Origin of the sequence: Desulfoluna sp. (assembly GCF_030145185.1) — a bacterium.
In the GTDB taxonomy this organism is placed as follows: Bacteria; Desulfobacterota; Desulfobacteria; order Desulfobacterales; family Desulfolunaceae; genus Desulfoluna.
In genome coordinates, this window is record NZ_JAQYWB010000026.1 from 1 (window position 1) to 57,671 (window position 57,671).

General features: G+C 56.1%; 41 protein-coding genes and 1 pseudogene (1 of these 42 running past the window's edge). 31 read left to right on the top strand and 11 right to left on the bottom strand.

Features of this window, described 5'->3' with window-relative positions; translation table 11 throughout:
• The 4 genes from Q1Q75_RS10185 to Q1Q75_RS10200 form a co-directional block, all read left to right on the top strand.
• The coding region (locus Q1Q75_RS10185) for a hypothetical protein (RefSeq protein ID WP_300670020.1) at positions 1 to 195 on the top strand (195 nt) is incomplete at its 5' end.
• Positions 196 to 261: 66 nt separating this feature from the next.
• Entirely contained in the window at positions 262 to 732 is a 471-nt protein-coding gene (locus Q1Q75_RS10190) for an SRPBCC family protein (RefSeq protein ID WP_300670022.1), read from the top strand.
• A 308-nt stretch (positions 733 to 1,040) separates the two neighbouring features.
• Positions 1,041 to 1,577, top strand: a complete 537-nt coding sequence (locus Q1Q75_RS10195) for a porin family protein (protein WP_300670023.1) — start codon at positions 1,041 to 1,043, stop codon at positions 1,575 to 1,577.
• Positions 1,578 to 1,828: 251 nt separating this feature from the next.
• On the top strand, positions 1,829 to 2,134 hold the full coding sequence (locus tag Q1Q75_RS10200) for a 4a-hydroxytetrahydrobiopterin dehydratase (protein ID WP_300670024.1): 306 nt from the start codon (positions 1,829 to 1,831) through the stop codon (positions 2,132 to 2,134).
• 23 nt (positions 2,135 to 2,157) lie between these two features.
• Here the strand turns inward: Q1Q75_RS10200 and Q1Q75_RS10205 are convergent, their stop codons facing one another.
• On the bottom strand, positions 2,158 to 5,091 hold the full coding sequence (locus Q1Q75_RS10205; RefSeq protein WP_300670026.1) for a PAS domain S-box protein: 2,934 nt from the start codon (positions 5,089 to 5,091) through the stop codon (positions 2,158 to 2,160).
• Positions 5,092 to 5,894: 803 nt separating this feature from the next.
• On the opposite strand from Q1Q75_RS10205, the gene Q1Q75_RS10210 reads away from it, so the two are divergent.
• From Q1Q75_RS10210 to Q1Q75_RS10220, 3 genes are all read left to right on the top strand, one after another.
• The gene (locus Q1Q75_RS10210; RefSeq protein WP_300670028.1) at positions 5,895 to 6,668 is read left to right on the top strand and encodes an enoyl-CoA hydratase/isomerase family protein; all 774 of its coding nucleotides are present in this window, start codon (positions 5,895 to 5,897) and stop codon (positions 6,666 to 6,668) included.
• 465 nt (positions 6,669 to 7,133) lie between these two features.
• Positions 7,134 to 7,718 (top strand): HDIG domain-containing metalloprotein, encoded by a 585-nt coding sequence (locus Q1Q75_RS10215; protein WP_300670030.1) that lies wholly within the window; start codon positions 7,134 to 7,136, stop codon positions 7,716 to 7,718.
• A gap of 132 nt (positions 7,719 to 7,850) precedes the next feature.
• The gene (locus Q1Q75_RS10220; protein WP_300670033.1) at positions 7,851 to 8,372 is read left to right on the top strand and encodes a hypothetical protein; all 522 of its coding nucleotides are present in this window, start codon (positions 7,851 to 7,853) and stop codon (positions 8,370 to 8,372) included.
• On the opposite strand, the gene Q1Q75_RS10225 is transcribed toward Q1Q75_RS10220, so the two are convergent.
• The gene (locus Q1Q75_RS10225) at positions 8,369 to 9,307 is read right to left on the bottom strand and encodes a D-2-hydroxyacid dehydrogenase (protein ID WP_300670035.1); all 939 of its coding nucleotides are present in this window, start codon (positions 9,305 to 9,307) and stop codon (positions 8,369 to 8,371) included. The two genes, Q1Q75_RS10220 and Q1Q75_RS10225, sit on opposite strands and share 4 nt — an antisense overlap.
• 126 nt (positions 9,308 to 9,433) lie before the next feature.
• On the opposite strand from Q1Q75_RS10225, the gene Q1Q75_RS10230 reads away from it, so the two are divergent.
• Positions 9,434 to 10,405, top strand: coding sequence for a calcium/sodium antiporter (locus tag Q1Q75_RS10230; protein WP_300670036.1), 972 nt, complete (start codon positions 9,434 to 9,436; stop codon positions 10,403 to 10,405).
• Between the two features lie 141 nt (positions 10,406 to 10,546).
• On the opposite strand, the gene trpB is transcribed toward Q1Q75_RS10230, so the two are convergent.
• Positions 10,547 to 11,764, bottom strand: coding sequence for a tryptophan synthase subunit beta (trpB, locus tag Q1Q75_RS10235; RefSeq protein WP_300670038.1), 1,218 nt, complete (start codon positions 11,762 to 11,764; stop codon positions 10,547 to 10,549).
• A gap of 216 nt (positions 11,765 to 11,980) precedes the next feature.
• Here trpB and Q1Q75_RS10240 point away from each other — a divergent pair, with 216 nt between their 5' ends.
• Both Q1Q75_RS10240 and Q1Q75_RS10245 read left to right on the top strand, forming a co-directional pair.
• On the top strand, positions 11,981 to 12,514 hold the full coding sequence (locus Q1Q75_RS10240) for a hypothetical protein (protein ID WP_300670040.1): 534 nt from the start codon (positions 11,981 to 11,983) through the stop codon (positions 12,512 to 12,514).
• 399 nt (positions 12,515 to 12,913) lie between these two features.
• Entirely contained in the window at positions 12,914 to 14,140 is a 1,227-nt protein-coding gene (locus Q1Q75_RS10245; protein ID WP_300670042.1) for a sodium:proton antiporter, read from the top strand.
• Between the two features lie 616 nt (positions 14,141 to 14,756).
• On the opposite strand, the gene Q1Q75_RS10250 is transcribed toward Q1Q75_RS10245, so the two are convergent.
• From Q1Q75_RS10250 to Q1Q75_RS10265, 4 genes are all read right to left on the bottom strand, one after another.
• Entirely contained in the window at positions 14,757 to 15,518 is a 762-nt protein-coding gene (locus Q1Q75_RS10250; protein WP_300670044.1) for a DUF6125 family protein, read from the bottom strand.
• A 651-nt stretch (positions 15,519 to 16,169) separates the two neighbouring features.
• The gene (locus tag Q1Q75_RS10255; protein ID WP_300670046.1) at positions 16,170 to 17,972 is read right to left on the bottom strand and encodes an acyl-CoA dehydrogenase; all 1,803 of its coding nucleotides are present in this window, start codon (positions 17,970 to 17,972) and stop codon (positions 16,170 to 16,172) included.
• A gap of 113 nt (positions 17,973 to 18,085) precedes the next feature.
• On the bottom strand, positions 18,086 to 19,456 hold the full coding sequence (locus Q1Q75_RS10260) for an acetyl-CoA hydrolase/transferase C-terminal domain-containing protein (RefSeq protein WP_300670048.1): 1,371 nt from the start codon (positions 19,454 to 19,456) through the stop codon (positions 18,086 to 18,088).
• A gap of 412 nt (positions 19,457 to 19,868) precedes the next feature.
• The gene (locus Q1Q75_RS10265) at positions 19,869 to 22,151 is read right to left on the bottom strand and encodes a sigma 54-interacting transcriptional regulator (protein WP_300670050.1); all 2,283 of its coding nucleotides are present in this window, start codon (positions 22,149 to 22,151) and stop codon (positions 19,869 to 19,871) included.
• A 500-nt stretch (positions 22,152 to 22,651) separates the two neighbouring features.
• On the opposite strand from Q1Q75_RS10265, the gene Q1Q75_RS10270 reads away from it, so the two are divergent.
• The gene (locus Q1Q75_RS10270; protein WP_300670052.1) at positions 22,652 to 23,758 is read left to right on the top strand and encodes a M20/M25/M40 family metallo-hydrolase; all 1,107 of its coding nucleotides are present in this window, start codon (positions 22,652 to 22,654) and stop codon (positions 23,756 to 23,758) included.
• A gap of 646 nt (positions 23,759 to 24,404) precedes the next feature.
• Here Q1Q75_RS10270 and Q1Q75_RS10275 read toward each other — a convergent pair.
• Positions 24,405 to 25,562 carry a MalY/PatB family protein gene (locus Q1Q75_RS10275; RefSeq protein ID WP_300670054.1) on the bottom strand — a complete coding sequence of 386 codons (1,158 nt, stop codon included), beginning with the start codon at positions 25,560 to 25,562 and terminating at the stop codon, positions 24,405 to 24,407.
• A gap of 691 nt (positions 25,563 to 26,253) precedes the next feature.
• Between Q1Q75_RS10275 and Q1Q75_RS10280 the strand changes: the two genes are divergently transcribed.
• The 6 genes from Q1Q75_RS10280 to Q1Q75_RS10305 all read left to right on the top strand — a co-directional run bounded on the left by Q1Q75_RS10280 (position 26,254) and on the right by Q1Q75_RS10305 (position 33,339).
• Positions 26,254 to 27,891 (top strand): PfaD family polyunsaturated fatty acid/polyketide biosynthesis protein, encoded by a 1,638-nt coding sequence (locus tag Q1Q75_RS10280; RefSeq protein ID WP_300670056.1) that lies wholly within the window; start codon positions 26,254 to 26,256, stop codon positions 27,889 to 27,891.
• Positions 27,892 to 28,033: 142 nt separating this feature from the next.
• Positions 28,034 to 28,993: a bile acid:sodium symporter family protein gene (locus tag Q1Q75_RS10285; RefSeq protein ID WP_300670058.1), complete on the top strand. Its 960-nt coding sequence runs from the start codon at positions 28,034 to 28,036 to the stop codon at positions 28,991 to 28,993.
• Positions 28,994 to 29,329: 336 nt separating this feature from the next.
• Complete coding sequence (gene leuB, locus Q1Q75_RS10290; RefSeq protein WP_366945194.1) at positions 29,330 to 30,415, top strand: 3-isopropylmalate dehydrogenase; 1,086 nt, start codon at positions 29,330 to 29,332, stop codon at positions 30,413 to 30,415.
• Positions 30,416 to 30,890: 475 nt separating this feature from the next.
• A complete protein-coding gene (locus tag Q1Q75_RS10295) occupies positions 30,891 to 31,352 on the top strand; it encodes a metalloregulator ArsR/SmtB family transcription factor (RefSeq protein WP_300670062.1) in 462 nt (153 codons plus the stop codon).
• Between the two features lie 100 nt (positions 31,353 to 31,452).
• Positions 31,453 to 32,556 (top strand): NADH:flavin oxidoreductase, encoded by a 1,104-nt coding sequence (locus tag Q1Q75_RS10300; RefSeq protein ID WP_300670064.1) that lies wholly within the window; start codon positions 31,453 to 31,455, stop codon positions 32,554 to 32,556.
• A 285-nt stretch (positions 32,557 to 32,841) separates the two neighbouring features.
• Positions 32,842 to 33,339: a lactoylglutathione lyase family protein gene (locus Q1Q75_RS10305; protein WP_300670066.1), complete on the top strand. Its 498-nt coding sequence runs from the start codon at positions 32,842 to 32,844 to the stop codon at positions 33,337 to 33,339.
• A 237-nt stretch (positions 33,340 to 33,576) separates the two neighbouring features.
• On the opposite strand, the gene Q1Q75_RS10310 is transcribed toward Q1Q75_RS10305, so the two are convergent.
• On the bottom strand, positions 33,577 to 34,563 hold the full coding sequence (locus Q1Q75_RS10310; RefSeq protein WP_300670067.1) for a hypothetical protein: 987 nt from the start codon (positions 34,561 to 34,563) through the stop codon (positions 33,577 to 33,579).
• 666 nt (positions 34,564 to 35,229) lie between these two features.
• A complete protein-coding gene (locus Q1Q75_RS10315; protein ID WP_300670069.1) occupies positions 35,230 to 36,981 on the bottom strand; it encodes a caspase family protein in 1,752 nt (583 codons plus the stop codon).
• A gap of 386 nt (positions 36,982 to 37,367) precedes the next feature.
• On the opposite strand from Q1Q75_RS10315, the gene Q1Q75_RS10320 reads away from it, so the two are divergent.
• From Q1Q75_RS10320 to ettA, 7 genes and pseudogenes are all read left to right on the top strand, one after another.
• On the top strand, positions 37,368 to 39,524 hold the full coding sequence (locus Q1Q75_RS10320; protein WP_300670071.1) for a DEAD/DEAH box helicase: 2,157 nt from the start codon (positions 37,368 to 37,370) through the stop codon (positions 39,522 to 39,524).
• A 205-nt stretch (positions 39,525 to 39,729) separates the two neighbouring features.
• Positions 39,730 to 40,215 carry a YchJ family protein gene (locus Q1Q75_RS10325; protein ID WP_300670073.1) on the top strand — a complete coding sequence of 162 codons (486 nt, stop codon included), beginning with the start codon at positions 39,730 to 39,732 and terminating at the stop codon, positions 40,213 to 40,215.
• A gap of 171 nt (positions 40,216 to 40,386) precedes the next feature.
• Positions 40,387 to 40,680: pseudogene (locus Q1Q75_RS22610) on the top strand (hypothetical protein); the annotation flags it as partial.
• A 53-nt stretch (positions 40,681 to 40,733) separates the two neighbouring features.
• Positions 40,734 to 41,327, top strand: a complete 594-nt coding sequence (locus Q1Q75_RS10330) for a DUF2914 domain-containing protein (protein WP_300670075.1) — start codon at positions 40,734 to 40,736, stop codon at positions 41,325 to 41,327.
• Between the two features lie 172 nt (positions 41,328 to 41,499).
• On the top strand, positions 41,500 to 42,624 hold the full coding sequence (locus tag Q1Q75_RS10335; RefSeq protein ID WP_300670077.1) for an SPFH domain-containing protein: 1,125 nt from the start codon (positions 41,500 to 41,502) through the stop codon (positions 42,622 to 42,624).
• A gap of 249 nt (positions 42,625 to 42,873) precedes the next feature.
• Complete coding sequence (locus Q1Q75_RS10340; protein WP_300670079.1) at positions 42,874 to 43,557, top strand: zf-TFIIB domain-containing protein; 684 nt, start codon at positions 42,874 to 42,876, stop codon at positions 43,555 to 43,557.
• Positions 43,558 to 43,942: 385 nt separating this feature from the next.
• A complete protein-coding gene (gene ettA, locus Q1Q75_RS10345; RefSeq protein WP_300670081.1) occupies positions 43,943 to 45,625 on the top strand; it encodes an energy-dependent translational throttle protein EttA in 1,683 nt (560 codons plus the stop codon).
• A 210-nt stretch (positions 45,626 to 45,835) separates the two neighbouring features.
• On the opposite strand, the gene Q1Q75_RS10350 is transcribed toward ettA, so the two are convergent.
• Positions 45,836 to 45,967, bottom strand: coding sequence for a hypothetical protein (locus Q1Q75_RS10350; RefSeq protein WP_300670083.1), 132 nt, complete (start codon positions 45,965 to 45,967; stop codon positions 45,836 to 45,838).
• Here Q1Q75_RS10350 and Q1Q75_RS10355 point away from each other — a divergent pair.
• The 7 genes from Q1Q75_RS10355 to murA all read left to right on the top strand — a co-directional run.
• Positions 45,966 to 47,510: a sigma-54 dependent transcriptional regulator gene (locus Q1Q75_RS10355; RefSeq protein WP_300670085.1), complete on the top strand. Its 1,545-nt coding sequence runs from the start codon at positions 45,966 to 45,968 to the stop codon at positions 47,508 to 47,510. The genes Q1Q75_RS10350 and Q1Q75_RS10355 overlap by 2 nt on opposite strands.
• 288 nt (positions 47,511 to 47,798) lie before the next feature.
• The gene (locus Q1Q75_RS10360) at positions 47,799 to 48,074 is read left to right on the top strand and encodes a hypothetical protein (protein WP_300670087.1); all 276 of its coding nucleotides are present in this window, start codon (positions 47,799 to 47,801) and stop codon (positions 48,072 to 48,074) included.
• 499 nt (positions 48,075 to 48,573) lie between these two features.
• Positions 48,574 to 50,172: a peptide chain release factor 3 gene (locus Q1Q75_RS10365; protein WP_300670089.1), complete on the top strand. Its 1,599-nt coding sequence runs from the start codon at positions 48,574 to 48,576 to the stop codon at positions 50,170 to 50,172.
• Complete coding sequence (locus tag Q1Q75_RS10370; RefSeq protein ID WP_300670091.1) at positions 50,172 to 53,786, top strand: DUF3683 domain-containing protein; 3,615 nt, start codon at positions 50,172 to 50,174, stop codon at positions 53,784 to 53,786. The genes Q1Q75_RS10365 and Q1Q75_RS10370 overlap by 1 nt, the downstream gene beginning before the upstream one ends.
• Positions 53,787 to 53,908: 122 nt before the next feature.
• Positions 53,909 to 54,874: a thioredoxin family protein gene (locus Q1Q75_RS10375; RefSeq protein ID WP_300670093.1), complete on the top strand. Its 966-nt coding sequence runs from the start codon at positions 53,909 to 53,911 to the stop codon at positions 54,872 to 54,874.
• A gap of 199 nt (positions 54,875 to 55,073) precedes the next feature.
• On the top strand, positions 55,074 to 56,813 hold the full coding sequence (locus tag Q1Q75_RS10380; RefSeq protein WP_300670094.1) for a PAS domain S-box protein: 1,740 nt from the start codon (positions 55,074 to 55,076) through the stop codon (positions 56,811 to 56,813).
• Positions 56,814 to 57,256: 443 nt separating this feature from the next.
• Positions 57,257 to 57,671: the 5' portion of a UDP-N-acetylglucosamine 1-carboxyvinyltransferase gene (gene murA / locus Q1Q75_RS10385; protein ID WP_300670096.1), read on the top strand. It continues 842 nt past the right edge of the window; 415 of the gene's 1,257 nt are visible here — the first part of the coding sequence; it begins with the start codon at positions 57,257 to 57,259; its stop codon lies off the right edge, out of view.

Sequence of the window (57,671 nt, forward strand, 5' to 3'; positions counted from 1 at the left end):
ATCCAGGCAGACACCGTGGGCCTGGAGCGCGTCATCACCCACACCCTCTACGACGGCTCCAAAAAAACCTGGTCCGGCCGCACGAAGATCTACTCCTTTCCCACCGAAGGCGGGGGCGGCGCGGCCTTCTCCTTCATGGATGAAGACGGAAAGAAGATCATCTGCGGCCCTGGCTGGCGCATCGAAGAAAAATAAAAGACACGAAGGCTCTCACCGCCAGGCCCAAAAAAATGAGAGCCTTCGGAACCCTTGGGGGCCATCATGCACACCCTGACACAAAACCAGCTGCTTCCCACCACCCGCGAAAAAGCCTGGGCGTTTATTCAAGCCCCGGCCAACCTCAACACCCTCACCCCGCCCTGGCTGCATTTCGAGATCGTCTCCGAAATTCCGGAGACCATGGAAAACGGTCTGATCATTGAATACCGGATCGGCCTGCCCCTTCTCGGTCGCCAACGCTGGATCACGGAGATCAAGCACATCAAGGCCCCCTGCCGATTTGTGGATGAACAGCGCCTCGGACCCTATCGATTCTGGTACCATCATCACGAGCTCACCGAGACCCCGAAAGGCGTCCTCATGACCGACACCATCCACTACCGCCTTCCCCTGGGACCCATCGGCGAGCTGATTCACGCCCTCTTCATTCGAAAGGTCCTCACACGTATTTTTGCGTACCGACACCGACGGTTCACGGAACTCTTCACCCCTTATCCCCCCTCCGAGGCGTGAAAGGAAGGAGCCCGACACCTTGGAAAACCGGCGGACACCCTTGTCAATTAGGGGTTCCCCTTGTCATGACCCTGCATTATGACACCCGTCATACCTTCCTGAACACGATTTTTTTTCGACAATTCCATACCCCTGAAATTATAGTGCAATTCTACGATCTTTTCCTCATCTCTTCGCGATATCAGTAAAAAATACCATATTCATCCAACTCCGGCACAGATTGTGTAATTTACCTCTTTAACCGTAAATAACGGCTGCGCACAAACACAGTTCATACCATGTCGAAACCATAAACAAGGAGAGTCACCATGAAACGCTGTATTCTGTTGATTACCGCCATGCTTGTCCTGATCATCCAGCCGGCTTCCGCCGACAATGGCAAAACCTTCATGGGAGTGGGGGCCCACTTTGCCGGAAAAAACTTCGAATTTGATAAATCCACGGGGGCCAGTTTTACGGCCGGTCACCACTGGAATGAAACCTGGGCGCTGGTCCTGGAAACCCTTTTTCTGGACGATTTCGACATCTCCAATCCCCTCACAGACGATGACGTTGACGTCCGACAGGTGTCCGCTCTGCTTCGATGGTACCCCATCATAACCAACAGTGCCAAGCCCTACATCTCCGCTGGAATCGGGTATCTGGACATCCATGTCAGCGATGACAACACCCTCAACGGCCGCCTCTCCAAGGCTGACATCTGCGCCCGGGGCAACATGGGAATTGACTGGCCTTTAAACGACAACCTTGCCCTTGAAATAGAACTCGCCGGTACCGCAGGGATTGACAAGCTCTCCCTGGTCAGCTTTCACGACTGGAACATGAAACTTCTCTACACATTCTAAACCACTCCACAGCCCCCCCCCTTGCCGTTCGGAGGCCGCACTCCCGGCCTCCGGCACCGCAGGAAAGTTCCCCCCACCGAGTCCCAAAGGCCCCCTCTCCCCATCAATCGAGAAAAAGGATCTCTTTCTCCTTGATTCCACATCATCATTTGATTACTCATGAAAGAACAGGATCAACGAACGGTTCATCACCGAATCAATGATAGCCAAGGACAGGGGCTGTATTAACCGCCCCTGAGAATGGAGGATCCATGGAGCCCAATGGTTTGTCTCAAGAAGAGATCAGCATGCGCCTTGAAGAGTTAAACGATGCATGCGAATTGCCCTGGTGTGTGGAGGGCGATTATCTGAAGAAGCGCTTTGCCTTCAAAAGTTTTAATGCCGCCTTCGGCTTTATGACCCGAGTGGCCATCAAAGCGGAAAAAGTGGACCATCACCCGGAATGGAGCAACGTTTACGGAAAAGTGGACGTGGCCCTGACAACCCTTGATTCCGGGGGACTGACCGAACATGATTTTTCGATGGCCACCTTTATGGAACGAATTTCAGGTCTCTGATCCGTCCCTCACTCGCTCGCTTCTCATCCCCGGGTATCGCCACCCGGGAGGGGAAGACAGATATACACCGTGGTTCCCCATCCCGGTCGGGAATCCACGGCCACGGTCCCCCCGTGGCGCGCCACCACCGCATGGGTCACTGCAAGACCAAGCCCCATCCCTTTCCGGGTACTGCGCTCTTTGGTGGTGTAATACGGGTCAAAAATATGCGGAAGGTGCTCCTCCGCGATGCCTCGCCCCTTATCCCTAAATGCAATCTCCACAACAGAGGCCTCCGTCAGGGCGGTATGCCCCTGGCTCCCCTTTTCTAAACAGCGGCAGGTGACCCACACCCCCCCCTTTCCGTCACTGGCTTCCCGGGCATTGGTCAGCACAGACGCAATGGCTTGCTCCATCTGTGAGCTGACGACAGGCATCTGGGGCACAGCCGCCGACAGATCGAGGAACACGCCTTCTGACGCACCGCCCACCTCATCAACACACCGGCGAAGCACCACCTGAAGGGAAACGGAACGCTCGACATCCTCCCCCTGGGTGGAGAGGGTAATCAACCGGGCCATAAGATCCCGAGCCCGGCCGAGGGTCTCTTCCATGATCACCAGATGCTCCTGAGCCGGACTGCCTTCGGATAGTGAAAGGACTGCCAATTCCACACGCCCCAGCATCACCGCAAGCATATTGTTAAAGTCATGGGCAAGACCACCGGTAAGGGACCCAATCAGTTCCAGTTTCCGCTGCTTCAGCAGGGTCTCCTGCAAAGCGCGATATTCCGTCACATCGGTGAGGCTGGCCCGAAGTCCCACCACGGCGCTGTTTTTAACAATGGGAGCCGAGTGGAAAAGGACCGTCATCTCCTTTCCCCCGACCGGAATCATCCGATATTCGGTGGGCTCCACCTCGCCGCCACCCAGAGAGATCTCGACACGCCCCACCACCCGCTGCCGATCATCAGGGTGAAAGGCCTGGAGAACGATGCCGGGCTTATGAAAATCCTCTGGTGCGATATTAAACACTTTTAAACCGAGGCTGTTCACATAGGTCACCCGAAGGGAAAAATCGACTTCACAGACAATGCAGGGGAGCAGCTCCGCCATCTCCCGAAACCGCTCTTCACTCTCACGAATCGCCTGCTCGGACTCTTTCCTCTGGGTGATCTCATCCACCACCCAGATAACGCCTTTATCAAGGTCGGGGGGAACGCTGTCGTCCACCGCTTTTCCAGAGAGGGTACACCACACAGGGGTTCCGTCTCGACGCTTCAGCTGGTAGTCAATCTGCATGCACTCACCATGGACCAGGGCATCATAATGGCGGGACCCGTAGCGGAGAAACATCTCCTCGCTCAGGTGGAGCTCCCGCATCGAAAGGCCTTCCATCTCCTCCGGACAATCATAACCAAGGATTCGGGCCATGCGATCATTGGCTTTCCAGAGACGACGGCCTCCTCTAAGGAGCATGATCCCCACCATGCTGTTGGAAAAAATGGTGGTCAGTTCCGTGAGGGCGGAGTGAAGTTCTTCGGCCTTTTCATCCAAAGCCTGCGTGCGGGACCGGACCATGGCCTCCAGGTAATCCGTGGTTCGCTCCTGAAAATCCCGGCCTTCTCTTAAAGAGGCGATCATCTGATCAAAGGAAGCGGCAAGACGCGCCATTTCATCTTGGCCCTTAAGGGACACCGTTTCGATCTCAAGATATCCCTCGCTCACCCGCTTTGCCTGATAAGCCAGCATCTGCAAGGGCCGCACGAGTCGCTCCCTCAAGGCACAATAGAAAAGGCCCAGGATCAAAGAGATAAAAACAATAGCCCCAGCCACAATATCCCAGCCCATGCGGCGGGTCGTCTGCCGGTGTTTCGATTGGGTCCCTTTAAGCCCTGCAAAGAGGGCCTCCTCCGGGACAACGACGCCCAAGACCCACCCCATACTGGACAACACATGATGAGAGACGATCCAATTTCCCTGCCCAAGCGCCAGGCGCCCGACCCCTTTATCGAGATTCAGCAGCCGGTGGGTGTACTGCCTGACCTCTGCATGGGAGGAGGTCAGGAGACCCTGCCCCTCCTTCACCGAGCCCGTGAGACCAAAAAAAGCCAGAACATCCTCCGAAAACAACAGCGGAACGCCCTTGTTGTCCAGCAGAAACCAGAACATCCCGTCCACATCAAGGGAGGTCTCATCTTCATCAAAAAAGGGTTCGAAAAGACGTTGAAAAGAGAGATCAATCCCCACCATGCCTTTGAAAACCCCTTCAGGTGAAACAATAGGCGTGGCGGCCGTAGCCACCATGCCATGCCCGAAGGTATCGGCATACATGGGTGTCCAGACGGTGCCCTGCGAAGGATTTTTATCCAAGGTGGCGGCCGAAAACCACCCTCTTTTTTTAAGGGTCTCCAAGGTCAGCCCGGAAAAAGCCTCCCGCGACACGCGGTTCGGATAATACAGGAAAAAGCCATTCATCGTCGTGAGGTAGGCGGCAACGGTAGGCTCAGAAGCCTGGCCCAAGACCTCAAGATAGGGGACAAGGCAGGAAAGGCCTTCCGGCGTTATGCCAGAAGGAGAGGGCTCTCCATCGGAAAGGCGCATCGTAAAAACCGGCGTATCAAGCGGGCCCATAAAAACGCCGGAAGGGGCCCCTTCAAGGGCTGTCATAGACTCAAGAAGAGACGAGGAAGGTGATTCAACAAACAACGAATCCCTTGCTTTTTCCGCCAGCAAAGCAGAATTTTTAGCTATTTTTTCAAAAAAATGATCGTAATGGAGGGCGCGCTCCCTGACACGGTCCGCCAAATTCAATTCAACCCGATGACGCAGGGTACGGAGCGCCCGCGCAGAAAAATCATCACCAAACATCTGAACGTGACGGGTCGTGAACAGGGCAAAAACAACCGCAAAAAGCAATAAAGCCATTGAAAGAGTCACCGTCAGCTGAACACTCATGCTGGACCTGAAACGAATCACACCCACCCCCTTCCACCCCATCATCCTGCCTGTTTCAACCTCACCCCGATCACGTCAGGGCCCCCCTTCTCCGTATTGACGAACGTTCCCCTTTCAGGACCAAATCATTTACAGCGGGCTGCCGTCAACTAAAAACGGTGTCGTTTACGGTCATTACGTCAAACGCACCGGCGTCCCACTCGGTTTAACGCCCCTCGCCGGGCTCCGACACCATCAGCAGAGCCGGGGAAAAAGGCGATTAAAAATGGCTCCCAGGAGGGGATGAGTCTTAAAAGACCCCTGCCGTCTTATGCCCCAACCGCATAACCAATTGTGAAAGGCGCACAGATCTGATAACTTTGAGAAAATTGGCTTTTAAAGAAGCCGCAACGCCCTGAGCAGCCGCGCCCCAAACAACAGCCCCGCAGCTGTCAGCCGCCTTTGCAGGGTGTCAACAATGCACGCTGCATATGTCTCCTTTTACTCGGGGACGTCGCAGCATGAAACGCATCCCCCCGAGATCGTCGCCCTTAAGTCGGAGACAAGGCCATGCGCTTATGCTCCCTTCCCCTTCGGGCCTCTGTCGCCTTTCGGGTACCTGCCCACAAGGGATCCGCCCCCCTTCCTGTTGCTGTATTTTAACATTTCAACATTTCAGGCACGATTTTTGATCTATCTTATGCGTGTCGGCCTGAAAAACCAAAGGACACGGCCTGCCACCTTATCGATGCGGTGACGAGTCCTCCACGCCGACGCCACACGAAGGCTCTCAATGACCCGCCGTCCCCCCCCAGAGGAACGGCTAAGCCACATGGAGGTACGCCATGACCCAATCCCTCGACAACAACGACACCGATCTCTTTACCTCAGAACGCGTGGAGGATGTGGAGGTGCTCACCTTCCACAAACACCTGCTCCACCACCTCACGGATCTCCCGGCCAAGACCCGTATTCTGGAATATCTGGACTCCGTCTCCAAAGATCCAACCATCCGTGTCTTCCTGATTCTCGCCGCGCCCCAGCGCCTGGACAAAGAAGCGTACCTCGACTTCTACCGCCAATACTTAAGCACCAGCACGGTCGCAGACCAGACCCTGCTCAAACGGCTTTATAACGGCCTCAACCAGTTCATCATGAAACTCTACACCATCAACCCCTTTGTGGTGCATGCTGGCAGCGGAAACACGGCCTTTCTCTTCATGAACCTCTCCCTGGCCTGTGACTATCGCATCACCAGTGAGGAGACCCTCTTCGAAAACCCGGTGATGGACCTGGGACTTCCCCCCAAAGGCGGCGGTGTCTTCTTCCTCTCACATATGCTGGGACCGGCAAAATGTGCGGAGATCCTCTACTCAGGGCGGGATATCAACATGGATGAAGCCCTGTCGCTGGGCCTGGTAAACCGCGTCGTCAAACCGGAGTCCCTTCGAACCAGTGCCCTCGAAATTGCCCACGCCTTTGCCCACAAGAGCCCCCAGGCCCTTTTCGGCATTAAAAAACTTCTGGGATACGGCATGAAAGACCTGGAAGGGTTCCTGGAATACGAAAACAAAATTCTGGAAACCACCTTGAGACGCCACCAGCATGAGGAGATGTAGCCAACGCCCCCCGGTAAGCTTCGAAAAATCGGCTTCGGCGCCTTGCACTTCGACCTGAAAGGGTTATAGTGGTTCACTTTGATGCGTTCGCAGGAAAGTAACGATTCAGCTTGTGCCTCCGGCGGCCCTGCCGGGGGCTAAACTTTTGCCTGATTTCATAAAGACGGGTTTAACAAACAGGTTTTAAAAAATAATCTTGATCAAATTTCATCTTAAAAGCGGATGTGATTTGGCCCGAGGCACGAGGGGCAAAACGCATTCGCAACCTGCTTTTCAAGGTGGCACACCTTGCCGCCGGAGGCTTTTTGGGGGCTGAATAGTTACGCAGGAAAAACGTATCTCGACTGCACCCCCCCATCAACACGCCCGATAAGTTTATTTTACCCGGGCGTGGCCGGGGCGCAGGCCTGTGATACCTGTCCAAGAAATCATGGGCCGTCGCCCATCAGCAAGGAGCCGTGAAACATGAGCCGGAGTCACCCCACACGCAGCGCTGCATTCGAACTCTTCCAGACCTGGAACACCTCTGAAAGCCTTACCCGCCACGCCCTCTCCGTGGAAGGGGTTATGCGCCATTTCGCCAAAAAATTTGAAGAAGATCCCGACACTTGGGGCATCATCGGCCTCGTCCACGACATTGACTACGAAAAGTTCCCAGAAGAGCACTGCAGCAAGGCAAAGGAAATTCTCACCGAAGCCGGATGGCCCGAATCCTGGATCCGGGCCGTCGTCAGTCACGGCTGGGGGATTGTCTCCGACGTCAAACCAGAGACCAAACTGGAGCAAACCCTCTACGCCATCGATGAACTCACCGGCCTCATCACCTCAACGGCCCTGGTCCGCCCCTCCCGAAGCGTCATGGACATGAAACCGAAATCGGTCAAAAAAAAGTGGAAGGTGAAGAGCTTCGCCGCTGGCGTAGATCGTTCCATCATCGAAAAAGGTGCCGAAATGCTCGGCATGGAACTCTCGGAGCTCATCGACGAAACCATCCTCGGAATGCGCGAGGTGGCCGAGTCCATCGGCCTGGGAATGTCTGAAGCGAATTAGCTCATAAGCCGGGGGTCGAAAAGACCCTCGGTGATCCCGTCAAAATCATAACGCGGACTTGATCCCCTTCCTCTGTGTGTCTGCTGCAAATCCATTTCGAACATCAAATGCAGCATCAACCACGGAGCCCCCATGGCAAGTTCAGCCCATGACCTGGTCCTTTCCTTCTACACCCGTTTTACCAGTCGCATCGCCATCAGCGTGGGCTATGGCCCTGGCCTGGAGGAGATCTTCCCTTTTGTTTTTGAAGACTGCGGTGGCACAGCCATCGGTATCATCGCCCTGGCCGTGATGGACCTGAACGAACGCGAGGTGGTCCATATTTATCACCTGGGCGCCCTCACCCCGGGAAAGGGACAGGGGACAACGATGATTAAAGAATTGTGCCGGGTGGCCACCCAATGCCAGGTCCCCCTCAGCCTCAGCCCCATTCACTGCCCCAACGGAAACCCCTTATGGCTCGATGACAAGGGCCTGGCCCTCTGGTATCGGAGATTTGGTTTCAGGGGAGCGGCACACTTGGTTCGTGAACCCGGGGCCTTGCCCCCCTCCATGACCTGCACCCGTCGTGGTTCAGCCACAACAAACAGCGAACAAAGGCGGAGAAGCATCATACGTCGTGATAAAAGCCTCAATCTCCCACGAATCGATTAATACCCACGATGAAAATCAACGCACCCGTCGAGGGGCTCCCCCCGCCTTAAGGCGAGGAAGTTGCGACAAAAGATCCCGGCGATCTCTTCAGGAAAACTCATGGCAGAGATGTGGGGGGTCACGACAACACCCGGCATCGTCCACAGGGGACTCTCACGGCTCAACGGCTCTTCTTCAAACACATCCAGCACGGCCCCGGCAAGATCCCTCCTCTCCAGAGCATCACTCAAATCAGGTTCGCACACCGTGCTGCCCCGGCCCACATTCATGAAAACAGCCGAGGTTTTCATGGCGGAAAACGCCTCCACATTAAAAAGATGGTGCGTGGAAGGCGTGGCGGGAAGAACCGACACCACATAATCACACGAGGATAAAAAATCATAAAACTGCCCTTGTGGAAAAACCTGGGCCACCCCCTCGCATTCTCCTCCGCTTCGACGATAACCGTGAACCCGCATACCGAAATGATGCCCCGTCCGGGCTACATGCTCCCCGATGGAGCCCAGCCCGCACACCCCCAGGGTCAGATCTCGCAGGCCTCGGTAAGCAAGAGGCGCCCACACCCGGGCCTGCTGATTCTCCCGAACGGCAAAAAGGTTCCGCTCCCTGGCCAGAATATAGCCAAAGACATACTCGCTCATCAACGGACCGAACACCCCCTTCACCCCGGTGAGGAGGTAATCTTTCCGAAGCCCTTCGCGGCACAAGGCATCGACGCCTGCAAAGGTGGACTGCACCCACACAAGCCTTGATGCGTCGGCAAGCACCTGCGCCACCCTATCCGGCTGCCCGAGAATCACCTCGCACCGCCCTGCAACCTTTCGAGCCTCAGCCACCGTCTCACAGGCATGAAGGGTCAGGTCCGGCAAGCCCGCCGCTTCCACCAGGGGCAGGTAAACCCGGGCGTCTCGTGCCAAAATCAATCCATGCGTCATGACGTGTTCCTTCCATTCTTTCTTTGCCACGTTCTTTATGCTACGGTATCCGCAGTTTTTTTAAGTCTTCCAGCCCTATTTTTCCCAGGCAACCACAACCTTCTGAATGAACAAGGCCTTATAAATTTGATACCCCTTGCTTTTCTTGCTGTCATTTTCGGATTGGCCCTTCTTGTATGGAGCGCCGACCGTTTTGTCGATGGATCCGCCGCCACCGCCCGTCACTTCGGAATGCCACCCTTACTCATCGGCATGGTCATCCTGGGTTTCGGCACTTCGGCCCCTGAAATGGTGGTCTCCGGCCTGGCAGCCACCCAAGGCAACCCGGGTATCGCCCTGGGCAACGCCTATGGCTCCAACATTGCCAACATCGCCCTGATCTTAGGAATCACAGCCCTCATTGCCCCCATCACCGTCCACTCCCAGGTGCTTCGAAAAGAGTTGCCCCTTCTCGCCGTCATTACCGCTCTTTCGGCCTTTCAGATCGCCGATGGCCACATCAGCGCCATGGACGCCTGGGTTCTCTTGACCATCTTCGGTGGCCTCATAGCCTGGACCATTCGCCAGGGCCTCCACCACCGAAACGATACCCTCGGCAATGAAACAGAACAAGGGCTTACGACGGACGCCCAGCCCCTCTCACGAGCCCTCTTTCGGCTCTTCTCCGGCCTCATTTTTCTCATCGTCGCCTCCCGGATCCTGGTCTGGGGCGCCGTGGCCATGGCCCGAGCCTTCGGCGTGAACGACCTGATCATCGGCCTCACCATCATAGCGGTGGGGACCTCCCTCCCCGAACTCGCCTCCTCCATCATCGCCACCCGCAAGGGAGAACACGACATCGCCCTGGGCAATGTCATCGGATCCAACCTCTTCAACACCCTGGCCGTGGTCGGCATTGCCGGGGCCATCCACCCCATGGACGTGCCCCCGGAAGTCCTTACCCGGGATGCCCTCACCATGGGCCTTCTGACCCTCTCCCTCTTCGCCATCGGATACGGGTTCAAAGGCAGGGGACGCATCAACCGATTCGAAGGCCTGATCCTTGTCGTCACCTATATCGGCTACAATGCCTGGGTGGCCATGGAGATTTTTCGGTAAAAGCATGCCTCCGGCGGCCCTGCCGGGGGCCAAACTTTTGAAAATTTTTTATGGACTGGGTTTGACAAACAGGCAAAAAAAAGGCCACCCCATTGGGCGGCCTTTTTTCGTTACACGCAGTGCGGTGTTTTTATGCGCGATCTACACGCCGAATTTCTTTCCGTAATTCTCCACCACAAAATCGATGTCTTTGTCGCCCCGGCCGGAGAGGTTCACCAGAAGGGTCTCCTCCTTCGGGAGCTCCTTGGCAAGCGTCATGGCGTAGGCCACGGCATGGGCGCTCTCGATGGCAGGGATAATGCCCTCGGTGCGGGAAAGCTCAAACAGGGCGTCGATGGTCTCCTCATCCCCTGCCGTGACATAATTCACCCGCTTGATGTCTTTCAGGAGGCTGTGCTGGGGACCAACGCCCGGGTAATCAAGGCCGCTTGCCACGGAGTAAACGGGCAGGGGCTCACCGGCCTCATCCTGAAGAAGATACGATTTAAAGCCATGCAGGGTCCCAGGCGTTCCCAGGGTCAAGGTGGCGGCGTGTTTGCCATCTTCAAGGCCCGCCCCCGAAGGCTCAACCCCATGCATCTTGACGCCCTCGTCTTCAAGAAAGGCAGCGAAGAGCCCCATGGCGTTGGAACCGCCCCCCACACAGGCCACCAGGTGATCGGGAAGTTTCCCGTAGCGTTCCTGGAACTGAGCCCGGGCTTCGATGCCGATGATCTTCTGAAAATCTCGCACCATCATGGGAAAGGGATGGGGCCCCACCACGGAGCCAATGGCATAGAGCTGGGTCACCGGATCCGCAAGATACGCTTCAAAGGCGGCATCCACAGCATCTTTAAGGGTCTGGGTGCCTCGGGTCACCGGGATCACATTGGCCCCTAAGATCCGCATGCGGATGACGTTAGGTTTTTCTTTTTCAATGTCGATCACCCCCATGTAGATATCACACTCCAGCCCCACAAGCACAGCCGCCGTGGCCAGAGCCACGCCGTGTTGTCCGGCGCCGGTTTCGGCAATCAGCTTCTTCTTGCCCATGCGCTTGGCCAAAAGGGCCTCACCCAGGCAGTGGTTAATCTTATGGGCTCCGGTATGGTTGAGGTCTTCCCGCTTGAGGTAGATCTGAGCGCCCCCGATCTTCTCGGAGAGGTTTTTGCAGTGAAACAAAGCACTGGGACGCCCGACGAAATCCTTCATGAGCATGGTCAGCTCGCTGATAAACGCGGGATCCTCTTTGATCTCATTGTAGGCGGCGGTGATTTCATCAAGGATGGCCTGGAGCTCGGGCGGAACAAAGCTGCCGCCATAATCTCCAAAATAACCTTCGGCGTTGGGCATTTCAAGGCTGCGAATATCGGTGGTCATATCTCTTCTCCTGGGTCTGAATCGTCTATCTAAGGGCCTGCCCTTACCGGTTCGGCCGCCACATGTTTCTACATGCAGAAACATGCCTCACTCATGCCCCTTTTGCAACCTTTTTTTACTTCCGGAAGCAGAAAAAGCGCCAATCACCTTGCCTTTCAACCCCAAACCCACCTATAGTACTCTTTCTGTCAATTTTAGCCCCTACAGGTGACCTACGTGATCTCCAAACCTCTCATCGAGGCTATCGTTGCCCAGTATGTCCAGCCCCTGGAGGGGCGCCATGGACTTGTTCACTGGGCCCGTGTTCTTGAAAATGGACGGCTGCTGGCCGACCGCACCGACGCTGATCTCACCGTTGTGGAGCTCTTCTCCATTTTCCACGATGCCTGCCGACACAACGAATCCTTTGACCCCAACCACGGAGCCCGTGGCGCAAAACTGGCTCGCCAGTTCCACCAGTCTGGATTCCTCTCCTTAAGTGATCGGCAACTCGAACTGCTTACCTACGCCTGCGAAGCGCACACAGACGGGCTGATCACCGGTGACCTCACCGTGCGGGTCTGCTGGGACTCCGACCGCCTCGACCTGGGTCGCGCGGGAATCCGCCCCGCCCAGGGCCTTTTGTGCACCGGTGCCGCCCGAGACGGCGACATCATGGAGTGGGCAAGTCAGCGCAGCCTCTCCGGGCACCGCCCCGAGCTCCTTGCCGACGAATGGGGTGTCCATCTTAAAGATGAACAGTCGGCGTAAAACAGCGCGTCAAAAGGAACCATCCCGACAGTGCCTCAGGCGGCCCTGCCGGGGGCTAAACTTTTGAAAAGTTCAACAAACAGGTTTTACAAAATAACCTTGATTCAATTTCATCTTAAAAGCGGATGTGATTTCCCCCGAGGAATCCGCCGACGCAAAAGCCTCCGGCGTGACCAGTCCGCATAGGCCCATGTCTATGCGTCACCACTTACCCCACGTCAATGGGCTACGGCGCGACAAGCGATCCGTCTTCGCCTGTGGCTACGCCGTGACATGGGGGCAAAACGCATTCGTAACCTGATTTCAAGGTGGCCCACCTTGCCGCCGAAGACTGCTTCTCTGTCAATCCAATCGACACCCGTGAAAATCATCCACCCCCCATTCAGGACCTTATGACCCATGCACCTTTTTAACGCCATTGCCATATTGATCACCCTGGCCGCCCTCTTCAGTTTCATCAACGACCGATTCATCAAGCTTCCCGCCACCATCGGCATCATGATGATTGCCATGCTGATGTCTTTGGGGCTGATTGTGCTGGCCCCCTTCGGGCTCGATCCGGGAGTGGCCAAGCTCATCGCCGGCATCGACTTCAACACCACCCTCATGGTGGGGATGCTCTCCTTTCTTCTCTTTGCCGGTGCCCTTCACGTGGAGATGGATGACCTCCTGGAAAACAAGGTGGAAATCGCTCTCTTCGCCACGGTGGGCGTGGTGGCCGCCACCTTCATCACCGGAACCCTGGTTTATTACGCGGCAGGGCTTATGGGCCTCACCCTGGATTACATCCACTGCCTCCTCTTCGGTGCCCTCATCTCCCCCACCGACCCGGTGGCAGTGCTGGGCATCCTGAAGTTGACGGGCGCTCCCAAAAGCCTGGAGGTCAAGATCACCGGGGAGTCCCTTTTCAACGACGGCATCGGGGTGGTGGTCTTTCTGACCATCCTGGAGATCGCCACAGGCGAGGCCGAACTCTCCGCCGGTCATGTGGCGGCCCTTTTCGCCACAGAGGTGGCCGGTGGCCTGATTCTGGGCCTCGTCACCGGCTGGATCGCCTACCTCTTCCTCTCCAAGGTGGACAACTACCAGGTGGAGGTCCTCATCACCCTGGCCCTGGTCACCGGCGGCTATGCTTTGGCCCTGGCCCTTCATCTCTCCGGCCCCATCGCCATCGTCATCGCGGGCCTTCTCATCGGCAACCGAGGCCGGGCCTTTGCCATGAGCGACAAAACCCGAGAGCATTTAGATACCTTCTGGGAACTCCTCGACGAAACCTTAAACGCCGTCCTCTTCCTTCTCATTGGCTTTGAAATCCTGATCCTCACCGTCAGCAGACGCTTCCTGGGCCTGGGCATGCTGGCCTTCTTCATCGTCCTGCTCGCCCGATTCACCTCTCTTGCCGGTGCCCTGGCCATCCTGAAACCCTTCCGCACCTTTGCCAAAGGTGCCCTCCCCATCCTCACCTGGGGCGGCCTCCGGGGAGGCATCTCCGTAGCCCTGGCCCTCTCCCTGCCCGCCTCCATCCCGGTCCGGGACGGCCTCGTCACCATGACCTACGTCGTGGTGATCTGCTCCATCGTCATTCAAGGCCTCACCATCGGCAAACTGATTAAGCGCCATCATTAAAAAACATGCCTCCGGCGGCAAGGTGAGCCACCTTGAAAGCGGGTTGCAAATGCACTTTGTCCCTCGTTCCTCAGGCCAAATTGCATTTGCCTTCCAATACTGACGATTGTGCCCGCAGTATCGCAAGATTTTTAAGGCTGACGATGCAAAAAGATAATCCCCCGCCACCGGATCGGATTTAAGCTTACTGAATCACTCCGCCAAGGTTTGCCAGAACGCAATCCCATTCCCTATTCCCCATTCCCTATTCCCTATGCACCATTCACTATTCACTATTCACTATTCACTATTCACTATTCACCATTCCCCATTCACTATTCCCCATTCACTATTCCCCATTCACTATTCACTATCTTCACTATTCACAAAAAAAAACACCGCAACAACTCTCAAAGAGTGGTGGCGGTGCCTTTAAAAAAAGCTCTGGCTCACAGCATGGTGGAACCCCGGACGCGGTCGGACGTCCGGGACAGGAAGAAATGCTGTTGGTCATTCATGCAGTCTATTTCATTGACAAGGTAACCAGAACAACATGAATTTAGGAGAGATCTGAGCCAGAACATCGGTTAGGAGCGCCCCGCAAAGGGGAGGCTCCAAAAATCATGTCACAAAAAAATCATACCGTCTCTTCCGGGTCCATGGAGAACTTCCAGGCACAGACCCACTCGTCAGGATGAACATCCGGCGGGCACCCGATACACTCGGTCTGAATGCGCGAATCAATGGCCCGGGCAAAACTGGGATATTCCACAAGACCGGCTGATTTGCAGGGATAATCGTCCAGGTTCTTCCGCTGCCGGGCCGTCTGAACGCGGCACTTGTTCATTTGAAAAACAAAGCTGCCCTCGTCCTCATCCACGATGGACTGCTCGTTGATCCTTGCGTACATGCGAAACTTCAGGGCGGCCTTCAGCCCCTCAAGACCAGGCTTTTCTGAGAGCCCGAGAAAACGCTTCACCGCAGACGCTTCAAAGGGAGAAAAATGTCCCCAGCAGGAATCATTACAGCGTTTGGCATCGTTCATGCCGTGGGTAAACTCCACGGACTGAAACCACACCCCGTCATTGGCCAGCCAATTGATGGAGATCGATTCAAGAAGGGCGTGCATCTTCTCGGCGTCCAAATCGAGCAGAGCATCGGGGATGCCGTCGGTCATGCCAAACCCCAGGGTCCTGGAGAGACGTTTTAACTGAATATCCCGACTTGTGTCGAGGGCCTTCCAGAGAGCCTCCTGGGCCTTCTCCGTTCCGAGCTGATGCCGCACCTCCGTAAACCAGAGAACGTGATGCATGATGATGCGATGCATCATGTCCATAGCCAGCCGTGCGGTCTCTTCCCGGCTCAACCCCTCCAACTCCATCTTGGTCGTTTCCATCATCTGACGCCTTCTTCGATTAAATGAATGCCATGCATGGTGAAGGGAACCCACCGCGCTGCACGAAAAATTGAAACGATGTGCCCCCGGCGGTCAAGGCGCAGCCCCCCTTTGCTCTTCGGCCAGGAAAAGCAAAGAAAACTGCCGTTTGCACAGGGGTTTTGATTCAATGAAAAAGAAGCACAAACACAAAAAAAACCGTGATCAAAACCCTGGGCCCTGGAACCGTAACCATGCCCCAACGGCTCATTATTTACTACCTATTCGCCCTTAAGTATACCCGCATAAATGGATACAATGTATTTTGCGCGTCTACCGACCCCTTTAAATAATCGCCCAGGCAGGTTCGCCCGAGGCAGATTTCTTCTAAAAAAGGAGGCGCCCATGCTTTGGAACGAACACTCAATCACGTGAACAAAAAAAATGCCTCTGGCAAGTCGCTTTTTGAAAGGGTGCCGGCTGCGCCTTGGTAAAAACCGCAAAACCTTTTTGGTTGCACAACCTCTCTTGCCCGCCCTGGGACAGGCAAGAGAGGCCATGATACGTGAAGGTTACCGCAAGCGTCGGGCTCTCGAAATATTATTTAAAGCCTGTTTATCAAACGGTTCGAACGTTTGGCCCCCGGCAGGGCCGCCGGAGGCCAAACCCTTCATGCTATTTCCCCCCGAATCCTGCGTCGTCCATGGCCGTCACCGCGCCATCACAGGTTTGAATCGCATCCATTTTACCCATGGCCGAAGGCAGCAGGGTATTGATAAAGAAGCGGGCCGTGGTGATCTGACCCTTGTAGAAGGCGGAATCTTTCTTCTTCTTATCAACCAGGGGAGCGGCCACGGTGGCACGCCAGAGAAGCATCCATGCCATGGTCAGATCGCCGGTCACCTCCAGCAAGGGGTGAGAAAAGGCGTAGGCATCCAGTACCTTGTCGGACATGGCGGCCTTACTGATGGAGGCGACCACTTCCGTGTACTTGGCAAAACACGTTTGCATATTTTCCGCCAGGGAAGCCACAGCCTCAACCCCTTTGGCCTGGTTAATGGTGCCCTGGATCATCTCCAGGAAGTCCATGAAGGGCTTGCCTTTTTTCATTCCCAGTTTGCGGCCGAGAAGATCCATGGACTGGATCCCGTTGGTGCCCTCGTAAATCATAAAGATCCGAGAATCCCGCAAGAGCTGGGCCACGGGGAACTCCTCCACATAACCGTAGCCGCCGTAAACCTGAATCCCATGGCTGCAGACTTCAAAGGCCTTGTCCGTGATGTACCCTTTGATCACAGGGGTCAACACCTCCAGGAGCAGGCCGTATTTGCTGCGTTCATCGGCATCTTCGCTCATGGCAATCCTGTCATGACAGAGCCCGCCGAAATAAAGCAGGCTTCGCATGCCGTCCACATAGGACTTCATGATCAGAAGCTGCCGTTTCACGTCCGGATGATTGATAATCGCAACGGGAGCCGAACCTGAAGGGTCGGTCATCCCTTTGGTCTGTACCCTCTCCCGGGCATAGTTCAAGGCGTGGATGTAAGAGGCCGTGGCGCAGGCGAATCCCTGGAGTCCAACCATCTGCCGCGCTTCGTTCATCATCAAAAACATGGCGGCCATGCCCTTGTTCTCTTCACCCAGAAGGGTCCCGATACACTCCCCCTTGCCCCCCAGGGTCAAGGAGCAGGTGCAGTTGCCGTGGAGACCCATCTTCTCTTCGATGCCGGTGCAGACCACATCGTTAAAATCGCCCAGACTGCCGTCGTCATTGATGCGATATTTGGGAACCATGAAAAGGGAGATGCCGCGGGTGCCTGCCGGTGCATCTTCAAGGCGGGCGAGGACCGGGTGGATGATGTTGGACACCATGTTCTGCTCACCGCCGGAGATAAAGATCTTACTTCCCGAGATGGAATAAGTGCCGTCGCCGTTGTTTTTGGCCACGGTGGTCAGGGCGCCCACGTCGGAACCGGCTTCAGGCTCTGTCAACAGCATGGTGCCAGACCATTCCCCTGAGAACATCTTCTTCAGGACCTGTTTTTTCTGAGCCTCCGTTCCGTACCCCTCAATGAGCTTTGCGGCCCCGTGGGAGAGCATGTTGTAAAGCATAAAGGCGTTGCAGGAACCGTAGAAATACTCGTTGGCAGCCATGGACACGGCATGGGGAAGGCCCTGGCCGCCCCACTCCGGGTCGTCACTCATGGCCAGCCACTCGCCTTCACAATACAAATCGTAGGCATGTTTGAACCCTTCAGGTACGGTGACGGTCCCCGCATCAAAGGTGCACCCCCCGTCTCCCACCTTCTGCAGCGGAAGCATCTCCTTGATCCCCAGATTCCGGGCTTCACCGATAATCATATCAATGGTTTTACGATTGAATTCCGCATAGGACCCGGCTTTGTACTCTGTTCCAACGTTCAGCTGCTCATGAAGTACGAAGTCAATATCCCTTTTATCTGCAATCAGTTGAGCCATGAATCGGTTCCTTTCTTTGTTGTTAAGAGCGGGTAAGAAAGCCTGCCTCCGGCGGCGAGGTGAGCCACCTCGAAAGCGGGTTGCGGTTAAATGCATTCGGTATCATCCACGGGTCAGGCGCAGGCACCCACCATGTGAAGGACCTCATCGTTCCGGTTGGCGGCACACCAGATTCGCATGCGCTGGGCATCTCGAACCAGGTCGTCCCTGAAATCAGGGTGGGCGATGCTGATCAAGGCCTCGGCCCGTTCCCAGGTCGACTTGCCTTTGAGGGAAACCATGCCGTATTCGGTGACCACATACTCGGTAATGGACCGGGGCAGGGTCACAACGGTGCCGGGATCGAAGACCGGCTTGATGCGGGAAATCAGCTGGCCCTCTTTATTGCGGGCCGTTGACGAGAGGCAGATAAAGGATTTTCCCCCCTTGGAATGGTACGCGCCATAAGCGAAATCAAATTGTCCGCCGGTTCCGGTGATATGCCGGTACCCTGCGGATTCGGAAGAGACCTGACCGTAGAGATCCACCTCCAGGGCGTTGTTGATCGAGACCACCCGATCATTGGCTGCGATGTTGAACAGGCCGTTGGTATAATCGACGGCGTAGCTGGCGCAGGCGGGGTTGTTGTCAAGAAAGTCATAGAGCCGCTGGCTTCCCAGGGCAAAGGCGTACACCATTTTGCCCCGATCCTTGGCCTTTTCACTGTTGGTGATCTTCCCGGCCTCATACATCTCGAGGTAAGAGTCGGCAAGCATCTCGGTGTGCACCCCGAGGTTCTTCAACTCTGACTGTGCGATGAGCTTGCCCACCGCATTGGGCATGCCTCCGATCCCCAACTGAATACAGGCCCCATCCTCGATCTGCTGAACGATCAGGGTGGCGATGGCCTTGTCCACGACGGTCACGGCAGAATCCGGCAGGGTCAGAAGCGATTTGTTGTCCGACTCCACCACAAAATCCACTTCAGAGATGTGAATCGACTCCTCAGCCCCTCCGAGGCAGCGGGGTATATTCTCGTTCACTTCCACAATCACTTTGTGGGCACTTTCGATGATCGCCCGCTGAAAAGAGTTGGCGATGCCGAAGTTAAAGTTTCCGAAACAATCCATGGGAGCCACGCGCAGCATGCAGACATCGCTTCGAAGATTCTTTCGATAATGGGACGGCCCTTCATGGTAAACAAAAGGAATAAAATGGCAGTTGCCCCTATCGTGACTCTTGCGCTCACCACCGCTGAAATGCCAGCTGTTATAAATGAATCGGCCACTCTCCGGGTCCCCTTTGGAGACCGCGGCCACTCCGGGAAAGGCCAGGGCTCGAACCTTCACATCCCACAGGTCATCCTGCCGCATCGCAAGGGCCGCATCCAGAAATTCCGGGGCACAACAAAACGCCCCATAATCCACCCAGTCTCCCGGGTTGACGATGGAAACCGCATCTGTTGCCGAAACGAGTTTATTCTTGTAATCACTCCTGAAACCCATAACCCCTCCCTGTGAGATGATGATTCTTACCGCTGGTGCCTGGCGGGCACCCCCCTGCAGGGAATGTGGGAGACCCTGCTTTCTTTGGGGGATGCTTCCGCACGACATGGCCCACGGTTACGCCGAACCAGTGAAACCGGGTGAGGAACCCGGTGACGATTCTTTCTCACCGTTACTCGACGTATACGCCGTTTCATGACGTAATCAGTGGCAACAAATGTGCCATCTCTTTCAACAAGGAGACATCCCTCTGTTTTTTGTCATAAAAAAACAATAAATGAGCGCCCCTCCAAAAACAGACGAGGGGAAGCAATGTGGCTATTTCGCCACACCGCGTTCCCCTCTGCCTGCCGTTCATCGTTTGGTTAAAGTAGTTTAGGTCGCCTTGTGGCGATACAGCCCCATATAGTGGCTATTTCAATCCATACTTGCGCATCTTGGTAAAAAGAGTTTTCCGGTGAATGCCAAGCATCTCCGCCGTGCGCCCCCTCTGCCAGCGAGTCTTGTCCAACGCATGCTCGATCATCTGCCGTTCAAAAGCCTCCACGGCGTGGGTGAGCCCCGTCCCGGTATCGGGCAGATCCATCTCCACATCATACGCCTCCGACTCCGTCTCCATGAGCTCCATGAAATCAATCTTTCGCAGGGTCACATAGCGCTTCAGCACATTCTGCAGCTCCCGAATATTGCCCGGCCAGTGATACCGGGTAAATGCGGCAAGAATTCGGCCGGTGATAGGGGGAACCTCCTTTCCAGAGGCGTACATGGACAAAAAATGATCGATGAGAAGCGGCAGGTCATCCTTGCGCTTTCGAAGGGGTGGCAGCTTGATGGGGATGATATGGACCCGATAGTAAAAATCCTCCCGCATGAGCCCTTTTTGCACCAGCTCCTTAAGGTTCCGGTTGGTGGCGGCCACAATACGGATATTGGGTTTTCGAACGAGGGTGCCCCCCACCGGCGTGTACCCGCTGCCCTCAATGGCTCTTAAGAGCTTGACCTGCATGTTGAGACCGATCTCACCAATCTCATCGAGAAAAAGGGTGCCCTCATCGGCGATATCGAGGAAGCCTTTCTTATCGGAACTGGCACCGGTAAAGGCCCCCTTTTTGTAACCAAAAAACTCACTTTCAATAATGTTCTCGCTGATGGCCCCACAGTTGACCGGCACAAAAGGTTTCGCGCTTCGATCGCTCATGCGGTGAATCGCCCGGGCCACGAGTTCCTTGCCTGTCCCCGACTCCCCGTAGACCATCACGTGAACGCTGGTGGCAGCGGCCTTGAGAATCAGCTCATAGACCTCCTGCATCACCTCACTCTTGCCCACAATGTCACCAAATTTGTATCGCTCCCGGATCGTGGACCGCAGCCGGAGATTCTCCTTGCGTAAATGTTTGGCACTCTCGGCGATGGCCTCTTCGGTGAGCTTTCGATCCGTGATATCCAGCACAATGGACTGCACCTTGATCACGGCGCGATCGCTGTCAAAAATCGGGGTGCGCACCGCAAAGTACCAGCGATCGTCATGGGGGCTCTTGACCTCTTGGCGCACCGTCTGCCCGGTAAACACCTCCTCGGTACACCAGGGACAAGGCTTATCCAGACCGTAGATCACCTTGTAACACATCTCCCCCACCGCATTCCGTCCGATCCACTCTTCCAGGGTCCGGTTGATAAACTCCAGCCTTCGGTCCACCGTAATGATGTAGATAAAGCCTTCAAAGGTCGTCAGAATAGCCGAGAGCTTGGCCTCACTCTCCCTCAGGTTATTCTCCGCCAGCTTCCGTTCGGTGATGTCCATAAACGAGGCGATGCTGTTCATGGTGCCGGGAATCAAGCCCACCTTCATATAAATATAGGTCAGATTCCCGGCCTTCCCATGAATCCGGCACTCATACTCAATGGGGATATCCGACCCCGGTTTTCGCCGGCCGTAATGGTAGCGCTGCATCCGGTCCAGATCCTCAGGGACCACAAACTGAGACCACTTCATCCGGGTATCGATCTCCGCACGGGTGTACCCCACCATGGCCTCGAAGCGTTCGTTGGAAAAAAGAATCGTCATCTCATGATCGATGATGATGGTCCCTGTGCCCGTGTTCTCAAAAACCGCCCGGTACATTTTCTCACTCTTGACCATGACCTCCATGGACCGAAGATGGCTTTCGCGCATTCTCAATCTCTGAACGGCCCCGCCCACCCCCCGGGCCAACACCTCAAGAAGATTCAGCTCCTCCGCATCAAAGAGATACCCCCCCGAGGCGTAAAGGGTCACCACCCAAGGCTCCCCGACCCCTGGGGACAGCAACAGGCTGACAGCGGCTGAATAGCCCATCTTCAAGGCGTCCTCCCTCCACCGGGAGAAATTGTAATCTGTGGCGATATTCTGAACAAGACAGGTGCGCCTGTCAGCCAGAGCGATGGCCGCAGGACAGCCCCGCCCATCGGCCGCAGCCCCTCGAATCACCGCAAGATCAGGGCAGGAGGCCTCCAGCTGACTGCCAGCCCTGACCGCCACCCGTTCATCGTCCGACTCCGGGAGCCCCCCCACCCAGGCATAGTCGTAAGGGCTCTCCTTCGAAAAGGAGAGAAGCCGACAGAGCTTTTCAAGCAGCTCGTCTTCCGTTTGAGAATGAATCAAGAGATTCAAAAAAGAGATATAGGCCCTGTGATTCTGCGCTCTGAGATCGTCCATGATACGTTGGCCTCGTCGTAAAAGATAAACTCGTCACACGTCGATGCCCGAATACCCGCCACTTTCCCTGTGAATCAGGAGGATGAGGGCAGGACAAAACAACGTGGCGGAATGGTAACACAGGGGCAGGGTAAGTTCAAAAATTACCCGGATGACTCCTGTTCTGATCATCACGACAGCGTTTCAAGCCAAAGGAGACATTGCAGAAAGGATGAAAATGCATTTAAGGTGTTTTAGCCTAAGTGGCTTCGCGACCCTTGCCGCCGGCAACCAGGCTAAAGATGCCTCCGGCGGCCCTGCCGGGGGCCAAACTTTTACCCGATTTTATAAAGACGGGTTTGACAAACAGGTCTTAAAAAACAATCTTGGGTAAATCTAAAGCGCATTTGCAACCTGCTTTCAAGGTGGCACACCTTGCCGCCGGAGGCACGTTTTTGCCCCCGACTTTAGCCATAGAAGGCTGCTTTTCATGATCTGAACAGTGACAATAGAAGGAACGCATGATGAATCGCTCATTTCAACAAGAGGCTTGTATAGACCTTCTGATCGCCCTGGCGGAGACACCGGGTCCGAGCCTGGGGGAGGCACCAAGAAGACAGGTACTGGAGCAGTTTTTTGCAGAGCATGGCGTGGACTCACGTGTGGATGAGGCGGGAAACCTTCGGGTGCTTATAGGCGACGGCCCCTGGGAAGAGACGGTGGTCTTCGATGCCCACATGGATGTGGTTCAGGAAGGCTTTGAAGCAGAGGTGACCCGGGAAGGGGGCCGACTCATCGGCATGGGCGTGGCCGATGACCTCGCCGCCGTCAGCCTCCTGGCCCACCTGGCCGTGGACCTTTCAAAACAGGAAGCCCCTTTGAAGCGCCCCTTTTTGATCCTCTTCTCCACCGGCGAAGAGGGCGACGGCAACCTCAAAGGGGTCCGGCACCTGGTAAAAGAGAAAAAAACGCCGCCCCATCTCTTTGTCTCCTGTGACCTCAACTTCGACCATATTTCCTTAACCGCTTTGGGATCCCGGCGCTATCGTATCACCGCCAAAGCCCCGGGCGGCCACAGCTGGAGCGACTTCGGCCTGCCAAGCGCCATCGACGCCCTCATGGCCCTTTTGACCGAGGTCAAAGAACGATTCGCCAAAACCAACGCCTCCCGCCCCGGTGAAGCCTCCTGCAATATCGGCACCTTCACCGGCGGGGAAGGGATCAACTCCATCGCAGCCAACGCCTCGGCCACCTTTGAGTTCCGAAGCGTCGATCCCCTCCTCCTCACCCAACTGGACCAGGACCTTCAAGAGTGCCTCGGAAATCACCCCACCGAAGAAATCACCTTCACCTGCGCCCTCACCGGAGAACGCCCCGCCGCCCAGCCCGTGGATCGCGCCCGCATCGAACCCCTGGTCATCCAGACCATCCAAAACGCCACAGGGATCACCCCCACGGAGGTCCCCATGAGCACCAATATCAACCTCCCCCTCTCCCACGGCTGGCCATCCGTCTGCGTGGGCCTCTGCCAAAGCGGCCGCTTCCACAGCCACGAGGAATTTCTCGTCATCGATTCTCTGGCACAGGGCTGGGAGGTGCTGCAAGCGGTTATGAAAGAGATGGGATAAGGGAAAGAAAGGTCAAAGGGAAAAAAATATCAAAGGGGAAAAAGCCTCCGGCGGCAAGGTGTGCCACCTTGAAAGCAGGTTGCGAATGCGTGGAGGCCGTCTTTATCCATGCGCTTTCGGGGCATTCGCTCGAAGGATGAAATATAACGACCGTCACGGCAGGAGACACCGATTTCATTCTTCCGAAAAACCTGGGAGCGGGGCCGTTCTGCTGAACGGCCCTCACCGCCTGAGTGATTCCCGTTAAAGCCATGAGTTCCCTGTTCATCCCAGGCCCCAATATCACCCACACCGGTGAGATTACGGCGGCATCGTAGGGTGGGCAAAGCGCGAATAATGTTCGTTCCTAAGACCCCATGCCCTTGTGGCACACGGTGCAGGGCCTTAAACTCTGCGCGAATGCGAACGCATTGCCGCCACAAATGACGACACCCGATGCGCATTCGCAAACCCGCTTTCGAGGAGGTTCACCTCGCCGCCGGAGTTATTCCGGTTAATATCAACCCATGAGTTGATACGGAAGCACCGGTAACGTATGCGCTTGCGACACACGAGGCACCCCCTCACCCTTCACGCGGACGCGGACGCGGGGTGCCGCAAGTACCGATAGCCGGGGAGCATTCGCAAACCCGCTTTCAAGGTGGCGTCACCTTGCCGCCGGAGGCATGCTTTTTAGCGTTTCGATCGCTTTTTCCATGCGATCCAAGGCCTCTTGCAGGACAGCTCTTGTGCAGGCGAAATTAAGCCGGAGCCATCCGGGGGCGTCGAAGTGGGCACCATCTGAGAGCCCCACGCCGCCTGCTTCAAAAAAAGCGGCGGGGTCTTTCACCCCGAGATCCCTGGCATCCATCCAGATGAGATAGGTGGCTTCCGGGAGGAGGGGTTTCAGCCCTTTCATGGCGGCAAGGCGCTTAAAGGCGTAGTCACGGTTTTCTTTGAGATACGATAAAACCTCTTTGAGCCAGGGGCTGCCGTGGATGTAGGCGGCCGTGGCCCCTTCGTAGCCCATGAGGTTCACATAAGGAACGATCCCGTCCATGGCGGCTTTAAAGCGGGTGCGAAGCGTTTCGTCTTCGATAATGGCCATGGCGCAGCCAAGGCCGGGGATGTTAAAGGTCTTGCTCGGGGCCATGAGGGTGACGGTACGGGCGGCCGCGACTTTTGAAAGGGAGGCGGTGGGGATGTGTTTTCTGGACTCGTCCATCACCAGGTCCGCGTGAATCTCATCGGAGCAGATCAGGATATCCCGCTCCTCACAGAAGTCGACGATGCCGGAGAGTTCTTCTTTCGTCAACAGGGTTCCACCGGGATTATAAGGAGAGCAGAGCATGAGAAGTTTTGTCTCGGGGGTGACCTGGGCTTCCAGGACATCTCGGTTGATCACAAGCCGCCCGTTCTCCACGGGCAGAGACACCTTCACCATCTCTCGCCGGGCGTTTTTCGCCGCCGATAAAAAAGGCGGGTAGGCGGGGCTGGGCACGGCGATGGCCTCTGTTTCTCCCACGAGCCGCGCTGCCACATTAAATCCCGTCACCACCCCGGGAATAAAAAGGAGACAATCCCTCTCCACCTTCCAGCCAAAATGTTTCTCAATGTGCCCCAGCGCAGCCTCATACAAGGCATCACTGGGAAGCGTATACCCGTAGACAGGATGTCCCGCGCGCCGAACCAGCGCCGTGGTCACGGCCTCGGGTGCTGCAAAATCCATATCCGCGACCCAAAGGGGCAGCACATCCTCCCCCTTAAACCACTCCCACTTCACACTCGACGTCCCTTTTCGGTCAACGGGCCGGTCAAAATTCATAAAAACTCCTTGTGATTAAAATCAGGGGCAGCGCCCCGGCAGGGTGAATATACCCCTGACGGAGACGAGGGGCCAGAAAAAATGCGGTGTTTGGACGTAACTGTTCAGCTTACGCCTCCGGCGGCCCTGCCGGGGGCCAAACTTTTGAAAAGTTTGACAAACAGGCTTTTATGAGGAAACCCAATCAATTCATGTTTGAAGGCGGATGTGATTTGACCCGAGGGATCCGCCTACGCAAAAGCCTTCGGCGTGACAAGTCCGCCTACGCAAAAGCCTCCGGCGTGACAAGTCCGCCTACGCCCATGTCTATGCGCCACCATTCGACCAACGTCAATGGGCTACGGCGCGACAAGCGATCCGTCTTCGCCTGCGGCTACTCCGTGACATGGGGGCAAAACGCATCCGCAATCTGCTTTCAAGGTGGCACACCTTGCCGCCGGAGGCTGCTTTTCATGAGCTGAATAGTTACAAACCGACGCAAAGAAACACCGACTGGAAACCAGCACGTATTCATCCCGGGAGGCCCTTGAAAGTCCGGCCCCCATGTCCGCATCCCCTGCCCCGTCACACCAACGCTTGACAATCACCCGATTGAACATGTAAATCCTTCCGGAATAAACTCTTCACAACAACCGCAACCGAGAAAGCCCACCTGGGTCTCCTCCGTGCACGAACCCAATGGGAACTCCTGATGTTCGAATCTGTACCATCCTGGTGGCACGCCACTGCCGCAAACGACGCTCCCGTCGATATTCGCAAGGCCCTTGAAACCATTGACCGCCCCTTCTACCTGGTGGACACCGGCAACGGGCCGGAGGCCCACACCTCGGGAGAGGTCCGCGTCGGATGCGGAAAACCCGGTCATGACTGGCTGCCGGCCCTGGCCACGGTCCGTCCCCTGCCCATCTCCAAGCTCGGATCCCGCAGCTTTCTCAAGCGGCACGGGTTGCGTTTTCCTTATATCATGGGGGCCATGGCCAACGGCATCACCAGCGAAGCCATGGTGGAGGCGGCCGGGAAAAACGGCATGATTGGATTTTTCGGTGCCGGAGGCTGCAGCGTCACCCGCATTAAAGAGGCCATCTCCCGCCTCAAAAAAGCCGCCCAGGCCGACCCTTTCCCCTTTGGCTTCAATTTTCTTCATCACCACGGCGCCCCCGAAGCGGAGATGGTCCTGTGTGAGCTCTACCTTAAGGAAGAGATCCGCTGCGTCAGCGCGGCCGCCTTTCTCACCATGACCGCCGCCCTGGTGCGCTACCGGGTCACGGGCATTCACCTGGGAGCGGATGGGCAGGTGGTGGTGCCCAATAAAATCATCGCAAAGCTATCTCGGGAAGAGCTCGCCGAAAAATTCATGACCCCTCCCCCGGCCGAGATCCTGAAAAAGCTTCACGCCCGGGGCCTTATCTCCGACACCGAGATGGCCCTGGCCCCCCGCATCCCCATGGCCGATGATATCACCGCAGAGGCCGACTCTGGAGGTCACACAGACAACCGCCCGGCCCTGGCGCTTCTCCCGGCGATTCAGGCGGTCCGGGATCGGCTGATGGAAACCCACGGGTACCCGGAAAAAATCGGGGTCGGACTGGCCGGAGGCATCGCCGCCCCGGTCTCTGCCGCCGCCGCCTTTGCCATGGGCGCCGACTACATCTTAACCGGCACCGTCAATCAGGCCTGCCGAGAGGCTGGCACCTCGAACAAGGTGAAGGCCCTGCTGGCCCAGGCCCGCCAGGCCGATATCACCATGGCTCCAGCCGCCGACATGTTCGAGATGGGCGGAAAAGTCCAGGTCCTGAAGCGAGGCACCCTGTTCGCCATGCGCGCCGCCCGGCTCCACGCCATCTACCAGTCCGCATCCAGCCTTGAAGACATCCCCGAGGCCGATCGCGCCTTTGTCGAACAGAAAATTTTCGGTAAAACCCTCAACGAGGTGTGGCAAGACACGAAACTGTTTTTTGAGGACCGGGACCCCACCCAGGTCATCAAAGCCGAAACCAACCCCCGGCACAAAATGGCCCTGGTCTTCCGAAGCTACCTCGGCCAGGCCTCCCTCTGGGCCATCCAGGGCCTTACGCAAAAATCCGGCGACTTCCAGATCTGGTGTGGACCGGCCATCGGCGCGTTCAACGCCTGGACCCAAGAGACCCCGCTTGCCAGGCCCGAAGGCCGGGACGTCACCACCGTCGCCTTCAACCTGTTGGTCGGCGCCTCCGTTGAGGCCCGCTCCCGCATCCTGGCCAGCCAGTTCCCCAGCCTTGCCGGAATCCGGTTTCTGCCCAGACCCCACGCCGAACTCTCCGGGTGCTCGATAGAAATTCATTCAGCTTAGGCCTATCGAAAATGTTCCTCCCAAAGCCCCTTGCCTGCATGATATCAAGCGATCACTGTAAATATTGTTTACAGACCGTTTTCAACCGGTCAACATACCGAATCGGAAGAATAACGCATCACCCTCTGATCTGGAGAAATACATGCTGAAGTGGATTGAACAATTCAACCGTCTGTTCGTCGTCTGGGCCGTTTTGATCTGTGTCGCAGCCGCCTTGCTGCCCAATGCCTTTGCCCCCTTAAAACCTCTTATCGTGCCCCTGCTCATGGTGGTCATGTTCGGCATGGGGGCCACCCTACGTGCCAGCGATTTTAAAGAGCCCTTAAAGCGCCCCCACATCATCATGCTGGGAGTCAGCATCCAATACCTGATCATGCCCCTGGCGGCCTACCTGATCTCCAAAGCCATGGGGCTCTCCACCGAGCTCATGGTAGGGATGGTTCTGGTGGGCAGCGTCTCCGGCGGTACCGCCTCCAATGTTGTGGCCTTTCTTGCGGGAGGGGATGTCCCCCTCTCCATCGTCATGACGGCGGCCTCCACTTTTCTGGCGGTCTTCCTCACCCCCCTGCTCACCAACTTTTACGTGGGCGCAACCGTCCCCGTGGCCATGCTCCCCATGTTTTTGAGTATCTTAAAGATTGTTGTAATCCCCGTGGCCTGCGGGATTCTTCTCAACACCCTGTTTCAGGACAAACTCAAAAAAATTCAGCCGATCTTCCCCTTTATCTCAGTGGTCACCATCGTCCTTCTGATCGGCATCATCATCGGCCTCAACCAGACCCGCCTCTCAACCATTGCCCTGCCTCTGGCCCTGGCCATCATGCTTCACAACGGCTGCGGCCTCGCCGCAGGCTACGGGCTGCCGAAACTCTTCGGCTGCGATGAGAAAACCTGCCGAACCATCGCCATTGAAGCGGGCATGCAGAACTCCGGCCTGGCCGTGGCCCTCTCCCTGAAGTACTTTACCGCGGCCTCTGCCCTTCCCGGTGCCCTCTTCAGCCTCTGGCACAACTTGTCGGGGTCTTTTCTGGCCACGGTGTGGACCCTGATGGATGCAAAAAAAGAAGAAAAAAAGGGACACACCGTGCTAACGGCGCAATAGATCTGTTTGAAAAAAGACTCCGGCGAAGCTGCCGGAGGCCAAGTTCTTGAAAAATAACAGAAACAGGCTTAAAAAACAGCAGCGTATTCGCAATCCTGGGTTCAAAGTGGCGCACCTTACCGCCGGAAACTTTTTTTAAATTTTCCCTGCCGTAGCCTGAATTTATCTCCATCACGGACTTGACAAAACACCCCGACTTAACCAATACTACAGAGGTTACAGTATTGGTTAACAAGACAGCTAAAAAAAACGCCCGGCACGATGTCTTCCCGGGTGCTTATAGAACCCTGCCGAATCGGATGCGCCGATTTCGGCAACAATCATATTTAAGGTGGTGTGATGAAAAAGATTGCGGTTTTACCCGGTGATGGTATCGGCCCCGAAGTGATGGCCGAAGCGGTCAAGGTTCTGGACGCAGCCCAGAAGAAATATGGTTTCGAACTCGCCTACACCTGGGCAGATGTCGGCGGCGCGGGCATCGACAATCAGGGCAAAGCCCTTCCCGAGCCCACCATCACCGTATGCGAGGAGAGCGATGCCATCCTCTTCGGATCCGTGGGCGGCCCCAAGTGGGAAAATCTCCCCCCGGCCGAACAGCCCGAACGCGGGGCCCTGCTCCCCATTCGAAAGCACTTCAAGCTTCACTGCAACCTGCGACCGGCCAAGGTCTTCAAGACCTTGGTGGACGCCTGCCCCCTGCGCGCCGACATCGCCAAAGACGGCTTTGATATCCTCTGCGTTCGCGAGCTCACCGGCGGCATCTATTTTGGCGAGCCCAAGGGACGCCACGGCGAAGGCCCCGACGAGACCGCCTTTGACACCCTGATCTACAGCCGCTTCGAGATCGAGCGCATCGCCCGAAACGCCTTTGACGCCGCCATGAAACGCAGCAAAAAGGTCACCAGCGTGGACAAGGCCAACGTTCTGACCAGCATGGTCCTCTGGCGCGAAGTGGTCACCGAGGTGGCCAAAGAGTACCCTGAAGTGGCCCTGGACCACGTCTACATCGACAACGCCACCATGCAGCTGGTCAAAGATCCTCACCAGTTCGACGTCCTGCTCTGCGGCAACATGTTCGGGGACATCATCTCCGATGAGTGCGCCATGCTCACCGGTTCCATGGGCCTTCTGGCCTCGGCCAGCTTAAACGCGGACGGCTTCGGCCTTTACGAGCCCGCCGGTGGCTCAGCCCCCGACATCGCCGGCCAGGGCGTGGCCAACCCCATCGCCCAGATCCTCTCAGCCACCATGATGCTGCGCTACAGCCTCGACTTAGGCGACGTTGCCGACGCCATCGAAACGGCCATCTCCAATGTCCTCGAAGCCGGCATCCACACCGCCGACATCGCCCGAAAGGCCAGCAACGTAGTCGGCACCGCCGCCATGGGCGACGCCATCGTGGCTGAATTGAAAAAAATGTAAGGGCCTGGAAAGCAAGCCTCCGGCGGCGAGGTGTGCCACCTCGAAAGCGGGTTGCGAATGCTCCCAGCCCTCGTTCCTCGGGCTGATCACATTCGCTGATGGGCTACGCCCGTGGCCGGTCAGTGCTCGTTTAGAGCTCAATAATAATGAAAAAAGGGGACACAGCAAACGCTGTGTCCCCTTTTTATTTCATGAAACCGAACTCGCATGGTAACTATTCAGCTTACGCCTCCGGCGGCCCTGATAGGAGGCTAAACCTCCGAAAAGCTTGATAAAAAAATCTTAAAAAACTCTTCTTGAATGCATTTTGTTTTAAATACGAATGTGATTTAATCAAAGTTATTTTGCAAAATCTATTTGAGCACAGTCCTAATTTTATATCGAAAGGGCCTTTTTGTGTTTCCGGTCGCATTCCGGCCTGCGTATTTTTTGATTATCAAAGCCGGAAATTGAGCTCAAACACGAGAAAGCATCTATGAAAATTCATGGCAAGGGCTACCCTTGCCGTGTGAACGCAGGGTTCTGTGTGAGGGCTGAAGAAGGGCTGATACCCCTGCTCGATTTTGTCCGGTTAAATTCCGGCTATTTTTGTCTTGACCATATCGAGATAACGCGATATCTATATCGCATGAATATGGATGAAATTTTCAAAGTACTTGCCAATCCTGTGCGGGTTCGAATTCTCTCTTGGCTGAAAGATCCGGATGCCCATTTTCCCCCCATGATTCATCTCCCGGATGAAGAACAGGGGAAGGGATATGTTTGCGTCGGGTTGATTCAGGAAAAAGCGGGGGTGACCCAGTCCACGGTGTCACACTACCTGAACATGATGAGGCAGGCGGAGTTGCTTTCCTGTCAGCGGATCGGGCAATGGACCTATTACCGCAGGAATGATGAAACCCTCAGGCAAACTGCCGATTACATCGACAACCTTTAGTTGTTCTTTGTTTCCGGCTTGGGCTTTTGAAATTTTTTATACCTCTACATATCGAAAAAAAGCGATATCTCAATTAATAGATACGCCTCAAAGGAATCTTATGAAAACACTGTTTGACACAACACATATCGGATCCATGACCCTGAAAAACCGCCTGTGGCGTTCCGCTACCTGGATGAACATGGCCGACGAGAAAGGCCATTTGACCGACCACCTGGAGCAGGTTTACCTGGATTTGGCCCGGGGTGGCGTGGGAACCATCATCACCGGCTATGCGTTCGTTCTTGAAGGGGAGCAACCCAATCCCGGGATGCTGGGAATCTATGATGATTCCTTTGTTCCGGAATACCGGGCTTTCACCGAAAAAATCAAGGCGGAAGGGGCCAACATCATCATGCAGATCGTCTACGGTGGATCTGCCACTGATTTCAGACCTGAGAACCGGGAGATCTGGGGACCCTCAGCCGTTCCTCATCCTCTGTTTAAAGTCGTTCCCACAGAAATGACAAAAGCAAATATCCGCACAGTGATTGAGGCCTTCGCCCAAGGGGCAAAGCGGGCTAAAGCCGGGGGGTTTGACGGGGTTCAGATCCACGGTGCCCATACCTATCTCTTTAGCCAGTTCCTTTCCCCTTACTACAATCGCCGACAGGATGAATATGGCGGATCCATAGAAAACCGCGGCAGGATCATCTATGAAGCCCTTGAAGCTGTCCGGAAAGAGGTGGGACCTGACTATCCTGTGTTTATCAAAATGCATTGCTGCGATGACTGGGAAGAGAACGGCCTCTCCCTTGAGGATAGCCTGGTTGTGGCGAAGGAACTTGAAAAAAAAGGGATTACCGGGATTGAATTCAGCGGTGGAAATCTGGATGTCCAGAATTACCCCAATGCGGGTCCCATGCGCAACGGGATTTTAAAGACATCCAATCAGTCTTATTTCGCAGAAAAAACCGCAAGGATTGCCCAGCACCTGAACGTCCCGGTGATTTCTGTAGGAGGGAACCGAACACCTGAAAAACTGGAGAACATACTAAATACAACCCCCATCGGCTATTTTTCCATGGCACGCCCCCTGCTTTCCGAGCCAGACCTTGTGAACCGATGGGAACAGGGCGACCAGGGGAAACCACGCTGCGTGGCCTGCAACAAGTGTTGGGGTAACGACGGCAACATCTGCATTCTGAACCGAGCGTCCCGATAAAAGCGCATTCCCGAAAAAACCCGAATCGCGTTTTAAAAAAGAGAGGGTACACAGGGAGCACTGGCGGGGATAGGTGGACCTCCGGCGGACAGCGGTACATTTTGTCCTTCCATGAAACCATAAAAAAAATCTTTCAAAGACGTCCGTCGTCGCTCAAATAATACCAAAAGGTGTGCAGTCCACCTCAAAGTACCTACTTGTCTGCATCCGTAAGCCTGCTTATTATTGCAAAATAATCAACTGGCAGACATTTATCCACACGATAAAAACATAAGGATCCTTACCATGACATATCCTCGAACATTTTCCCATATTGGCATCTCCGTCACCAACCTGGAACAGGCCGTCAAATTCTACACTGAAACCCTGGGGTGGTATGTGATCATGCCTCCTACAGAAATTGTCTCCGACGATTCGGCCATCGGCATCATGTGCGATGATGTCTTCGGGAAGGGCTGGGGGAAATTTAAGATCGCTCACCTCGCCACCGGCGACAAAATCGGTGTGGAGATCTTTGAATTTGCCAATGCGGAAAAACCGGAAAACAACTTCGAATTCTGGAAAACAGGGGTGTTCCACTTCTCCGTCCAGGACCCGGACGTGGAAGGCCTCGCCGCAAAGATCGTCGCCAACGGCGGCAAGCAGCGTATGCCCGTGCGTGAATACTACCCCGGCGAAAAGCCCTACCGCATGGTCTACTGCGAGGACCCCTTTGGGAACCTCATTGAGATCTACTCCCACAGCTATGAACTCACCTATTCGGCTGGGGCCTATCAGGGTTGATAAGTGGGCCTGAACGTAAGGCGGATGTGATTTGCCCCGAGGTACGAAGGGCGAAGCACATCCGCCTTTAAAACAAAATTCATCCGAAATGAATTTTTAAGACCTGTTTGTTAAACTTTTCAAAGCTTTAGCCCCGACAGGGCCGCCGGAAGAATAATCTGAATAGTTACAAAACAGCCTTATGCTCTCCCGTCTTTTTAGGTAAATTAGCCACCCCTACCGCCGCATGCAGATTTTCTACAAAGCTTGAATCCACACAAAGCAACTCGCCCAGCGGGTGTCGCGCAGCTGTTCCAAAAGATCGCCGTAGCTGAAAGTGCGTCCGTCGTTCTCGGACAAGGGGGTGACAGAGATGGGGGCGTGGGGAGTCCCGGAATGTATTGGCTCAGGATCCCATCGGACAAGAAGCATATCCCGGCTTCCGTGAGCGGAGTCAGGGATCGCTTCAAGCCCTTCGTAAAAATTTTCATCCGGGAACGTAAGGGGAGAAAGCGAGTCCACAGGCCGATTCGTCATCAGAGAGAGCACCTGCCCCGACTCGGAGACATGATAAAGGGAAAGAGAACCGGTGGGCTCAGGCGGAGAGAGATGAACCTGATAAGGGCTACCGGACGCCAGAAGGCCCTCGGGGGTGACCCCTATGCGCAAACCCTTATTCTCAGTCTTTTCCACAAAGCAGAGACGAAACCACGCATCGGTGTCGACAGGATAAACCGCAGGGTCAACCCGAAGGGTCCACCCCCCGTGTCGCCTGACCAGATGAAATTGCGAGGGAAAGACCCCGGCGGTCGCCAGCTCCCGTGCGAGGGGAAGGGCCGCCTTATAGCCCTCGCCAAACGCCAGGGGCCGTTTTAAGAGGTGTTCACGGTCCGCAGCCACCTTTTGAAAAAGGGTGCGGTTGTCGTAACCCAGGGCCACATAATACCGACCCGAAGCCCGGGTCCGCTTCACCATCGTAAGATGACTCAAGCTGACCCGGCTCTCCAGATCCACACGAAAGTGAGAAGAAAACATACGGCCTGAAGCGCCCCGCTCCGCAACCACCTCACCGGTAGAGTGAACGCTCACCCGAAGAGCCTCGGCAATCTCCCGCGACGCCTCCGACCGGGCCGAGGCCATGCTGTCTCCCTGCCCGTATCCCACCAGCACATGCGCAGGTGCCCCCACATCCCTTGCCACATACCACCCCGGCCCGCCACACCCCTGAAACAAAAACAAAAGCAAAAATATGCCTGCAGAGAAATGCCTCCGGCGGCCCTGCCGGGGGCCAAACTTTTGATCCGCCTTCGCCCGAGGGCTACGGCGCGACAAGAAAGTTTGACAAACAGGTTTTAAAAACTGATTTTTCGATTTCGAGATAAAATCATTTCGACTCGGCATGTGCGTTCACCTTAAAAAAATGTAACCATTCAGCTTCACCCTGTCTCTGGCGGGTCTCTTTTTGAAAAAAATTTCGCAAAAACGTTTCAGCCCGTAGGGTGCGGCTCCCGCACCGTTCAACGTCACGCAAACCACCGGACCCGTCTCAACACTTATCACGAAGTGCGGCGTTGCAGGTTTATCAGACGTTAAGCGGTGCGCACGGCGCACCCTACATTTCACATCGACACGGTTACCAAAGGACAGACCCTTTATACGGTTTTCTTCCTCATCGACCCTGGCGCATCGGTGTGAGGCGATTGGGTGGCATGAGCTGAACAGTTACCATTGTGCACACTCACCGCTCATACACTTGCGACGCATGATGCATTCCCTTGCCTGTCGCGCGAATGCGTACGCATTTCAGCCCGGAATGACGACACCCAAATCGCATTCGCAAACCCGCTTTCAAGGTGGTTTTTGCTACAGTGGCTTCGCCACCTTGCCGCCGGAGGCATGTTTTTACCCCCGCTATTCAAAGCGCAATCTCATGTGCAGGTTTCCCCTGGCTGTAGGCTCCTGGAGTTGTGTGCCGCCCCGGCTCCGGCTGATGCGGCGGGTTTGTTGGGAAACCCGTTGGTAAAGGCTCTCCAGGGTGTCGTGATCGTTCATGAGCTCTTTCATGAGAAAATAGCTAAAGAGACGATGGCCTTTTTCGGGGTACATGTTGGAGAACTGGCGATCGGTACCCGCGGTGATTACGGCCATGCGGCGGTCATCGAACCCGATGGCTTTTGGTACCAGCCGTGTGGCGGCCCGGCCGTTCCCGAAAACCGAGGTCCCATCGGCCACACCGGTAAAACAGCTGTCCATAAAGACCACGATCTCGGCGGCCCGGCTTTGGCTCAGGGTCTGAAAGAAGGTATCGATCCGGAAAAAAGGTGACTCGTGAATAAAATCCGGGGCCTGATCCCGGGCCAGGAGATACGGAGCGCCCCCGTCTTTAAGTGAAGGGAGGCCGTGACCGCTGTAGTAGACGTAGATGCGATCGCCTTCGCCCACATCACGCAGGAGAAACCGGAGCTCATCTTGAATGGAGGCAGCGGTGGCCGGAAAGGTCCGCCCTTTGAGCCCCTTGATCTCTGTGGTTCCGTCATCATTCAGCAAAAAAACGTTTTCGGCCGGGACGCCCAGGCGGTTCATGGCCACCCGGGTAAAAAGCTCGGCGCTGCGTCTTGAGTAGGCAATGGGGCTGGCCTTGTCGTAAGCCTCGATGCCCATGGCAAAGAGCCAGGTGGTGAGATGGGGATCGAGAGGGCGACTCGATTTCAAACGGCCGGGAAGGTCATCCTCATAAGAAAGGGGGTCTTTTTCATTCCGGTCATTCGAAGCGCCAAGGGCCGCTTTGGCCAGCACGCGCTCGCCGACCGATGCCAGGGGCACCTTTTTTTCAAAGGTTTTCCACCCTGGCTCGTCCAGGGCCAGAAAGTCAGATCGAAGATCCGGGGAGAGCTTGAGAAAAGAGGGACGCCGTTCAGATCCCAGGGTCTTAAAGGCCATGACCTCCTCAGGTTTGAGGCCAAATTCCCGGCGATACCAGGGCATCAGATCAATGGACACAGCAGCCGCCCCACCGCCGCATGCGGCGGTGACGTAAAGGGTCCCCGATTCGAGCAGGGTGTCGGTCAAAACGGGTCGATACCGACCGTTTCCATAAGCCCTTATCGCCACCGGACGTCTCTGCTCATCCAAAACCGTCACGAGGGTTTCATCCGACGCATCAAAGGTAAGGATTTTTCCGGTTTCATCGTTTATTTGACGGCGATCCAACACCTCATAGTCCACAGGTGCCCAGAGGTAGCCCATCAAAAGCCAGGACCTCAGGTGGCGGTCGTAGAGTCGTTGCCGCATCGCCTCTTCCCCGTCGGGATCTCCCCACCCGGTAAAGAGCCTCTTGACGCACCAGACGGGAGTCACCACGAGCCCGGCCACCGTCGAGAGAGCGGTCCCCAGGATCAACCGGGCATCCGGTTCGTAATCGTAAATGTCCAGACGAGTGACCTCTTTGGCCTGGACCTGAATTTTTGCCACCCGTTCAGGGACATGTTTTTCCGTCATGACCCGAAAGCCCTCGTCTTCAGGGATCACGGTCACCTGGCAGGCGGCCAGGGCCAAGCCCTGGGCGGCCCCCCAGGGTTCGCTCTCATATTCAAAGGAAAAACGCCTGCCGGAGCATGAATTAAAAAGAAAAAGAACAATCAGTATGGGCAAAACACGTTTCACACGATGTCTCCAGATAGATGGCGTGGCGGATTGAAATCAGCCTGCAAGGGGCAACAACACGCGGCCCTTAAAAAACGACAAAGCCATGGGTTAACGTATCATTCTTAATCTGGGTATCGGCTGAGAACCCCTCTTTCTGAAGCACCTTACGAGGTCAGAGGACTTTTGATGGTACAGAAAGCAGCGGATATGATAAAGTGGAGTGTTGGTTTGCTCCACCAGCTGCGGTTTTTTGATTGGCAGCCCTGAGTTGCCGCCTTGAAAAAGCTGCGTCTTGCGTCATTCTTCCGGTGAAGTGAAGCGTGCTCCTCAGGAGTCAACGCCCTCTCCCCTCCGGGTCACAGCACGATGCACCCATACCTTAACATTGTTAGAGGCCTCATCCCATGACACAAAATTTTCACAGAAGAAGTCCCCATCCAAAACGGAAAGGCCACAGGCAAACGCCAAAAAAGAAATTCACATCTCACATCCGTGCCGGGTCCGATGCCGCGTTAAAACCGATTTTCGAACAGATCGGCGCCCCGGAAGCCCGACCGTTTGCCCCGGACCGTTTTCAGCTGGAGGCCGTGGAGGCCGTTCGGCATGGGGATTGTCTCGTCACCGCCCCCACGGGTTCAGGCAAGACCTGGATCGCGGAGCAGGTCATCCGCAAAGCCCTTGAACGGGGTGAGCGCTGCTGGTACGCCACGCCCCTGAAGGCCTTGACCAACACCATTTTCAGCACGTTCTGCGACCTCTTCGGAAAAGACAAGGTGGGCATTCTCACCGGAGACATCAAGGACAACGCGGATGCCTCCATCATCGTGGGCACCACAGAAATCCTGCGTAACCAGCTCTACGACGCCATGCACACAGGACAAGACCTGGGAACCAACCTGGTGGTCATGGACGAGGCCCACTATCTGGGCGACAGAGACCGGGGTGTGGTGTGGGAAGAGGTGATGATTTACCTTCCCAGCCGGGTTCCCCTGCTCATGCTTTCCGCCACCGTGGGCAACGCCCATCAGATCGCAGAATGGCTGACCTCCATCCGAGGCCGCGAAGTGCAGGTCATCGAAGAGACCCACCGTAGCGTGCCCCTGCACCCCCTCTTCTTTCATCCCTCCGGCACCCTGTTTCCCCTCATCAGCCAGAAAGGCGCCAAGGGAAAGGTGGGCCTCCACAAAAAGGTCACCGCCTACATGCACCAGGACCGCCCCCCCATCCTGGCGCCCCCCAACCGCCTGCCCCCCATGGGCGAGATCATGAAGGTGCTCAAAAAATACCGTCTGCTTCCGGCCATCTTCTTTATGAAGTCCCGTGCCGACTGCAACGGCGCACTGGAGCTTTGCTCCGGTGAAGTCCTGGCCGGAGATCCGGCCCGAGCCGATCTTCTCTCCCAGCGTGTGGATGAGATCCTTTCAGCCCACCCACACCTGAGCAAACACAAGCAACGTTACCATCTGGAACACCTGGCCGTGGGAGCTCACCACAGCGGCCAGCTTCCCGGATGGAAAATCGTCATCGAGACCCTGATGAACGAGGGTCTTCTGGATGCCATGTTTGCCACCAGCACGGTGGCAGCCGGGGTAAACTTCCCTGCCCGGAGCGTCGTGATCCTGAACTCTGACCGCTTCAACGGCGTCGATTTCGAGTCCCTCTCCTCCTCCGAATACAACCAAATGACCGGACGTGCCGGAAGGCGGGGCAAAGACAAGGTAGGGTTTGCCGTCATCCTGCCAGGAAAATTCAACGATCTTGGACACCTGGCACGCCTCACCAACCAGGCACCGGAGCGCATCGAGAGCCAGATCAACATCAACTTCTCCATGGTGCTCAACCTGATGCTCTCCAACACCCCGGACCAGATCCGCGGTCTTCTGGAGCAATCCTTTGCCACCTTTCTTCTGGAGAAAAAACGAGGGAAAAGTGTGGGCAACAGCAAGCTCTGGGAGGACTTCCTCGTTCACCTGGATTTTCTGAAGCTCAAAGGCTTTGTGGATGAAGAAAACCGCCTCACCGTTGACGGTCAATGGGCCTCAAGATTGCGTATCGACGCCCCCCTTATGGTGGGTGAGTGTTTCCGACTGAAACTCTTCCCAGAAGATCCGGCGCTTATGGCAGCCATGGTGGCCTCCTTTGTCAACGAACGGGAGCGGGACGACGACAGCATTAACCGCAGCGTCCTGCCCAAGAGTCTCACCCGGACCTTCCTTAATATCCGCAAAGGACTGACCCCCTTTGCCCGGGAGATGATCGAGTGGGGCTTTGAGGCCCCCTTTCTCTACCTCCACCCGGCGGCCACCATCTACCTCTGGGCTTCCGGTACCCCATGGAACGATGTGCTTCAGTTCTCTGGACTCCAGGAGGGAGATCTCTCCCGCCTGGTTCTACGTACCGCCGACAACCTGCATCATATTGCAGCCCTCAAATCGGTCTTCCCCCGGGCTGCAGCAGCAGCGGCCGAGGGAAAAAGAGCGATTATGAAAGATCCCATCGTCACCACCCTGGAGGAGATTCCGGCTCGAAAAGACGAGCCCGTCTCCGATTCTCCTGTGTGATACTGGGCGTTTACTTTACGCGTCATTTTATTTATATAGATTTAGATTGATAAAGCCTTGAACCGGTGGTGCGCCATTCACGCGCACCACCGGCAGGCTAAAATGACACATAAGACATCCTCACGGGCAGGCCTGTGCCCTCAGATCGCCTGCGAGGTGTCACCACCATTGATTTGTCAGACAGTTACCTTAAAGGAGTATGACCATGGATAAGTGCCCATGCGGACTTGATGCGGCTTACGATACATGTTGCGAACCCATCATCAAAGGCGAGAAAGCCGCCGAGACAGCAGAGCAACTCATGCGTGCCCGCTACAGCGCCTATGCCAAAGTGGAAACCGATTTTCTCCGGGACTCCATCCGTCCGGACAAACGCCACACCCATGACGAACGCCAGACCAAAAACTGGGCGGCCAAGTCCGAATGGTTCGACCTCGAAGTGGTCAGCACCGAAAAAGGGGGCGTCGATGACGACACCGGTCGCGTAGAGTTCATCGCCAACTATGCCATTAAAGGCGAAAAAGCGCGCCACCACGAGCAGGCCACCTTTGTCAAAGTCGACGGTGCCTGGTACTTTGATGACGGCGTGGGCGTGGTTCCCGAGACCCTGGTTCGCCAAGGCCCCAAGGTAGGCCGTAACGATCCCTGCCCCTGCGGCAGCGGCAAGAAATTTAAGAAGTGCTGCGGATAAAAAGGCGGCCTTCCGTTACCCATTGAGGAAAAGCCCGCGTAACGCGGGCTTCTCCTCATCCCTCCCGCGGAGCCCCGTTCCACCACCCCGCTGCCCCCCTGAATTTATATTATTAAGGAGTCAATGATGATTGAGTGGGCTTATCTTCGAAAAGGCTGAACATCCTGCACCAAAGCCCAAGAGTTACTTGGGTCCCTGAATCGTCTCCCCCAAGAGATCACCGACGCACGCAAAGAGCGCATTGACGCTGAGGCCGCCTGGGCCATCCTCTCCTCACGCCCTCTGGTGGTGACGGCCCGGGGGAAGAAAACAGTGGAATGGCACCCATCAGATGCCAACAAAGAGGCGCTGCTCAAAGCGGCCATGGGCCCATCCGGCAACCTGCGAGCGCCCACCCTCCGCCTGAAAAACTTGATTGTTGTTGGGTTTCACGAAGATTTTTATAAGAGCACCTTCATCTCTTGAACCCGATGCCCTGAAGAAACGCCCCGGGCATCCAACCCCAAAAAGGAAGAAACATGATGAAATCTTTTGCCCCGTTTCTCATCGGCCTCTTTTCCCTGTGTGCCTTCACCGCGTTTGCCTCGGACGCCCCCACCCTGAAAGACACCCCGTCCAGCGAACTCACCGCAGCGGCCACGTCCATGGACTCTGCCCAGACCGCCGTCGAGGCCAAAGTCGAAACCAACGTCGAGGCCCTCCCAGAGACGATGACCGCCCCAGAGCCAGAAACCCCCGCAGCCATGATGGATGAGATGATTCCGGCCCCTCCTGAAGAGATGACCCCGGCCCTGGCAAATGTCGCAGAAATGGTCATCGCAACGGCCATTGCCGATCGTGAGCCCGTAGAACCCGGAATCCTCTTCACCACGAATACCGAGCGCCTCTACTGTCACAGCCGCATCACCTCCATTGCTCCGACCACCATCACCCATATCTGGTATCGTGAGGGAGAACGTGTGGCGGAGATTCCTCTTCAGATCGGCGCCGCCTCGTCCTGGCGCACCTGGAGCTCAAAAGCCATTTTCCCAGCCACACCCGCCGCGTGGCGAGTGGAAATCGTCGCAGAAAACGGGGTTCTTTTGTCCCAGACCGATTTCACCGTAGAATAACCACCCTCGTTTCACCAAAAAGGCTGACGGCAGACTTTTTCTTCTGCCGTTGGCCTTTTTTCGGGACATCAATGTTTCAGGCAAATGTGCCGATAAATAGAATACAAGGGTTTCCCGGTTCCATAATTCAGCCGCATGACGGCCTGACAAAGTGATGAAGGAGAATGTTAACATGGCTCTTTGGGACAAGCTGAAAGGCGAACTGATTGATGTCATCGAATGGCTGGATGATTCCGGGGACACCATGGTGTGGCGATTCCCACGGCATCAAAACGAAATCAAGTACGGTGCCAAACTCACCGTCCGGGAATCCCAGGCAGCGATCTTTGTCAGTGAGGGACAGATCGCCGATGTCTTCGGGCCGGGTCTTTACGACCTCACCACCCGCAACCTGCCCGTTCTCACCACCCTTCAAAAGTGGTATCACGGATTTGAAAGTCCTTTTAAATCCGAGATCTACTTTATCAGTACCCGGAATTTCACCGATATCAAGTGGGGCACCAAAAAGCCCATCACTTTAAGGGATCCCGAATTCGGACCGGTACGCCTGCGTGCCTTCGGCACCTATGTCGTCCGCGTCACCGACCCCAAGTCCTTTATCACGGAAATTGCAGGAACTGAAGGCCACTTCACCGTGGAGGAAATCACCGGCCAGCTGACCAGCATGGTCATCACCCGTTTTGCCGATCTCCTGGCCGAGAGCAAGATTCCGGTGCTGGACCTGGCCGCCAACTACAACGAACTCTCCGGCTGGGTGACCGAAAAACTCGCCCCGGAGTTTTCCGAATACGGCCTCTCCCTCACCAAACTCCTCATTGAGAATATCGCCCTGCCCAAGGCCGTGGAAGAGGCGTTGGACAAACGAACCAGCATGGGCATTGTGGGCGACTTGGACGCCTTCACCAAATTCCAGGCCGCCAATGCGCTGGAGAAAGCCGCTGAAAACCCCTCCGGCGATGCCTCGGCCGGCGTCGGCATGGGCATGGGATTTGCCATGGCCAACCAGATGACACAGACCATGACCCAGCAGGCCCCCCAGGCAGCGGCCGCCCCACCGGCCGCGGGAAGTGCCACGCCGCCCCCCCTCCCGACCCGGGAAGCCATCACCTACTATCTCGGCATCGGTGGTGAGCAGAAAGGGCCCTTTTCACAAAAAATTATCGAAGAGATGATCCGGGATAAAACCCTGACCCAGGAGACCCTGGTCTGGCACAAGGGCATGGCCAGCTGGGAAAAGGCCGCCAAGGTGGACGAACTGCGCCTCCTCCTGGGAAATGAGCCGCCCCCGCTGCCTTGACAAAAACGCCTCGCCTTCCGGCGGGCAGGGGATTTTTTCCCACCCTGGATTCACCGGCCCGGCTGCGCCAACCTCGGCGGCAACGCCACACGAATGCGCATTCGCTTTCAAGGTGGCACACCTTGCCGCCGGAGGCACGCTTTTGACTTTTCCTCTGAGCCCTCTGTGGCTCTGTGGTTCATTTAACCTTGACCATAGAGGGCTCTTTTATTCATGTTCACATCATCGTCCCATCACAGAGTTTGACTTATGGCCAACTGCAAAAACTGCTCCGCCCCCATCCCTGCAGACACCATTGTCTGCACCTACTGCGGCACACGCAACGACACCGACCTGACCGGTATTCACGAATTCACCGAAGTGGTCCCCGATCAGGAGCGAACCTGCCCCCGCTGTCACATCGCCATGAAAACCATTGACCTCAAAATCGGTGGCACCTTTCTCATCGAGCGATGTGAAAAATGCATGGGCATGTTCTTCGACTCCGGCGAGTTGGAAGCTCTCATCAAAGCCACGGTAAAAAACGTCAACCATGTCAACCACAACAAGCTCAAAGAGCTTTACGCCCTGCAACGTCATGACGAATACGGCATCACCTACATCAAGTGCCCGGTCTGCGACACCATCATGAACCGCGTCAACTTCGGGCAGCGAAGCGGGGTGATCATCGACCGCTGCTCCGACCACGGCCTCTGGCTCGACGGAGGGGAACTCCGCCACCTATTGGAGTGGGTAAAAGCCGGTGGCAAAATGTACAATCAGAAACGGGAAGAGATGAAACAAAAGATGGACGCCAGAGAAGACATCAAAGTCAGGCGGGCCACCACCATCCATTCGGGGGGCCACTTCGACTCCTACGGCGCCACCCTCCGAAACAGCGACCCCGACCTGTTCACCATCGTCGGCCGTGTGATCAAATGGCTGGCCGGCTGAGACCCAAGGGGGAAGGGTCCCCTGTGCCACCGCGACCCTTCCCCGGACACCAGGAAAAAAGGCCCTGACCTGCCCGATTCAACCGGCAAAGGAAGGCGCAACCGTATACTACTCCCGAGGGTTATGAGTTTCCCCGTCCCGGGCCTTACGATTTTACCCGTGCCAGCCTTTACAAGATTACCGGTACCGGCCCTTGCGAGATTGCCCGTGCCGGCCCTTGCGAGATTCAAACGACTCTGGTAGGTTACCCCGATTATACGGCATAAAAAAGGATCCCGCGAGTTGCGGTGTTGCCTCAACGAGCCATCTGAACATACGGACCGGGTAAAACCCGGTTTTATTAGGTAAAGCGGTAGACCCCGCTTCGCCATCAAGGAGTGCTTCCATGGCAAATGACGTCAACAAGGTCATCTACTCGATGATCCGTGTTAGTAAATACTACGATAAAAAGCCGGTTCTCAAGGATATCTCTCTCTCCTATTTCCACGGTGCCAAAATCGGTGTGCTGGGCTTAAACGGCTCCGGTAAATCCTCCCTGCTGCGCATCCTGGCCGGGGTGGACACAGAGTTCAACGGCCAGACCATCCTCTCTGACGGCTTCACCATCGGCTACCTGGAACAGGAGCCCTTGCTGGACGAGGACCGCACCGTGATGGAGGTGGTCAAAGAAGGGGTCCAGGACGTGGTGGACCTCATTAAAGAGTACGATGAGATCAACGAAAAATTTGCCGAGCCCATGGACGACGACGCCATGGACAAACTCATCAACCGGCAGGGGGTGGTGCAGGACAAAATGGACCACCTGGAGGCATGGGACTTAGACGCCCGCCTCGAGATGGCCATGGATGCGTTAAGGTGCCCGCCCTCCGATGCAAAGGTCAGCGTCCTGTCTGGCGGTGAAAAGCGCCGTGTGGCCATGTGCCGCCTGCTTCTGCAAAAACCCGATATCCTTTTGCTTGACGAACCCACCAACCACCTGGACGCCGAGACCGTGGCCTGGCTGGAGCAGCACCTTCAGCGCTACGAAGGAACCGTCATCGCCGTGACCCATGACCGCTACTTCCTTGACAACGTGGCGGGCTGGATTCTGGAACTCGACCGAGGTGAAGGCATCCCCTGGAAGGGCAACTACTCCTCCTGGCTGGACCAGAAAGGCACGCGCCTTGCCCAGGAAGAGAAGCAGGAGAGCACCCGCCAGAAAACCCTGGCCCGTGAGCTCGAGTGGATCGGCATGAGCGCCAAGGGGCGTCATGCTAAAGCAAAATCCCGCATCTCCGCCTATGAAACACTGTTGAACGAAGACACGAAACAGCGTGAGCAGGAGATGGAGATCTTCATTCCCCCTGGCCCCCGCCTCGGCAACAAGGTCATCGAGGCCGAAAATGTAGCCAAAGCCTATGGGGACAAACTCCTCGTGGAGAACATGAATCTCATGCTTCCCCCCGGCGGTATCGTGGGCGTCATCGGCCCCAACGGTGCGGGTAAAACCACCCTCTTCCGCATGATCACCGGCCAGGACACCCCCGACAGCGGCACCATTAACATTGGACCCTCCGTCAAGCTGGCCTACGTGGACCAGAATCGAGACAGCCTGGACTCGGATAAGAGCATCTGGGAAGTAATCTCCGGCGGTCAGGACACCATCACCCTGGGCAACCGTGAAGTCAACTCAAGGGCCTATGTCTCCCGGTTCAACTTTTCCGGTGCCGACCAGCAGAAAAAAGTGGGCGCTCTTTCCGGTGGCATGAGAAACCGCGTGCACCTGGCCTGTATGCTGAAGGAAGGGGCCAACGTCATTCTCCTTGACGAACCCACCAACGACCTGGACGTCAACACCATGCGCGCCCTGGAAGAAGCTCTGGAAAACTTTGCGGGGTGTGCCGTGGTCATCAGCCACGATCGCTGGTTCCTGGACCGCATCGTCACCCACATCCTGGCCTTTGAAGGGGACAGCCAGGTGGTATGGTTCGACGGCAACTACTCCGAATACGAAGAGGACCGCAAGAAACGCCTCGGGATCGATGCCGATCAGCCCCATCGTATCAAGTACCGCCACCTGACCCGATAATCCTTCGGGCCGAAAGAGAAGCTCACGAGCCTCTTTTTCGGCCCAGGTTACCGGAGAATACGTCTGTGGGAAATACCGTGAACACCTTTCCTCCTGACGAATCAGGCATTGAAAAGAGATCATGGAGTTGATACAATTTCAAGGTGTACATAAAGACATTCCACACCAGGCCCCTGCCACCTGAAGTGACCGATGGCGATCGGTATTTTTTTAACAGGCAAGCCCCTTGGAACTGCCAGCCTCCCAGGGTCCCTGCCCGAACCGGCTCACGCCCATACCACTCGCGCCGACACCCGTAATCATCCATGCCATTTTTTGAATCGAGGGGAGTTCATTCACCATGGCCACCATCCTCATCATCGACGATGACCAGTACATATGTGAGATTTTAGAAGCCTTTATTCTCAGGGAAGGGCACCGCTCCCTGTCCCGGCAAACCCTCACCGAAGGGTTGCAGCAACTGGAACAGGCCGCCTTTGATCTCGTCTTTCTCGATGTAGGCCTCCCCGACGGAAGCGGCCTGGAACTGGTACGCCGTATCCGCAGCACTCCGGGAGAACCCGAGGTGGTGATCATCACGGGAGCCGGCGATGCAGACGGTGCGGAAATGGCCATCAAAAACGGCGCCTGGGACTACCTGCAAAAACCGTTCAACCTGAAAGAGATCACCCTCACGCTGAAGCGGGCTCTCCAGTACCGCGAAAACCTCAAAGCCTCCACCATCAAAGAGGCCCCCCTTGACAGCCAGGGAATCATCGGCAGCAGCCCCATCATCCATGACAGCCTCACCACCCTGGCCCACGCCTCCCGAAACAACGCCAGCGTCCTCATCACCGGCGAGACGGGTACAGGCAAAGAGCTCTTTGCCCGTGCCGTCCACAACAACAGCCAGCGAAAAGAAAAGAAATTTGTGGTGGTGGATTGCGCCGCCCTGCCTGAAACCCTCATAGAAAGCGCCCTGTTCGGTCACGAAAAAGGCTCTTTTACAGGGGCTGAAAAGACCTCGGAGGGGCTGGTCAAACAAGCCGATGAGGGAACCCTCTTTCTTGATGAAGTCGGTGAAATGAACCTGGCCCTTCAGAAGGTCTTTTTGCGCGTGCTTCAAGAAAAATGCTTTCGCCCGGTGGGGAGTCGCGTGGAACTGAAAAGTGATTTCCGCCTGGTGGCCGCCACCAATCGGAATCTCGACGACATGGTGGCCGAGGGCAGCTTCCGAAACGACCTGCTCTACCGGCTCCGAACCGTGGCTATCGAGCTCCCCCCCTTGCGCATGCACCCGGAAGACATCCAGGCAATCATTCTCTACCACACCACGGACATCTGCCAGAATTTCGGCATTGAGCCCAAGGGCTTCTCCCCGGACTTCTTCCAGATACTCAACGCCTACAGCTGGCCCGGCAACATTCGAGAGTTGGTAAACACCCTGGAGGGGGCCATCAGCAAAGCAGGGCAGGAACCCATCCTCTTTCCCATGCACCTTCCCGACGCCATTCGGGTCCACGTGGCCCGCGCCAACGTCAAGGGAGGAAACCCGCCGCCTACGACCACGGCCTACCAGGTAAAAAAAGCACCCAACCAGAGCACCTCCCGTTTCCCGGTGGTGGCACCGGATATCACCCCAACCCACGGATTCCCCTCTCGGGCCGAAGCCATGCCTTCCCGGGAAGAGGTCCTCACCGAAACGGATCAGGCCTACCTCAGCCATCTCATGCGGGTGACCCGCGGGAACATCAAAGAGTCCTGTCAAATCTCCGGCCTGGGACGCACCCGTCTTTACACCCTCATGAAAAAATACAATATCTCTCGCCTCGGATGGGCCTCTCCAGAGAATGCAGAGGAGACCCTCCTGTTGGAACCCACGCCCCTTGACGTCCCGGATGTCTGAATAAAAAAGAGCATCTGACCACAATCCAAACGATTTGTTCACTTTTGTGAATTCCTGCCATCCACTTAAACGACCCAATACCCTGGCCGTCCGCCGCACTGTCCCTTCTGAACGCCCCAGAAAAGAGGCCCGCACCCCATCATTTGCCCTATGATTACAGCCCTTTCCCTCCAAAGCCCGAAAAAAACCGATAGAAAAAACGCCGACGCGGCACACCCGGCACGCAACCTGCATTTCTTCCTAAGCAAGACAAACGATGATGCCTCAACCCTTCAAGGAGTGGGCGCCATGCAACAACCGAACACAAACACCATCGATGTCTGCACCTCACTTTTCTGGCACTTATCAGACAAAGGGCTTGTCCCTTCCGAGGTCAACAGACTGGTAAAAGATATCTTTTGCATCCTCCAGGACGGAGGAACCTTTACGGTGGGTTTCGTCAACCACCAACTAAATGACATGGGGTGGACCGGACACATCATCGACGAAGACACCATTGAGCTGGTGCTGGCCATTTTAGTAAACGATTTTAAGTACTCCGTCAGCACGCACACGGTCCACTGATATACGTACCTGTATCATTCAGACAACTTACCCTGCCTTCTGCCGGGGGCCATCTACGCAACCCTTTCCCACCACCAAACCATGCGTAGATGGTCCCCATCTTTTTTGCCCTCCGGCCTATATATCCCCTCTAAACAGACCCTTCCTTCAGGACACCTGTCCTTTCTCCTTTTTCCACCCGGGCATGTCCTGCTGAAACAAAATGGGCGTTTGCCTTCAATTTGCTTGAAAAAGAATGTGAAATGACTTATTTAGAGAGTTTTTGACCCGTTGTCATCGGTGGTCCCAGAGAAGTCGAAAATCGACAAAATCGATGGGAATGGGTCGAAAAGAAAGCGACGATTGCGGGAAACATCAGCGGCGCCCAATATCTCTGCCCGAATGGCACTCCCGACGCCACATCCCATCCCGCCCGTCGCCCCAATGGCAACCCCCGCGTCACCCGGATATCCGGGGGTCGCTTTTCATGATTTCTTCAGTTTCAGGTAATACTAAAAGCATGTCTCACGAAAATAACACGCCCTTCGCACGGGAAATCAATAAGCGCCGAACCTTCGGCATCATCAGCCACCCCGACGCGGGTAAAACCACGTTGACGGAAAAACTCCTCCTCTTTGGTGGGGCGATCCAGCAGGCAGGCGCCGTAAAATCCCGAAAAACAGACCGTCACGCCACCAGCGACTGGATGGCCATCGAACAGGAAAGGGGCATCTCAGTCACCAGCTCGGTGATGAAATTCAACTACCACGATTACGACATCAACCTCCTCGACACCCCCGGCCACAAGGATTTCTCCGAGGACACCTACCGTGTCCTCACGGCGGTGGACAGTGCCATGATGATCATCGACCACGCCAAAGGGGTGGAGACCCAGACTGAAAAGCTCATGGAGGTGTGCCGCATGCGCAACACCCCGATCATGACCTTTATCAACAAACTGGACCGGGACGGCATGGAGCCCCTGGACATTCTGGCCGATATTGAAGAGAAACTTCAGATCGAGTGCACCCCCCTCACCTGGCCCATCGGCATGGGCAAACGCTTCAAGGGGGTCTACAACCTCTACAAAAAAGAGCTCCATCTCTTCTCTGCGGAAAAAGAGACCCTGGCCAAGGAGGGCATCCGCATTCAGGATCTCTCCGACCCCAAGCTCGACGAGCTGCTCGGCAGCCAGGCCAATGACCTCCGAGATGACATCGAGCTCATCGAAGGGGCCGCCGATCCCTTTGAGCTGGAGCTTTACCTTAAGGGCACCCAGACGCCGGTCTTCTTCGGCAGCGCCATCAACAACTTCGGTGTTCAGGAGCTGCTGGACGCCTTCGTGGAGATGGCTCCCACCCCCATTACCCGAAAGGCCATCACCCGAGAAGTGTCTCCTTACGAAGAGGAGTTCTCCGGCTTTGTCTTTAAAATTCAAGCCAACATGGACCCATCCCACCGGGACCGCATCGCCTTTTTCCGCATCTGTTCGGGAAAATTCACCCGGGGCATGAAGGTCAAACACCACCGCATCGGCAAGGACATCACCATTGCCAACGCCACCATCTTCATGGCCCAGGATCGAACCAACGTGGAAGAGGCTTTCCCCGGTGATATCATTGGGATCCACAACCACGGCACCATTAAGATCGGGGACACCTTCACCACCAAAGAGGCGCTGAAGTTCACCGGCATTCCCAGTTTTGCCCCGGAACACTTCAAACGGGTGCTTTTAAAAAACCCATTGAAAACCAAGCAGCTCCAAAAGGGCCTTCTCCAGTTGGCCGAAGAGGGGGCCGTTCAGGTCTTCCGCCCCTTGCGCGGAAGCGATTATATCCTGGGTGCCGTCGGAGAGCTGCAGTTTGAAGTGACCATCGCCCGACTTAAAAACGAATACAACGTGGATGCCGCCTACGAGCATGTCAATATCGGGGTGGCACGATGGATTGAAAGTGATGACAAAAAAAAGATGGATGACTTCAAAGAGGGCCAGAGGGCCAGCCTGGCCATGGATGCCGAAGGGCACCTCACCTTTCTGACCACCAGCGAATGGCAACTGGGATTTGTAATGGAGCAGAACCCCGACATTGTGTTTAACAAGACACGGGAATACGCCTGATGAAAGCGCAAAAATACCGAGAGATACCCTACAACTACACCTCTGCCGACGATGAACTGGTGGTCACCTACCTGTTTGACGCAAAGGTGTGGAACCGACTCCTGGAGCTGAGGGGCAAACGTATCACCGGACGTTCCGCCAAGCTACTCATGCGGCTGATGGGTGATATGTTTATCTTGAAGCGCAACCCCTTCCTCTTTGACGACCTGGCCCATTCACACCGTCGACGCCGCCTGTTCCTCAAGACGGCCACCAACGACCTGGCCATCATCGAAAAAATGGCAGACCAGAAAGAGGTCCTGGAGATCACCGGGCGATGCCGCAAGGCCCTGAAAGCGCTCAACGACTCCCTGAAAACCCACAAGCGTCAAAGTCGCTACATCAAACGCGAACTGGGGGCCATCATTGGCCGAGAGAACGTCTGCTTTGAGCCCTTCTCCATCATCAGCCACGCCACGGACGCCACGGACTGGCGACGCCACCTTGCCGTGGCCGTCCTGCGTCCCACCCGGGAGTCCCAAATAGCGCCCCTGATAAAAGCCGTCGAAAAGCTCGGTCTTTCTATCATCCCCCGCGGTGCGGGCACCGGCCTCACCGGGGGCAGCGTGCCGGTCTCTGAAGGCTGCGTGATGATCAACACGGAAAAACTCAACCGCATTCGGGGCACCAAACACCTTCCAGCGGCTCCCGGTACCGGCATGAGCAGCATGACGGTCCTTGAACTGGAAGCGGGAGTCATTACCCAGACGGCCATGGCCTACGCCGAAGCCGAAGAGCTCGTCTTTGCCACCGACCCCACCAGCTCCTGGGCCTGCACCATCGGCGGCAACATCGCCGAAAACGCCGGCGGTAAAAAAGCGGTGATGTGGGGCACCGCCATCGACAACCTGGTCTCCTTCCGCATCGCCATGCCCGGCGGACGCCTCATGGAAGTACGCCGGGAAGACCACCCCATGCGAAAAATCCTGCCCGAAGACACCGTTATCTTTTCCGTCCGGGATGAAGAGGGGCAGGTTCGAAAAGTCATCACCCTTGCCGGAACGGAAATCCGCAAGGTGGGGCTGGGAAAAGACATCACCAACAAGGCCCTGAAGGGCCTGCCCGGTATTCAAAAAGAGGGATGCGACGGCATCATCACCTCGGCAGAGTTCATCCTCTACCCCCCCTTTGAGTACAAGACCACCTTCTGCCTGGAATTCTTCGGCAACGACATGGAAGAGGCCAGCGAAGTCATTGTCAAGATCTCCAAGGAGTTCAAAAACAATGGCAAAGAGGCCCTCATCGCCTTGGAACACTTTGATGACGAGTACATGCACGCCATCAACTACAAGGTGAAGGCAACGCGAAAAGGGAGCCCCAAAGCCGGCCTTCTCATCGACATGGTGGGGCACAACGAAGAGGAAATTACGCGGGGGGTCCAACGCCTTCAGGATCTGCTGGTCCCGTACGAAAACACCGAACTCTTTGTGGCCCGGGACGAAGACGAAGCCGAGCGCTTCTGGAAAGACCGCAAGAAACTCGGGGCCATCGCCAAGCGCACCAACGCCTTCAAGCTCAACGAAGATATCGTCCTCCCCCTGGACGCCATCGGCGCCTTTACCCGTTTTGCGGACCTTTATAACCTGGAAGAGAACCGCTACAACCAGGCGGACTTCGTCCACGCCACCCTGTCCTACCTGGAACACGCCGAACCCATCGAAGATCCGGAATGGCTTGAGGCACGTATTCCCAAGGCCCGTGAAATCTGCACCGAAGCCCTGACCGCCACCCGGGAAGCCACGGCGGCAGAGCTCAAAGACGGGGCTCAGGCGAAACAGCTGTTGGCCGAGCTCCTGGAGTTCTTTCGCGGTTACAAGCGTATCTCCGGAGACTTCCAGCGTATCTTTAAAGAGGCACGGGCCCGCCAGATCATCATTGCCACCCACATGCATGCGGGTGACGGCAACGTCCACGTCAACATTCCTGTCTTCTCCAACGACATGGAGATGATGAAGCGCGCCACCAAAACGGCCGATAATATCATGGAAGAGGCCGTCCGCCTGGGCGGCGTGGTAAGCGGTGAGCATGGCATCGGTATCACCAAGATGAAATATCTGGAGCCGTCCCTGGCGAAAGACCTGGCCGCCTACAGAAAAGAGGTGGACCCCAAAGGGGTGATGAACCCCGGCCAGCTCGTAGATCCCACCATTCAGTCCAAGGTCTATACGCCCTCTTTCAACCTGCTGGAGTTGGAAGCGAGCATCCTGCAGCACGGGTCTCTGGAAACCCTGGCGGCCAAGATAGCCACCTGCGTGCGCTGCGGAAAATGCAAGATCGATTGCTGTACCTTCTACCCGGCCAAAAACATGTTCTACCATCCGAGAAACAAAAACCTGGCCATTGCCTCTCTCATTGAGGCGATCCTCTACGATGTGCAACGGTCCCACTCCACACGCTTCAAATTTCTCAAGCAGATGGAAGAGATCGCCGACCACTGCACCATGTGCCATAAGTGCTTCAAGCCCTGCCCTGTGGACATCGACACGGCCGAGGTGTCTCTGATGGAACGGGAGATCCTCGTCTCCCGAAAATACAAAAAGACCCCCCTGGCCACCCGGGCCTCTCTCACCTACCTGGAGACCCGGAACCCCCTGGCCAATGCCCTGTTTCGAAAGGGCCTCGTCACCTGGGGAGGTGCCCTTCAGCGGACCGGTCACAAGGTGATCAAGAGCATGGCACCTGTGAAGAAAACGCTGGCCGGGATTCAAGCGATTCAACTTCTTGAGTCTCCCATGCCTCACACGCCTTCGGATACCCTGCGGAGTATTCTGCCCAAGTGCGGCACCAACCAGGCGCTGATCCTGAACCCGCCGGAGGAGACAGAACAGTCTGTCTTCTACTTTCCCGGGTGCGGTTCCGAGCGGCTCTTTTCAGATATTGCCAAGGCCGCCATCTATATCCTGCTCTCAGCTGGAACACGGGTGGTGTTGCCACCGCCTTATATCTGCTGCGGATTCCCCGCCAAGGTCAACGCCAAGACCGTCCAGCACAGCCAGATCACCTTGCGGGACTCGGTCATTTTCAGCCAGATCCGCGAAATGATCAGCTACGTGGATTTCGATGCCTGTGTGGTGAGCTGCGGCACCTGCCGGGAAGCCCTGGAAGAGTTCGGGGCACCAGAAATCCTGGGCTGCAGAATCGAGGACGTCAGCCGATTTGCCCTGGAAAATGGCCTGGATGTCAAAGGAGGCAACAGCTGCCTCTACCACGCCCCCTGCCATGACTCCCTGGACGGGGAAGCGGCCAGCCTTCTGGAAGAGTTCACCGGATACTCCGTCGAGACCATCCCCTACTGCTGTTCGGAAGGGGGGACCCTCTCCATGAGCCGCCCCGACATCACCAACGCCATGCTCCAGCGAAAACATGATGAAATCCAGCTGCGGACCGAGGGAAAAGGCAGAGAAACGACCCTTCTCACCAACTGCCCGTCCTGCATCCAGGGGCTGGGCCGAAATCACGACCTCGATATCATTCCCCGGCATCTGGCCGTTGAACTGGCCATCCAGACCGGCGGAAAAAACTGGGAAGAAAAACTCAAAGCCATGGTCAAACAGGCCGAGGTGGTCACCTTCTAAATACCGACAACCGACGTTCAAGGCCCCCCTTGAACGTCGGTTCCCTCAAAACCTATCTTTGGGGAGTCGTGCCCCTGCACGCCCCGCAATGCCACCTGGACCATCAAAGAGGACCCGACGCCATGGCCGATACCGACACCCTCATCCGCTCCTGGGCAGAGGCCCTTTCTTCGCCTGTCACACTGACGCTGCACACCACGGGAACCCACACAAGCGATGAGATGAAACGCTTTGGACAGCATCTCGCCCACACGGCCGGAGAGAACCTTGTCCTGGCCCTCAAAAAAGGCGAAGCGCCCCTGCCCTTTTTTCAGACAGAAAAGGGCCTGAAATTCTTCACGCTTCCAGGTAAAAAACTGCTGGAGCTTCTTCTCTACGCCATGGCAGAAGACCCCGATGCCATGGCGGAAGTCCTGGCCTCTGCTCTTCAACGCCTGGAACTCCCCGCCACTCTGGATCTCTTTGTGGCAGAAGCCTGCCCCTTTTGCCCCCGCATTGCGAGACAACTCATCACCCTGGCACTCCAAAGCCCTCATATCCACCTCTCCCTTTACGACGGCACCCTGTTCCGCGAGGAAGCCGAACATCGAGGCGTCCAGGCCGCCCCCACCCTGATCTACGACGGAGACATGCGGTGGAGCGGCCAATTTGATGTGGCCTCGGCCATGGAGGTCGCGGCCGGACGCTCTCCTGAAGACCTCAGCCCCAATGCCCTTCGGGCATTGCTGGAAGAGGGGCAAGCCTCCCGCGTTACGGCCATGATGGCCGAGGCGGAAAAGCCTTTCGAATCGATGACCACCCTCCTGGCCGATGAAAAATGGTCTATCCGCCTGGGGGCCATGGTGGTGATGGAAGAACTCGCCGAAACCCACCCCACCATCGTCTCTCAAACCGCAGCCACCCTCCTGGCACGCCGATCGACCCTTAACCCGGGGGCCCTGGGAGACATCATTTATATTGCCGGACTCTCCGGGGACCCCGTTCATCTCTCAACCCTTCGGGAAATACTGGCGGGTCCCTGCGATGACGCCCTCCAAGACGCAGTCGATGAGGCACTGGAAGCGTTAGCCGAGAAAGCATCCAGCTGATGAATGCCGCAGTGATCACTTTTTACTTGACAGCCACTTTGTTTCCAAAGTATCTATCATACCGTATTTACAAGCATACCTAACTCATGCATCTCACACATCATCTGACCTGAACGTCTGCGGGACGATTCAACGCCAATGCACGCCACTCCGGCTGCCACCGGCCCCTTGAACGGCCATCGCAGAATGCGAGTACCCCATGAACCTTTCCAGGACGCCACATAAACGGCCCATGGACGTGGAGTACATTCTGCGCTCAAGCCTGGCGTCTCCAGTCCTTCCTCTTCTCATTGCCATTGTCATGGCGACCTCGGATCTTTATGGCCGCCACCCTGTGATCATCAGCCTTCTCATGACGCTGACCCTTGCGACCATGGTCTGCCGCATCATCCTCGGGGGGAGTTATTTTCTCCTTGGACACCCCAACACACACACAGTGCACCGGTGGAGCCTTGGCCTCAACTACCTCTCCGCCATGATCTGGGCTCTCTTTGCCAGCTTCGTCCTGAACCTGTACGGGCTGCTCTGGCCCGGCTACCTGGTCGTCTTCTGTTCGGGTGCTGTGGTCAGTATCACGCCGACCTTCAGTGTTCTGCCGTCCACCACCACACGAATTCACACCGGAATCTTTCTTTTCCCCATCATTGCCTGGGGGGGCGTCTCTCACTCCTTTCAAGGGCAGATTATCGCCGCCCTGGCTCTCCTCTACTTTCTCATCGCCACCCTGATCACAGAAGAGACACGCGCCTGGTTAATGGGCCTCTCCTCTCGCCTTGCCGAAATGGATAAAACGGCCCTGGACCTGCATCAAAAAAACAAGAATCTGGAAAAAGGCCTCCTTGAGCAGGTCAGCCACCTCAAGGACATCAAGGCAAAAAAAGAGATCTACCGTCAGGCGTTTCAGACCAGCCCCAACCCCATCGCCTTTAACCGTCTGTACAGCGGGAAATTCAGCCACGTCAATGCCATCTTCTCATCTCAGTTTGGATACACCCGTGAGGAGGTCACCGATAAAACCCCCCTGGAAGTCGGCCTGTGGGAGGACCCTGCCGCCTGGGAGACCTACCTCAACATCATGCGCACCCGCCGCTGGGTCAACAACTTTCAGTGTCGGTTTCGCACCCATGACGGGGAGAGCCGGACCGTCCTGCTCTCCTCACGCCGCATCACCCTGGCCCGTGACCATTACGCCCTGACCACCGTCAACGACATCACTGAATTCTCCGAGGCGCAAAGCCAGGTCAAACACCTCACCCGAAAAATCATCCAGGTCCAGGAAGAGGAGCGAAGACGGATTGCCCGAGACCTGCACGACAGCGTGGCCCAGGATCTCTCGTCGCTGAAAATCACCTGCAGCAGCCTGCTCTCAGGCCCCATCCCCGCTTCGGTCCTCCGGGCCAAAATTCAGGATATCTCCACCGTCCTTCAAGAATGCATCGAAGCCGTTAAAACCATTGCCTACGAGCTGAGGCCCCCCATCCTGGATGAACTGGGCCTGCCCACCGCTCTTTTCCGGCACTGTGAAGAGTTTCAACGAAAAACCGGCATTGAGGTGGACTTCTTCTCCGCCGGACTCAATGGCATCCCCCTGGACTCCGATACAGAAATCAACCTCTACCGACTGGTACAGGAAGCCTTGAGCAATGTCTTAAAACATGCAAAGGCCGACACGGTGATGCTCCGTCTTGTGGCGTCGTTTCCGGACATCATCATGCGGGTGGAAGACAACGGGATCGGATTTGAACAGGAACGCGAGGGACATCCAGAGACAAAATGCATGGGACTTCGCGGCATGGAGGAGCGGGTCCACCTGATGGGAGGGCATATACGCATCATTACGGGGCCCGGTGAAGGCACCGCCCTTGTCATCCGAGTCCCTTTCAACATGAGCGAACAGGAACTCGAGGAGATCTACAAAGAGGTGGGATCCGTCAGATAATCAACGATTTTAGGCTCACGGCTTTCGAGGCCCACACGACTCAAATGGGACATTGCTTTGTCCCCTGCCATGGTATATCGTGACCGGAACAACAGGCTGGTGATGCCCCCTGTCCGGGTCGGCATCCCATGATCAACCATCAGGGGGAAAATCGTTCTTACGCAGCCCTGGAGCCGGGACTCACCTGTCCCTCCAGAGCACCTGTGATGAACGATTCGCAGCAATGCACCGGGCCCGCTCTCCAGGCAGTCCATGACCATCTGAACCCACCCCCCTATTCGAAACCACACGGCAGCGTCTGCCGACAAAAATAATGCGTCCGTAAAAAATCATCACCCTGCGTGCATGCCACGGGCTCGTGTCAGCGGTTATCATAAACCGCCGCAGGTTGACCGACAGCCCGGTGCATCCGCACCTTTTACGAGATGCCAGAGAGAACCTTTATGGATAAAATTGTTGTCAGAGGGGGTGCCCCTCTCCAAGGCCATGTCCGGGTCAGCGGCTCCAAAAATGCCGCCCTGCCCATTCTGGTCTCCTCCCTTCTTGTGGGAGGAGAAACCACCTTTCGAAATGTCCCGGGGCTCATGGACATCCACAGCATCCTGGACCTGATTGCCGAACTGGGTGTCAAGGTGAACCGCTCCGAGGATGCCATCACCATGGATGCCACCACCATTGCCTGCGTGGAAGCGCCCTACGATCTGGTCCGAAAAATGCGCGCATCGATCCTTGTGCTGGGGCCCCTGGTGTCCCGCATGGGCCGCGCCAAAGTCTCCATGCCCGGTGGCTGTGCCATCGGCGACCGCCCCATTGACCTGCATTTAAAAGGGTTGGAAGCCATGGGCGCCACCATTCGCC

Coding starts and splice junctions, on each gene's coding strand:
- Q1Q75_RS10355 (WP_300670085.1), top strand. CDS start 45,966: ATGGCCACCATCCTCATCATCGACGATGACCAGTACATATGTGAGATT.
- Q1Q75_RS10380 (WP_300670094.1), top strand. CDS start 55,074: ATGAACCTTTCCAGGACGCCACATAAACGGCCCATGGACGTGGAGTAC.
- Q1Q75_RS10210 (WP_300670028.1), top strand. CDS start 5,895: ATGACCCAATCCCTCGACAACAACGACACCGATCTCTTTACCTCAGAA.
- Q1Q75_RS10270 (WP_300670052.1), top strand. CDS start 22,652: ATGATGAATCGCTCATTTCAACAAGAGGCTTGTATAGACCTTCTGATC.
- Q1Q75_RS10195 (WP_300670023.1), top strand. CDS start 1,041: ATGAAACGCTGTATTCTGTTGATTACCGCCATGCTTGTCCTGATCATC.
- Q1Q75_RS10300 (WP_300670064.1), top strand. CDS start 31,453: ATGAAAACACTGTTTGACACAACACATATCGGATCCATGACCCTGAAA.
- Q1Q75_RS10275 (WP_300670054.1), bottom strand. CDS start 25,562: ATGAATTTTGACCGGCCCGTTGACCGAAAAGGGACGTCGAGTGTGAAG.
- Q1Q75_RS10370 (WP_300670091.1), top strand. CDS start 50,172: ATGAAAGCGCAAAAATACCGAGAGATACCCTACAACTACACCTCTGCC.
- Q1Q75_RS10295 (WP_300670062.1), top strand. CDS start 30,891: ATGAAAATTCATGGCAAGGGCTACCCTTGCCGTGTGAACGCAGGGTTC.
- Q1Q75_RS10360 (WP_300670087.1), top strand. CDS start 47,799: ATGCAACAACCGAACACAAACACCATCGATGTCTGCACCTCACTTTTC.
- Q1Q75_RS10280 (WP_300670056.1), top strand. CDS start 26,254: ATGTTCGAATCTGTACCATCCTGGTGGCACGCCACTGCCGCAAACGAC.
- Q1Q75_RS10260 (WP_300670048.1), bottom strand. CDS start 19,456: ATGGGTTTCAGGAGTGATTACAAGAATAAACTCGTTTCGGCAACAGAT.
- Q1Q75_RS10365 (WP_300670089.1), top strand. CDS start 48,574: ATGTCTCACGAAAATAACACGCCCTTCGCACGGGAAATCAATAAGCGC.
- Q1Q75_RS10335 (WP_300670077.1), top strand. CDS start 41,500: ATGGCTCTTTGGGACAAGCTGAAAGGCGAACTGATTGATGTCATCGAA.
- Q1Q75_RS10220 (WP_300670033.1), top strand. CDS start 7,851: ATGGCAAGTTCAGCCCATGACCTGGTCCTTTCCTTCTACACCCGTTTT.
- Q1Q75_RS10215 (WP_300670030.1), top strand. CDS start 7,134: ATGAGCCGGAGTCACCCCACACGCAGCGCTGCATTCGAACTCTTCCAG.
- Q1Q75_RS10245 (WP_300670042.1), top strand. CDS start 12,914: ATGCACCTTTTTAACGCCATTGCCATATTGATCACCCTGGCCGCCCTC.
- Q1Q75_RS10285 (WP_300670058.1), top strand. CDS start 28,034: ATGCTGAAGTGGATTGAACAATTCAACCGTCTGTTCGTCGTCTGGGCC.
- Q1Q75_RS10265 (WP_300670050.1), bottom strand. CDS start 22,151: ATGGACGATCTCAGAGCGCAGAATCACAGGGCCTATATCTCTTTTTTG.
- Q1Q75_RS10320 (WP_300670071.1), top strand. CDS start 37,368: ATGACACAAAATTTTCACAGAAGAAGTCCCCATCCAAAACGGAAAGGC.
- Q1Q75_RS10350 (WP_300670083.1), bottom strand. CDS start 45,967: ATGGTGAATGAACTCCCCTCGATTCAAAAAATGGCATGGATGATTACG.
- trpB (WP_300670038.1), bottom strand. CDS start 11,764: ATGACCACCGATATTCGCAGCCTTGAAATGCCCAACGCCGAAGGTTAT.
- Q1Q75_RS10225 (WP_300670035.1), bottom strand. CDS start 9,307: ATGACGCATGGATTGATTTTGGCACGAGACGCCCGGGTTTACCTGCCC.
- Q1Q75_RS10330 (WP_300670075.1), top strand. CDS start 40,734: ATGATGAAATCTTTTGCCCCGTTTCTCATCGGCCTCTTTTCCCTGTGT.
- Q1Q75_RS10325 (WP_300670073.1), top strand. CDS start 39,730: ATGGATAAGTGCCCATGCGGACTTGATGCGGCTTACGATACATGTTGC.
- ettA (WP_300670081.1), top strand. CDS start 43,943: ATGGCAAATGACGTCAACAAGGTCATCTACTCGATGATCCGTGTTAGT.
- Q1Q75_RS10200 (WP_300670024.1), top strand. CDS start 1,829: ATGGAGCCCAATGGTTTGTCTCAAGAAGAGATCAGCATGCGCCTTGAA.
- Q1Q75_RS10190 (WP_300670022.1), top strand. CDS start 262: ATGCACACCCTGACACAAAACCAGCTGCTTCCCACCACCCGCGAAAAA.
- Q1Q75_RS10340 (WP_300670079.1), top strand. CDS start 42,874: ATGGCCAACTGCAAAAACTGCTCCGCCCCCATCCCTGCAGACACCATT.
- Q1Q75_RS10255 (WP_300670046.1), bottom strand. CDS start 17,972: ATGGCTCAACTGATTGCAGATAAAAGGGATATTGACTTCGTACTTCAT.
- Q1Q75_RS10375 (WP_300670093.1), top strand. CDS start 53,909: ATGGCCGATACCGACACCCTCATCCGCTCCTGGGCAGAGGCCCTTTCT.
- Q1Q75_RS10250 (WP_300670044.1), bottom strand. CDS start 15,518: ATGATGGAAACGACCAAGATGGAGTTGGAGGGGTTGAGCCGGGAAGAG.
- Q1Q75_RS10305 (WP_300670066.1), top strand. CDS start 32,842: ATGACATATCCTCGAACATTTTCCCATATTGGCATCTCCGTCACCAAC.